This window comes from Geodermatophilus sp. SYSU D01176 (assembly GCF_054050015.1).
Genome location: NZ_JBJGYN010000020.1, coordinates 1 through 56,173, shown reverse-complemented (window position 1 = coordinate 56,173; position 56,173 = coordinate 1). Strand labels below are relative to the sequence as shown.

57 protein-coding genes (1 of these 57 cut by a window edge) are annotated in these 56,173 nt (G+C 75.5%); 38 read left to right on the top strand and 19 right to left on the bottom strand.

All coding sequences use genetic code 11. The features are described from left to right. Positions 1–2,183 carry the 5' portion of a putative bifunctional diguanylate cyclase/phosphodiesterase gene (locus ACI78Z_RS12820; RefSeq protein ID WP_457036919.1) on the bottom strand. Its footprint begins 148 nt before the window's first position, so the window shows 2,183 of its 2,331 coding nt (coding positions 1–2,183); its start codon is at positions 2,181–2,183; its stop codon lies beyond the left edge, outside the window. A 158-nt stretch (positions 2,184–2,341) separates the two neighbouring features. Between ACI78Z_RS12820 and ACI78Z_RS12815 the strand changes: the two genes are divergently transcribed. From ACI78Z_RS12815 to ACI78Z_RS12800, 4 genes are all read left to right on the top strand, one after another. Next, a complete protein-coding gene (locus tag ACI78Z_RS12815; RefSeq protein WP_457036918.1) occupies positions 2,342–2,737 on the top strand; it encodes a TOBE domain-containing protein in 396 nt (131 codons plus the stop codon). A 105-nt stretch (positions 2,738–2,842) separates the two neighbouring features. Beyond that, positions 2,843–3,625 carry a molybdate ABC transporter substrate-binding protein gene (gene modA, locus ACI78Z_RS12810; RefSeq protein WP_457036917.1) on the top strand — a complete coding sequence of 261 codons (783 nt, stop codon included), beginning with the start codon at positions 2,843–2,845 and terminating at the stop codon, positions 3,623–3,625. A gap of 79 nt (positions 3,626–3,704) precedes the next feature. After that, a complete protein-coding gene (locus ACI78Z_RS12805) occupies positions 3,705–4,508 on the top strand; it encodes an ABC transporter permease (protein ID WP_457036916.1) in 804 nt (267 codons plus the stop codon). Then, on the top strand, positions 4,505–5,557 hold the full coding sequence (locus ACI78Z_RS12800) for an ABC transporter ATP-binding protein (RefSeq protein WP_457036915.1): 1,053 nt from the start codon (positions 4,505–4,507) through the stop codon (positions 5,555–5,557). Before ACI78Z_RS12805 ends, ACI78Z_RS12800 begins: the two co-directional genes overlap by 4 nt. Here ACI78Z_RS12800 and ACI78Z_RS12795 read toward each other — a convergent pair. Continuing rightward, on the bottom strand, positions 5,545–5,976 hold the full coding sequence (locus tag ACI78Z_RS12795; protein WP_457036914.1) for a TA system VapC family ribonuclease toxin: 432 nt from the start codon (positions 5,974–5,976) through the stop codon (positions 5,545–5,547). The genes ACI78Z_RS12800 and ACI78Z_RS12795 overlap by 13 nt on opposite strands. Further along, positions 5,973–6,200: an antitoxin gene (locus ACI78Z_RS12790; RefSeq protein WP_457036913.1), complete on the bottom strand. Its 228-nt coding sequence runs from the start codon at positions 6,198–6,200 to the stop codon at positions 5,973–5,975. Before ACI78Z_RS12790 ends, ACI78Z_RS12795 begins: the two co-directional genes overlap by 4 nt. Before the next feature lie 66 nt (positions 6,201–6,266). Between ACI78Z_RS12790 and ACI78Z_RS12785 the strand changes: the two genes are divergently transcribed. Together ACI78Z_RS12785 and ACI78Z_RS12780 are read left to right on the top strand one after the other, a co-directional pair. After that, the gene (locus tag ACI78Z_RS12785; protein WP_457036912.1) at positions 6,267–6,848 is read left to right on the top strand and encodes a nucleotidyltransferase family protein; all 582 of its coding nucleotides are present in this window, start codon (positions 6,267–6,269) and stop codon (positions 6,846–6,848) included. Then, positions 6,845–7,255 carry a molybdenum cofactor biosynthesis protein MoaE gene (locus tag ACI78Z_RS12780; RefSeq protein WP_457036911.1) on the top strand — a complete coding sequence of 137 codons (411 nt, stop codon included), beginning with the start codon at positions 6,845–6,847 and terminating at the stop codon, positions 7,253–7,255. The genes ACI78Z_RS12785 and ACI78Z_RS12780 overlap by 4 nt, the downstream gene beginning before the upstream one ends. Here ACI78Z_RS12780 and ACI78Z_RS12775 read toward each other — a convergent pair. The 5 genes from ACI78Z_RS12775 to moaA form a co-directional block, all read right to left on the bottom strand. Continuing rightward, positions 7,252–7,590: a hypothetical protein gene (locus ACI78Z_RS12775; protein ID WP_457036910.1), complete on the bottom strand. Its 339-nt coding sequence runs from the start codon at positions 7,588–7,590 to the stop codon at positions 7,252–7,254. The genes ACI78Z_RS12780 and ACI78Z_RS12775 overlap by 4 nt on opposite strands. Before the next feature lie 162 nt (positions 7,591–7,752). Continuing rightward, positions 7,753–8,250: a GAF domain-containing protein gene (locus tag ACI78Z_RS12770; protein ID WP_457036909.1), complete on the bottom strand. Its 498-nt coding sequence runs from the start codon at positions 8,248–8,250 to the stop codon at positions 7,753–7,755. A gap of 50 nt (positions 8,251–8,300) precedes the next feature. After that, positions 8,301–8,504: a hypothetical protein gene (locus ACI78Z_RS12765; protein ID WP_457036908.1), complete on the bottom strand. Its 204-nt coding sequence runs from the start codon at positions 8,502–8,504 to the stop codon at positions 8,301–8,303. A gap of 66 nt (positions 8,505–8,570) precedes the next feature. After that, positions 8,571–8,813 carry a MoaD/ThiS family protein gene (locus ACI78Z_RS12760; protein WP_457036907.1) on the bottom strand — a complete coding sequence of 81 codons (243 nt, stop codon included), beginning with the start codon at positions 8,811–8,813 and terminating at the stop codon, positions 8,571–8,573. A 5-nt stretch (positions 8,814–8,818) separates the two neighbouring features. Next, positions 8,819–9,871 (bottom strand): GTP 3',8-cyclase MoaA, encoded by a 1,053-nt coding sequence (moaA, locus tag ACI78Z_RS12755; RefSeq protein WP_457036906.1) that lies wholly within the window; start codon positions 9,869–9,871, stop codon positions 8,819–8,821. 208 nt (positions 9,872–10,079) lie between these two features. Here moaA and ACI78Z_RS12750 point away from each other — a divergent pair, with 208 nt between their 5' ends. Then, entirely contained in the window at positions 10,080–11,321 is a 1,242-nt protein-coding gene (locus ACI78Z_RS12750) for an MFS transporter (RefSeq protein ID WP_457036905.1), read from the top strand. Positions 11,322–11,431: 110 nt separating this feature from the next. After that, positions 11,432–12,262: an aldo/keto reductase gene (locus tag ACI78Z_RS12745; RefSeq protein WP_457036904.1), complete on the top strand. Its 831-nt coding sequence runs from the start codon at positions 11,432–11,434 to the stop codon at positions 12,260–12,262. Positions 12,263–12,450: 188 nt separating this feature from the next. Here the strand turns inward: ACI78Z_RS12745 and ACI78Z_RS12740 are convergent, their stop codons facing one another. Then, positions 12,451–13,263, bottom strand: a complete 813-nt coding sequence (locus tag ACI78Z_RS12740) for a DUF3097 domain-containing protein (RefSeq protein WP_457036903.1) — start codon at positions 13,261–13,263, stop codon at positions 12,451–12,453. 317 nt (positions 13,264–13,580) lie between these two features. Here ACI78Z_RS12740 and ACI78Z_RS12735 point away from each other — a divergent pair, with 317 nt between their 5' ends. The 8 genes from ACI78Z_RS12735 (at position 13,581) to ACI78Z_RS12700 (ending at position 20,368) form a co-directional block, all read left to right on the top strand. Beyond that, the gene (locus ACI78Z_RS12735) at positions 13,581–14,606 is read left to right on the top strand and encodes a DUF2382 domain-containing protein (protein ID WP_457036902.1); all 1,026 of its coding nucleotides are present in this window, start codon (positions 13,581–13,583) and stop codon (positions 14,604–14,606) included. 160 nt (positions 14,607–14,766) lie between these two features. After that, positions 14,767–15,681, top strand: coding sequence for an AAA family ATPase (locus ACI78Z_RS12730; RefSeq protein ID WP_457036901.1), 915 nt, complete (start codon positions 14,767–14,769; stop codon positions 15,679–15,681). Between the two features lie 85 nt (positions 15,682–15,766). Next, positions 15,767–16,846 carry a vWA domain-containing protein gene (locus ACI78Z_RS12725; protein WP_457036900.1) on the top strand — a complete coding sequence of 360 codons (1,080 nt, stop codon included), beginning with the start codon at positions 15,767–15,769 and terminating at the stop codon, positions 16,844–16,846. Positions 16,847–16,864: 18 nt separating this feature from the next. Continuing rightward, positions 16,865–17,986 (top strand): XdhC family protein, encoded by a 1,122-nt coding sequence (locus ACI78Z_RS12720; RefSeq protein WP_457036899.1) that lies wholly within the window; start codon positions 16,865–16,867, stop codon positions 17,984–17,986. 114 nt (positions 17,987–18,100) lie between these two features. Beyond that, positions 18,101–18,400 carry a helix-turn-helix domain-containing protein gene (locus ACI78Z_RS12715; protein WP_457036898.1) on the top strand — a complete coding sequence of 100 codons (300 nt, stop codon included), beginning with the start codon at positions 18,101–18,103 and terminating at the stop codon, positions 18,398–18,400. Further along, positions 18,397–19,062, top strand: coding sequence for a ClpP family protease (locus ACI78Z_RS12710; RefSeq protein WP_457036897.1), 666 nt, complete (start codon positions 18,397–18,399; stop codon positions 19,060–19,062). Before ACI78Z_RS12715 ends, ACI78Z_RS12710 begins: the two co-directional genes overlap by 4 nt. A 38-nt stretch (positions 19,063–19,100) precedes the next feature. Beyond that, positions 19,101–19,658, top strand: coding sequence for an MOSC domain-containing protein (locus ACI78Z_RS12705; RefSeq protein ID WP_457036896.1), 558 nt, complete (start codon positions 19,101–19,103; stop codon positions 19,656–19,658). Between the two features lie 44 nt (positions 19,659–19,702). Continuing rightward, positions 19,703–20,368: a hypothetical protein gene (locus tag ACI78Z_RS12700; RefSeq protein WP_457036895.1), complete on the top strand. Its 666-nt coding sequence runs from the start codon at positions 19,703–19,705 to the stop codon at positions 20,366–20,368. 475 nt (positions 20,369–20,843) lie between these two features. Here ACI78Z_RS12700 and ACI78Z_RS12695 read toward each other — a convergent pair whose 3' ends face one another. The 3 genes from ACI78Z_RS12695 to ACI78Z_RS12685 all read right to left on the bottom strand — a co-directional run bounded on the left by ACI78Z_RS12695 (position 20,844) and on the right by ACI78Z_RS12685 (position 24,051). Further along, complete coding sequence (locus ACI78Z_RS12695) at positions 20,844–21,761, bottom strand: vWA domain-containing protein (protein ID WP_457036894.1); 918 nt, start codon at positions 21,759–21,761, stop codon at positions 20,844–20,846. A gap of 89 nt (positions 21,762–21,850) precedes the next feature. Continuing rightward, positions 21,851–22,744, bottom strand: a complete 894-nt coding sequence (locus tag ACI78Z_RS12690) for an AAA family ATPase (protein WP_457036893.1) — start codon at positions 22,742–22,744, stop codon at positions 21,851–21,853. Positions 22,745–22,926: 182 nt separating this feature from the next. Continuing rightward, positions 22,927–24,051, bottom strand: a complete 1,125-nt coding sequence (locus ACI78Z_RS12685; RefSeq protein ID WP_457036892.1) for an NDMA-dependent alcohol dehydrogenase — start codon at positions 24,049–24,051, stop codon at positions 22,927–22,929. Between the two features lie 134 nt (positions 24,052–24,185). On the opposite strand from ACI78Z_RS12685, the gene ACI78Z_RS12680 reads away from it, so the two are divergent. The 8 genes from ACI78Z_RS12680 (at position 24,186) to ACI78Z_RS12645 (ending at position 32,403) form a co-directional block, all read left to right on the top strand. Continuing rightward, the gene (locus ACI78Z_RS12680; RefSeq protein ID WP_457036891.1) at positions 24,186–25,622 is read left to right on the top strand and encodes a bifunctional 3-(3-hydroxy-phenyl)propionate/3-hydroxycinnamic acid hydroxylase; all 1,437 of its coding nucleotides are present in this window, start codon (positions 24,186–24,188) and stop codon (positions 25,620–25,622) included. Between the two features lie 37 nt (positions 25,623–25,659). Further along, complete coding sequence (locus ACI78Z_RS12675) at positions 25,660–25,869, top strand: hypothetical protein (protein WP_456880714.1); 210 nt, start codon at positions 25,660–25,662, stop codon at positions 25,867–25,869. A gap of 444 nt (positions 25,870–26,313) precedes the next feature. Beyond that, positions 26,314–26,661 carry a hypothetical protein gene (locus tag ACI78Z_RS12670; protein WP_457036890.1) on the top strand — a complete coding sequence of 116 codons (348 nt, stop codon included), beginning with the start codon at positions 26,314–26,316 and terminating at the stop codon, positions 26,659–26,661. Further along, positions 26,658–27,860 carry a cysteine desulfurase-like protein gene (locus tag ACI78Z_RS12665; RefSeq protein WP_457036889.1) on the top strand — a complete coding sequence of 401 codons (1,203 nt, stop codon included), beginning with the start codon at positions 26,658–26,660 and terminating at the stop codon, positions 27,858–27,860. The genes ACI78Z_RS12670 and ACI78Z_RS12665 overlap by 4 nt, the downstream gene beginning before the upstream one ends. A gap of 160 nt (positions 27,861–28,020) precedes the next feature. Continuing rightward, the gene (locus tag ACI78Z_RS12660; protein ID WP_457036888.1) at positions 28,021–29,253 is read left to right on the top strand and encodes an iron-containing alcohol dehydrogenase; all 1,233 of its coding nucleotides are present in this window, start codon (positions 28,021–28,023) and stop codon (positions 29,251–29,253) included. Between the two features lie 10 nt (positions 29,254–29,263). Further along, on the top strand, positions 29,264–30,583 hold the full coding sequence (locus ACI78Z_RS12655; protein WP_457036887.1) for a histidine kinase: 1,320 nt from the start codon (positions 29,264–29,266) through the stop codon (positions 30,581–30,583). Further along, positions 30,576–31,244: a MadR family response regulator transcription factor gene (locus tag ACI78Z_RS12650; protein ID WP_457036886.1), complete on the top strand. Its 669-nt coding sequence runs from the start codon at positions 30,576–30,578 to the stop codon at positions 31,242–31,244. Before ACI78Z_RS12655 ends, ACI78Z_RS12650 begins: the two co-directional genes overlap by 8 nt. 139 nt (positions 31,245–31,383) lie before the next feature. Continuing rightward, the gene (locus tag ACI78Z_RS12645; RefSeq protein ID WP_457036885.1) at positions 31,384–32,403 is read left to right on the top strand and encodes an oxidoreductase; all 1,020 of its coding nucleotides are present in this window, start codon (positions 31,384–31,386) and stop codon (positions 32,401–32,403) included. A 32-nt stretch (positions 32,404–32,435) separates the two neighbouring features. On the opposite strand, the gene ACI78Z_RS12640 is transcribed toward ACI78Z_RS12645, so the two are convergent. The 4 genes from ACI78Z_RS12640 to mftR form a co-directional block, all read right to left on the bottom strand. After that, positions 32,436–33,944, bottom strand: coding sequence for a VWA domain-containing protein (locus ACI78Z_RS12640; protein ID WP_457036884.1), 1,509 nt, complete (start codon positions 33,942–33,944; stop codon positions 32,436–32,438). Positions 33,945–33,960: 16 nt separating this feature from the next. Next, complete coding sequence (locus ACI78Z_RS12635) at positions 33,961–35,205, bottom strand: AAA family ATPase (RefSeq protein ID WP_457036883.1); 1,245 nt, start codon at positions 35,203–35,205, stop codon at positions 33,961–33,963. Positions 35,206–35,392: 187 nt separating this feature from the next. Further along, entirely contained in the window at positions 35,393–36,685 is a 1,293-nt protein-coding gene (mdo, locus tag ACI78Z_RS12630; RefSeq protein WP_457036882.1) for an NDMA-dependent methanol dehydrogenase, read from the bottom strand. 232 nt (positions 36,686–36,917) lie between these two features. After that, on the bottom strand, positions 36,918–37,517 hold the full coding sequence (gene mftR / locus ACI78Z_RS12625; RefSeq protein WP_457036881.1) for a mycofactocin system transcriptional regulator: 600 nt from the start codon (positions 37,515–37,517) through the stop codon (positions 36,918–36,920). Positions 37,518–37,640: 123 nt separating this feature from the next. On the opposite strand from mftR, the gene mftA reads away from it, so the two are divergent. The 4 genes from mftA to ACI78Z_RS12605 are packed head-to-tail and all read left to right on the top strand — an operon-like array spanning position 37,641 to position 41,324. Next, positions 37,641–37,766 (top strand): mycofactocin precursor MftA, encoded by a 126-nt coding sequence (gene mftA, locus ACI78Z_RS12620; RefSeq protein ID WP_457036880.1) that lies wholly within the window; start codon positions 37,641–37,643, stop codon positions 37,764–37,766. Further along, positions 37,751–38,257: a mycofactocin biosynthesis chaperone MftB gene (gene mftB, locus ACI78Z_RS12615; RefSeq protein WP_457036879.1), complete on the top strand. Its 507-nt coding sequence runs from the start codon at positions 37,751–37,753 to the stop codon at positions 38,255–38,257. The genes mftA and mftB overlap by 16 nt, the downstream gene beginning before the upstream one ends. Beyond that, positions 38,254–39,510: a mycofactocin radical SAM maturase gene (gene mftC, locus ACI78Z_RS12610; protein WP_457036878.1), complete on the top strand. Its 1,257-nt coding sequence runs from the start codon at positions 38,254–38,256 to the stop codon at positions 39,508–39,510. The genes mftB and mftC overlap by 4 nt, the downstream gene beginning before the upstream one ends. Next, positions 39,471–41,324 carry a mycofactocin system FadH/OYE family oxidoreductase 1 gene (locus ACI78Z_RS12605; protein WP_457036877.1) on the top strand — a complete coding sequence of 618 codons (1,854 nt, stop codon included), beginning with the start codon at positions 39,471–39,473 and terminating at the stop codon, positions 41,322–41,324. The genes mftC and ACI78Z_RS12605 overlap by 40 nt, the downstream gene beginning before the upstream one ends. A 3-nt stretch (positions 41,325–41,327) precedes the next feature. On the opposite strand, the gene ACI78Z_RS12600 is transcribed toward ACI78Z_RS12605, so the two are convergent. Then, entirely contained in the window at positions 41,328–41,807 is a 480-nt protein-coding gene (locus tag ACI78Z_RS12600) for a pyridoxamine 5'-phosphate oxidase family protein (protein ID WP_457036876.1), read from the bottom strand. Between the two features lie 137 nt (positions 41,808–41,944). Then, complete coding sequence (locus ACI78Z_RS12595; RefSeq protein WP_457036875.1) at positions 41,945–42,322, bottom strand: YchJ family protein; 378 nt, start codon at positions 42,320–42,322, stop codon at positions 41,945–41,947. A gap of 55 nt (positions 42,323–42,377) precedes the next feature. Here ACI78Z_RS12595 and ACI78Z_RS12590 point away from each other — a divergent pair, with 55 nt between their 5' ends. Genes ACI78Z_RS12590 through ACI78Z_RS12565 form a run of 6 tightly spaced genes read left to right on the top strand, consistent with a single transcriptional unit; the run spans position 42,378 to position 49,852 of the window. Further along, positions 42,378–44,309, top strand: a complete 1,932-nt coding sequence (locus tag ACI78Z_RS12590; protein ID WP_457036874.1) for a mycofactocin system FadH/OYE family oxidoreductase 2 — start codon at positions 42,378–42,380, stop codon at positions 44,307–44,309. 14 nt (positions 44,310–44,323) lie between these two features. Further along, the gene (gene mftE, locus ACI78Z_RS12585; RefSeq protein ID WP_457036873.1) at positions 44,324–45,019 is read left to right on the top strand and encodes a mycofactocin biosynthesis peptidyl-dipeptidase MftE; all 696 of its coding nucleotides are present in this window, start codon (positions 44,324–44,326) and stop codon (positions 45,017–45,019) included. Between the two features lie 39 nt (positions 45,020–45,058). Continuing rightward, positions 45,059–45,601 (top strand): cysteine hydrolase family protein, encoded by a 543-nt coding sequence (locus tag ACI78Z_RS12580; protein ID WP_457036872.1) that lies wholly within the window; start codon positions 45,059–45,061, stop codon positions 45,599–45,601. After that, a complete protein-coding gene (gene mftF, locus ACI78Z_RS12575; RefSeq protein ID WP_457036871.1) occupies positions 45,598–47,136 on the top strand; it encodes a mycofactocin biosynthesis glycosyltransferase MftF in 1,539 nt (512 codons plus the stop codon). Before ACI78Z_RS12580 ends, mftF begins: the two co-directional genes overlap by 4 nt. A 10-nt stretch (positions 47,137–47,146) precedes the next feature. After that, on the top strand, positions 47,147–48,580 hold the full coding sequence (locus ACI78Z_RS12570; RefSeq protein WP_457036870.1) for a GAF domain-containing protein: 1,434 nt from the start codon (positions 47,147–47,149) through the stop codon (positions 48,578–48,580). Positions 48,581–48,622: 42 nt separating this feature from the next. Continuing rightward, positions 48,623–49,852: an MFS transporter gene (locus ACI78Z_RS12565; protein WP_457036869.1), complete on the top strand. Its 1,230-nt coding sequence runs from the start codon at positions 48,623–48,625 to the stop codon at positions 49,850–49,852. Positions 49,853–49,855: 3 nt separating this feature from the next. Here the strand turns inward: ACI78Z_RS12565 and ACI78Z_RS12560 are convergent, their stop codons facing one another. Then, positions 49,856–50,860 (bottom strand): ABC transporter substrate-binding protein, encoded by a 1,005-nt coding sequence (locus ACI78Z_RS12560; RefSeq protein WP_457036868.1) that lies wholly within the window; start codon positions 50,858–50,860, stop codon positions 49,856–49,858. A gap of 317 nt (positions 50,861–51,177) precedes the next feature. On the opposite strand from ACI78Z_RS12560, the gene ACI78Z_RS12555 reads away from it, so the two are divergent. The 4 genes from ACI78Z_RS12555 to ACI78Z_RS12540 all read left to right on the top strand — a co-directional run bounded on the left by ACI78Z_RS12555 (position 51,178) and on the right by ACI78Z_RS12540 (position 56,097). Continuing rightward, on the top strand, positions 51,178–51,708 hold the full coding sequence (locus tag ACI78Z_RS12555; RefSeq protein ID WP_457036867.1) for a (2Fe-2S)-binding protein: 531 nt from the start codon (positions 51,178–51,180) through the stop codon (positions 51,706–51,708). Further along, positions 51,705–54,197, top strand: coding sequence for a xanthine dehydrogenase family protein molybdopterin-binding subunit (locus tag ACI78Z_RS12550; protein ID WP_457036866.1), 2,493 nt, complete (start codon positions 51,705–51,707; stop codon positions 54,195–54,197). The genes ACI78Z_RS12555 and ACI78Z_RS12550 overlap by 4 nt, the downstream gene beginning before the upstream one ends. Then, complete coding sequence (locus tag ACI78Z_RS12545; protein WP_457036865.1) at positions 54,194–55,051, top strand: FAD binding domain-containing protein; 858 nt, start codon at positions 54,194–54,196, stop codon at positions 55,049–55,051. Before ACI78Z_RS12550 ends, ACI78Z_RS12545 begins: the two co-directional genes overlap by 4 nt. Before the next feature lie 128 nt (positions 55,052–55,179). Next, positions 55,180–56,097 carry an SRPBCC family protein gene (locus ACI78Z_RS12540; RefSeq protein ID WP_457036864.1) on the top strand — a complete coding sequence of 306 codons (918 nt, stop codon included), beginning with the start codon at positions 55,180–55,182 and terminating at the stop codon, positions 56,095–56,097. The last annotated feature ends 76 nt before the right edge of the window (positions 56,098–56,173 follow it).

The window sequence follows — 56,173 nt, the reverse complement described above, 5'->3', positions numbered from 1 at the left end:
CCGAGGTGCCCGGCGAGCGCGAGCACGGCCGAGACGATCGCGTCGGTCGGCCGGTCGTCGGGCAGCCGCGCGACGAAGGAGCGGTCGAGCTTGAAGGCCTGGGGCGTCCGCTCGCGCAGCGCCGCGAAGCTGGAGTAGCCGGTGCCGAAGTCGTCCACGGCGAGCGTGACGCCGGCGGCCGTGAAGCGCTCCAGCGCTGCCCTCGCGCCCGGCTCCATGGCGCAGGACTCGGTCATCTCGAGCTCGAGGGCGTCCGCCGGCAGCCCGACGCGGTCGAGCAGGGCCAGCACGCGCGGGGCGAAGTCCGCGGGGAGCAGCTGACGGGTCGAGACGTTGACCGCCACCCGCGGGGTCGAGGTGGACCCGAAGGTCCGCCGCCACCGAGCGGCCTGGGTGCAGGCCTGCTCCAGCACCTGCATGCCGAGGTCGTGGATCAGCCCGGTCTCCTCGGCCACGGCGATGAACTCCGCCGCCGGGACGGCCCCGCGCTCGGCGTCGTGCCACCGGGCCAGCGTCTCCACGGCCGCGAGCCGGCCGTCCGCCACTCGCACGATCGGCTGGTAGGCGACGGTCACCGCCCCGGCCCCGACCGCCCGGCGCAGCGCGGCGCGCAGACCCAGCCGGTCCCGGGTCTGCCGGCGCAGCGGTTCGTTGAAGACCTCGTACCGGTTGCCCCCGGTCGCCTTGGCGCGCTGCAGGGCCAGGTCGGCCGCCCGGAGCACCTCCTCGGCGTGCCCGTCCTCGTCCGGGCCGGCCAGGCCCTCCCGCTCCCCGCGCAGCCGGGGCCCTGCCAGGCCCTCGGCGTCGGCGAGCGCCACCCCGACGCTGCCCGTGACCACGACCTCCCGGCCGTCGACGGCGCACGGCTCGGCCAGCGCGGCGAGCAGCCGCTCGGCCACCCCCGCCGCCTCCTCGACACCGGTCACGCCGTCGAGCAGGACGGCCATCTCGTCCCCGCCGAGGCGGCTGACCAGGTCGCCGGGCCGCACCGCCTTCTCCAGCCGGCGCGCGACCGCCACGAGCAGCTCGTCGCCGGCGTCGTGCCCCAGCTGGTCGTTGACCCCCTTGAAGCCGTCCAGGTCGCAGTAGAGCACCGCGAACCGGCTGTCCGGACGGCGCTCGGCCCGGTGCGCCGCGGCCTCCAGGCGGTCCATCAGCAGGACCCGGTTGGCCAGCCCGGTGAGCGAGTCGTGGACCGCCGCGTGCTCAGCGGCCGCGATGCTGGCCTGCCGGCCGGTCACCAGCGCGCCGAGCATCAACCCGGCCAGGGTGAGGGTCACCAGGCCCAGCTGCAGCCGCAGCGGGCTGTCCACGACATCCCGGCCGACCAGCGCCACGGCGACGGTGTTGGCGACCAGGACGGCGAACGCCACCCGGGGCAGCCCGCCGCGGACGGCGATCCAGATCAGCGGCACGAACACCAGGTAGGCCAGGTCCAGCCCGCCGACCGCCGGCTCGCCGTAGGCCAGGTACAGCGTCGCGAGCAGCAGCGTGCCCTGGCCGACGAGTTCCAGCCGCGGGTCCAGCGCGCGGGCGGCCAGCCGGCCGAGCCACCGTGGCCGGACGCGGCCCGCCCAAGCCCGGTGCCCGTCCCCGCGGCCGACCCGGACCGGCCCGGGGAGCGCGGGCCGGTCGCGCCAGAGCGCGGGCACCCGCCGGCTCGCGACGAGCAGTGCGGGCGTCAGCACGCCGACGCCGGTGGCCCGGCCCGACCAGAAGCCGAGGACGCCCCGGAACAACTCGCCCCGGCTCAGCAGCCCCACGACGGTGTACTGGAGGACCTGGACGACGGCGACCAGGAACGGCCCGGCGACGGCGGCCAGCCCCAGCAGCCAGATGACGTCGCGCTGCGCGGGGAGGCGGGGGTCGATCCGCAGCCGCCGGAGCAGCAGCCAGGCCACGGCCGTGTAGACGACGGTGCTGACCAGCCCGCCGAGCCAGACGCTGACCCAGCCGACCCCTGGACTGCTCACCACCAGTCCGTGCAGGGGGTCGGTCAGCAGGAGGAGCGGGGCGTACCGCAGCCCGAAGACCAGCAGCAGGGCGAAGCTCAGCCCGGTCGGGGGGTACCACAGCGACACCTCCTGGCGGGCCTGGAAGACGCTGGCGATGGCGTCCAGCCCCAGCCAGAGCCCCAGGTACAGCACCGAGACGATCAGCGGACCCCGCCACCTCCGGCGCATGTTCCCCCGTCCCCCTGCTCTCCCGACGGGAGCGGGCGCCGGCTGCATCCCCACCTCGTCCAGGTCCGGGTCCTACCCCGCCGGCCGCTGTCCACCGCTGGACGACGGGTCGGATCGTGGCGCGCCCCCGGATCGGGTGCGGCGGCTAGCCTGCCCCGGTGACGACCGCCTACCGGATCGCCGAGGCCGCGGGCCTGCTCGGCGTCAGCGACGACACGGTGCGCCGGTGGATCGACAGCGGCCGGCTCCCTGCCTCCCGCCACGGCGGCGGCCCGGCCTCCGTCGACGGCGCCGACCTGGCCCGGCTGGCCACCCAGCTGCACGAGGCGCCCGAGCCCGGCGCCACCCGCGGCTCCTCGGCCCGCAACCGGCTGACCGGCATCGTCACCCGCGTCGTCCGCGACACCGTGATGGCCCAGGTGGAGATCCAGGCCGGGCCGTTCCGGCTGGTCTCCCTGATGTCGCGCGAGGCGGCCGACGAACTCGGCCTGGATGTCGGGGTGCGAGCCGTCGCCACGGTCAAGGCCACCCAGGTCAGCGTCGACATCCCCTGACCGCACCCGCGGGAGGCACTGCCCGACCGGGTAGTCGCAACTGCGGGCCCGAGCGGGTTACCGTCCCGCAGGCGCGGACCGCGGCGGTCCGCCGAGGGAGGTCCCATGTCCAAGCGTGCCCTGCTCGGCGCGGCGCTCGTGCTCGAACTGGCCGGCTGCGGCGGGTCCGCGGACGGCGGGACGGCGGCGGCGAGCGACGGCCCGGCCGGGCCCGGCGGCACGCTCACCGTCTTCGCCGCCGCCTCGCTGACCGACGTCTTCACCGACCTCGGGGGCCGGCTCGAGGCCGGCGACCCCGGCCTGGACGTGCAGTTCAACTTCGCCGGCAGCTCTGCGCTGGCCACGCAGATCACCCAGGGCGCCCCGGCCGACGTCTTCGCCAGCGCCAACGGGTCGCAGATGGCCGTCGTCACCGACGCCGGGCTCGCCGACGGCGAGCCGCAGGTCTTCGCCGCCAACGTGCTGCAGATCGCCGTCCCGGCGGGCAACCCGGCCGGGGTCACCGGCCTGGCCGACCTCGCGCGGGAGGACCTGACGATCGCGGTCTGCGCGCCACAGGTGCCCTGCGGCGCGGCCGCCGAGGACGTCCTCGCCGCCGCCGGCGTGGCCGCCGTCCCCGACACGCTCGAGGAGGACGTGCGGGCCGCGCTGACGAAGGTCGAGCTCGGCGAGGTCGACGCCGCGCTGGTGTACACGACCGACGTCACCGCGGCCGGGGACGCGGTCGAGGGCATCGACGTCCCCGAGGCCGAGCAGGTCGTCAACGAGTACCCGATCGCGGTGCTGGCCGACGCGCCCAACCCGGAGGCCGCGGCCGCCTTCGTCGAGCTGGTGCGCTCGGAGGAGGGACAGCGGGCGCTCGCCGACGCCGGCTTCCGCACCCCGTGAGTGGACAGCGGCGTGAGCATCGCAGCGAGCGCCAGCGAGCGAGGAGCGGAGCGCCGCCCGGGAGCGAACCGTGGGCATCGTGAGCCGGCGCAGGGAGGCCGGCGTCCCGCTCCCGCTGCTCGTCCCCGCCGTCCTCGCCGTCGCCTTCCTCGTGCTGCCGCTGGCCGGCCTGGTCCTCCGCGCCCCGTGGGGGGAGCTGCTGCCGCAGCTGACCAGCCCCGCGGTCGGTCAGGCCCTGCGCCTCAGCCTCGTCTCGGCGACGGCCGCGACCGCGTTGTCGCTGGTCCTCGGCGTCCCGCTGGCCTGGGTGCTCGCCCGGTCCCGCGCCCGCGGCCGGTCGGTGCTGCGCGCCCTGGTCACCGTGCCCCTGGTGCTGCCGCCCGTGGTCGGCGGCGTCGCGCTGTTCCTCGTCCTGGGCCGGCAGGGCGTCGTCGGCAGCTGGCTCGACGACGCCTTCGGCCTCACGATCCCGTTCACGACGACCGCGGTGGTGATCGCGGAGACGTTCGTGGCGATGCCCTTCCTCGTCATCAGCGTCGAGGGGGCCCTGCGCGCCGCCGACGCCCGCTTCGAGGACGCCGCCGCCACCCTGGGCGCCGACCGCTGGACGACGTTCCGCCGGGTCACCCTGCCGCTGGTCGCACCCGGGATCGCCGCCGGCGCGGTGCTCTGCTGGGCGCGCGCGCTCGGCGAGTTCGGCGCCACCATCACCTTCGCCGGCAACTTCCCGGGGACGACTCAGACGATGCCGCTCGCGGTCTACCTGGCCCTGCAGCAGGACCCCGACGCGGCGATCGTGCTCTCCCTGGTCCTGCTAGTCGTCTCCGTCGCCACGCTCTTGCTGTTGCGTGACCGCTGGCTCACGAGAGCGGCGGTCCGGTGAGCCTCACCGCCGACATCCGGGTCGACCGCGGCCCGCTGACCGTGGAGCTCGGCCTCGAGGTGGCCGACGGCGAGGTGCTCGCCGTCCTCGGCCCGAACGGCGCCGGCAAGTCCACCCTGCTGCGCGTGCTCGCCGGCCTGCTGCCGCCCAGCGGCGGCCGGGTCGCCGTCGGGCCCGAGACGTGGGACGACGTCCCCGCCGGCGTGCACGTGCCCGCCCACGAGCGCCGGCTCGGCATGGTCTTCCAGGACCACCTGCTGTTCCCGCACCTGTCGGTCACCGACAACGTCGCCTTCGGGCTGCGCACCCGCGGCGTCGGGAGGCCCGCCGCCCGCGCCGCGGCCCGCGAGTGGCTGGCCCGCGTGGGCATCGCCGACCTCGGCGACCGGCGGCCCGGACGGCTCTCCGGTGGCCAGGCCCAGCGGGCGGCGCTGGCTCGCGCGCTGGTGGGGGAGCCGGCGCTGCTGCTGCTCGACGAGCCGCTCTCCGCGCTGGACGCCCGCACCCGGCTGACCGTGCGCGCGGAGCTGCGCCACCACCTCGCCGACTTCCCCGGCAGCACGGTGCTGGTCACCCACGACCCGGTCGACGCGATGGCGCTGGCCGCCCGGGTGGTCGTGGTCGAGGAGGGCCGGGTCGTGCAGGCCGGGACGCCGGCCGACGTCAGCCGCCACCCGCGCACCGACTACGTCGCCCGGCTGGTCGGCCTGGCGCTGCTGCCGGGCACCGGCGAGGGGACGACGGTGCGGCTGGACGGCGGCGGCCGCGTGGCGGTGGCCGAGGAGACCGCGGGGCCGGTGTTCGTCGCCGTCCGCCCCGAGTCGGTGGCGCTGTACCCGGCGCGCCCGGAGGGCAGCCCGCGCAACGTGTGGCCGGCCCGGCTGGTCTCGGCCACCCCGCACGGGTCGACCGTGCGCTGCGAACTGGACGGCGAGGTGCCGCTGGTCGCCGACGTCACCGCGACCGCTTTCGCCGAGCTCGGCCTCGCCCCCGGCACGCCGGTCTGGGCCGTGGTCAAGGCCTCCGAGGTGGCGGTCTACGCACGCTGAGACGGAGCGCGCTGCGCAGGATCCGGCGGCTCGAGCAGGAGCGCGACGTCGGGGTGCAGGAGGGCCAGCCCCCGGTCCAGGGTGGCCAGCCGACCGTTGCGGGCCCGCGCCAGGGCCGCCAGGTAGGCGTCGGTCACCTGCCGGTGCCCGACGACGCCGCGGAGGTCCACCTCGCCGTAGCCGAGGTCGTCGGGCCAGAACTCGTGCCGCTCGCTGGAGGTCCAGCCGCGCAGCACGGTCCTGGTGTCGTCCACTGCGACGCCGGCTCGGAGCAGGTGGCGGACCAGCGCTCCCTGGGTCACCGGGCAGGTCGAGAAGCGCCCGGCGTCGGAGACCCACCACTGCCGGACCGGCTCGTGGTGGACGTGGTCGGTCACGACGAGGGCGATGAGCACGTTCGCGTCGAGGAGGTTCGTCACTCCTCGTCGTCCAGCGACCGCACGTCCTCACTGGTCGTCGGTCGGCCGAGGGAGATGACGGGCAACCCGGTCAGCTCGTCGGTCGTCACCCGGCTCGGCCCGGGCGCGGTGAGAGCCGCCCGCAGCAGCCGGGTGACGGTCTCGCTCAACGAGGTCCCCGCGTCGCGGGCGATCGCCGTGGTCAGCCGGTGCAGGTCCTCCGGGAGGTCGATGGTGGTCCGCACTGCGCCATGATGCGCCGCGGCCCTTACCTGCATCAAGGTGCGGAGCCCTGTGCCAGGGTGGACGGCATGGGATCGGTCGCGGGACTGGTGCTCGCCGCGGGTGGCGGGCGGCGCTACGGCATGCCCAAGGCGCTGGTGGAGTACGAGGGCAGCCTGCTGGTCGAGCGGGCGGTGCGGACGGCGCGCGCGGTCTGCGACCCGGTGCTCGTCGTCCTCGGGGCGCAGGCGGTCGACGTCTGGCGGACCGCGGACCTCGACGGCGCGACGGTGCTGGCCAACCGCGACTGGGAGAGCGGGATGGCGTCCTCGCTGCGGACGGGGCTCGACGGGCTGCGCGGTTGGCCGGGACGGGTCGACGCCGCGCTGGTCACCCTCGTCGACATGCCCGGGATGACGCCGGAGGCGCTGGCCGCGGTCGCGGCGCACGCCGCCCCCGAGGCGCTGGCCGTCGCCTCCTACGACGGCGTCCGGGGGCACCCGGTGCTGCTCGGCCGCGAGCACTGGGCCGGGGTCGCCGGGACCGCGACCGGCGACGAGGGCGCCCGCCGCTACCTGGCCACCCACGACGTCACCGAGGTCGACTGCACCGGCCTGGCCGATCCGACCGACCTGGACGTGCCGCCCGGCGGGGTACCGTCGGCGCCGTGATCGCCCGGGTCGTCGACGCACCCCTGTCCGTCGCCGAGCACGAGGACGCCGTCGCCGACAAGGCGGCCGGCGCGGTCGTGTCGTTCGCCGGGGTGGTCCGCGACCACGACGGCGGCCGCTCGGTCACCGAGCTGGAGTACGTGGGCCACCCGAGCGCCGAGCAGGTGATCGTGGAGCTGGCGCAGGAGTTCGCCGCCCGGCCCGAGGTGCACGCCGTCGCCGTCTCCCACCGGGTAGGCATGCTCGGCATCGGTGACGTGGCACTGGCCTGCGCGGTCAGCACCTCGCACCGCGGGGACGCCTTCGCCGCCTGCGCCGAGCTCGTCGACCTGGTGAAGGAGCGGCTGCCGATCTGGAAGCGGCAGGTCTTCACCGACGGCGAGGAGGAGTGGGTCGCCTGCCCCTAGAGGGCCTGGCGGGACCGCGGCACCAGCCGCGCCTCGACGATCTTCGTGGCGCCGACGGCCCGCGCGGCGACGTCGCCGCTGCGCTGCCGCACCCGGTCGAGCATCTCGGTGTCGTTGAGCGGCATCGTGGCGACCAGCAGCTCGGCCTCGTCCAGGAGGGCCTGGTCGAGGACGGCGTCCACCAGGCGGGTGCCGGTGCCCACCGGCAGGTGGCCGGACTCCACGTGCATCGCCGAGGCGACGACACCCGGTTCGCCGGTGCGGCGGATGTCGGCCTCGGCGAGGACGCGGCCGTCGGCCTGCACCCGGACGACGGACAGGACGGATGGGGGCATGTGACGTCTCCACGACTCGGCGGGTGATCCGGCCCGGCAGACCGGCGGCGGCCCACGTGCGGGGCCTGCAACAGCGCGGCACTGCACCGTCACGGGACAGCCTCGCGTGCCTTCCGTGCGCGGGGGTAGGGACTTCCGTCCCGACCCCGGCCGGGTGCCCGGTCAGTCGCGGGCAGCCGGGGGCGGCTCGGACGGCGTCATGCCGGCGGCGAGCAGCGTGCTCAGCAGGCGCGCCACCGCCTCGACCAGGGGCAGGTCGTGTGCGGCGCTGCGGGGCCGGGCGCGGAACCCCCACGCGCACAGCGTGCCGAACAGGTCGCCGTCCGGGGTGACCAGCGGAACGCCGATGTAGGCGGCGATCCGCGCGGCCGGCCCGCTCATGCGCTTGGCGAAGGCCGGGACGGCAGCGGTGACCGTGGCCGCCCGCGGGGCCTCGCCGGCGACCATGGCCCGGCAGAAGGTGTCCGCCCACGGCAACCAGGTGCCCGGGGGGATCACGTCGGGTGGATGGGCGTGCACCACGACCTGCCGGTCGTCCACCACCCGGGTCACCACCCACACGTCCCAGCCCAGGCGCCGGTGCAGCGCCTCGAGCGCCCCGCAGGCCGCGTCCTGGAAGGTGCGCCAGGGGGCGACGTCCAGCACCGGGGGAGTGGCCACACCCCGATCGTCCTCGGTCCGTCCCGATTCCGGTACGGGATCGTGCACAGTCAGCGGGTCGGGGCCGCGCCGCCGTCCGGGTCCCGCCGGACGGTGTCCTCGCGGAGCGCGGCCTCCTCCTCGGCCTCCGCCTCCAGGCGGTGGGCCTCCCCGTGCAGCTGTGCCGCGGCGTCCCCGTGGGACTCGCCGTACACCTCCTCGGCGCGGCCGACCAGCTCCTCGACCTTGGCCTTGGCCCTCTCCCAGATGCTCATGGGGTCATTCTCCGACGACCGGTGGCCGACGGGCCCGTTCTCGGGCTCGTCGGCCACCGGCGCCGTTCACCCCCCGGCGAAGGGCGGCAGCACGTCGACGACCGTGCCCGGCGCCAGCGTGAGCGACCGGTCCCGGGTCTGCGTGCCGTCGACCAGGAACGAGCAGGCGGTGAGCACCTTCTCCAGACGCTCCCCGTGCGCCTCGACGATCTGGCCGACGAGCTCGGCCAGGGTGCCGGCGTCCCGGGTCTCGGTGTCGACCCCGGCGGCGGCGCGGGCCCCGGCGAAGTAGCGGACGGTGACGGGCACGGGCCTCAGCCGCCGATCGCCGACATCGGCCGGGCCGGCTGCAGGAAGCTCGGGTCGTCGATGCCGTGCCCGGGCAGCTTGCCCAGGGTGGCGATCCGCCAGCGGTCGGCCAGCTCCGCGTCGGTGGCGCCGTCGCGCATCGGCGTCCGCAGGTCGGACTCCTCGCGCGCGAACAGGCAGTTGCGGACCTGGCCGTCGGCGGTCAGCCGGGTGCGGTCGCAGCTGCCGCAGAACGACCGGGTCACCGAGGCGATGACCCCGACGGTCGCCGGGCCGCCGTCCACCAGCCAGCGCTCGGCGGGGGCCGAACCGCGCTCCTCGGTGTCGGGGGTGAGGGTGTACGCGGCCGACAGCCGCTCGAGGATGTCCTCGGCGGTCACCATCTCGCCACGGGTCCAGGCGTGGTGGGCGTCCAGCGGCATCTGCTCGATGAAGCGCAGCTGGTAGCCGTGCTCCAGGCAGAAGTCCAGCAGCGGGACGGCGTCCTCCTCGTTCATGCCGCGCAGCAGGACGGCGTTGACCTTGACCGGGGTGAGCCCGACCCGCTGGGCGGCGGCGAGGCCGGCGAGGACGTCGTCGAGCCGGTCGCGGTGGGTGAGCTGCCTGAAGCGGTCGCGGTCGACGGTGTCGAGGCTGCAGTTGATCCGGTCCAGGCCGGCGGCGGCCAGCGCGGGGGCGACCCGGGCCAGGCCGATCGCGTTCGTGGTCAGGCTGACCTCGGGGCGGGGCTCCAGCGCGGTGGTGGCGGCGACGATGCCGACCAGGCCCGGGCGCAGCAGCGGCTCACCGCCGGTGAACCGGACCTCGCGGATGCCGAGCTGCTCCACGCCGATGCGGACGATCCGGGCGATCTCCTCGTCGGTGAGCACCTCGACCTTGGGCAGCCAGTCCAGGCCCTCGGGCGGCATGCAGTAGGTGCAGCGCAGATTGCACCGGTCGGTCAGTGACACCCGCAGGTCGGTCGCGACGCGGCCGTGCCGGTCCACCAGCCCGCCGGTGCCGGGGGTGGGGTCCGGACGGCGGACCACCGGGTCCGGGAGCGGGCTGGTCGAGGTCACACCCCGAATGTAGTGCGCGGGGGTGACGGTGTGCCCTCCCCGAACGGGCGGTGCGACCGGCGGCGGTCCCGTGCGGATGGTGTCCGGCAGCGGTTTCCGCGGAAACCGGCGGCGGGGCGCGGGAGTCCGTTGCTACGGTCGCGGAGCCACCCGAGAGACCGGCGGGCAGCACCGCACTCGCCTGTGGCCAGGAAGCGCGAGACGTCCCGTGTCAACCGTGTTCGGCCCCTACGCCCGCCTGTTCGCCGTCCCCGGCTCGCTGGCGTTCTCCTTCGCCGGGTGGGTCGCCCGGCTGCCCATCCCGATGCTCGGTCTGGGCGCCGTCCTGCTCGTCGCCGCCGAGACCGGCAGCTACGGGCTGGCCGGCGCGGTCTCCGGCACGCTGGCGCTGAGCTTCTCGGTCGCCAGCCCGCAATGGGCGCGCGCCATGGACCGCCGCGGCCAGGGCGCCGTCCTGCGCTGGGCGATGACCGGCTACCTGCTGGCCGGCTACGGCTTCGTCGCCGCGGTGACCCTCGGGGCGCCGCTGTGGACCTGGTTCGCGCTGGCCGCGCTGTGCGGCGCCAGCGGGCCCAACATCGGCTCGCTGGTGCGCGCCCGCTGGGTCGAGGCGCTGGCCGAGCCGGACCGCCGGCAGACCGCCTTCGCCCTGGAGGCGGTCGTCGACGAGGTCGTCTTCGTCGTCGGCCCGCCGCTGGTCACGCTGCTCGCGACGCTGGTCGCCCCGCCCGTCGGCTTCCTCACCGGCATCACGCTCGGTGCGGTCGGTGGCTTCTGGCTGGCCGGCCAGCGTGCCACCGAGCCGGCCGTGCAGCCGGCCGACCCCGGCGGGCCGTCCCGCCGGTGGGCCGCGCTCAACGCGACGGTGCTGGTCGTGGCGGTCAGCTACGCGGCGGTCGGCACCGTGTTCGGCGCGATGGACGTCGTCGTCGTGGGCTTCGCCGACGAGCAGGGTGCGCCCGCGATGGCCGGGGTGGCGCTGGCCGTCTACGCGTTCGGCAGCCTCGTCGCGGGGCTGGTCTACGGCGTCGCCCGGCTGCCCGGGACGCTCGCCGCCCGCTTCGTGGTCACCGCCGTCGCGTTCGGCCTGGCCGCGCAGCTGCTGTGGGGCGTCGGTTCGCTGGCGGTCCTGGTGGCCGTGGGGTTCCTCGCCGGCACGGCCATCGCGCCGGTGCTGGTCTCGGGGACCTCGCTGGTCGAGTCGCGGGTGCCGCGCACGGCCCTCACCGAGGCGCTGTCGTGGACGACCACCGGCCTCACCCTGGGCGTCACGGCCGGGTCCGCGCTGGCCGGCGCCGCCGTCGACGCGTGGGGCGCGGAGTCCGCGTTCGCCGTCCCGGCGGGCGCCGCGGCGCTCGCGGCGCTGCTGGCGCTGGCCGGGGCTCCGCTGCTGCGGGCCCGTCCCGCACCCGTCCTCCCACCCCCGGCCCGGCTGCTCGACCACTCCTGACGACGGTTGAGCACGCGGGGCTCCCGGGTAGGCGGGGTCCCGGCAGGCCGCGCGCCCGGGTGCGTGCGCGGCGCCCCCATCCGTCAGCGAGAGGAGCCCTCGTGGCCAGCGTGCCCACGATCCGACTCAACAACGGCGTCGAGATCCCCCAGCTGGGGTTCGGCGTCTACCAGGTCCCGCCGGAGGACACCGCCGACGCCGTCTCCACCGCCCTGGAGATCGGCTACCGGCACATCGACACCGCCGAGATGTACGGCAACCAGAAGGGCGTCGGCGAGGCCGTCGCGCGCTCGGGTCTCGACCGCGGCGAGGTCTTCGTGACCAGCAAGCTGAACAACGGCTCCCACCGCCGGGACGACGCCCTGCGCGCCTTCGACCAGACCCTGGGCGACCTCGGCTTCGACCACCTGGACCTCTTCCTGGTCCACTGGCCGCTGCCGGGGATCGACGTCGACTACGTCGAGACCTGGAAGGCGATGGAGGAGATCTACGCCAGCGGCCGGTGCCGGGCGATCGGCGTCTCCAACTTCCAGGCCCACCACCTGCGCCGGCTGTTCGCCGAGACGGAGGTGCGCCCGGCGGTCAACCAGATCGAGGTGCACCCCTACCTCACCCAGGAGGAGCTCCGGGCCTTCGACGCCGACCACGAGATCGTCACCGAGGCCTGGTCGCCGATCGCGCAGGGCAAGGTGCTGGGCGACCCGGCGATCGTCGCCGTCGCCGAGCGGCTGGGCCGCGCCCCGGCCCAGGTGGTGCTGCGGTGGCACGTGCAGCGCGGGGACGTCGTCTTCCCGAAGTCGGTCTCCCGCGAGCGCATGCAGGAGAACTTCGCGCTGTTCGACTTCGAGCTCGGCGCCGACGACATGGCCACGCTGACGAGCCTGGACCGCGGCGAGCGCACCGGCCCCGACCCGGACACCTTCAACTACGTCCCCGGCTGAGGCTCTCCGGATCCGCGCGATCACGGCGCCGGGACCACCTCCAGGACCGCGAGGTGGTCCCGGCGCCGTGATCGTCGCGAGCTGTCGGCGGCAGGAGACGGAGGACGCCCTGCGTGCTCAGCGCGCGGTACGGGCCGTCACGGGCGACGACGCCGCGAGCTCCCTGCCGCACGGAGCCCAGCAGCGCATCACGGGGACTCGGTGACGAAGTCGATGAGCTCCTCGACCCGGCCGATGAGGGCCGGCTCCAGGTCGGTCCAGGTGCGCACCCGGGCGAGGATCCGCTGCGCCCAGACGTAGCCGGTGTCGTCCTCCCAGCCCAGCCGCCGGCAGACGCCGTCCTTCCACGACTCGCCCTTGGGCACCGTGGGCCACGCCCGGATGCCGACGACCGACGGCTTGACCGCCTGCCAGATGTCGATGAAGGGGTGCCCGACGACGAGCGCGTACTCCCCGGTGACCTGCCCGGCGATGCGCGACTCCTTGGAGCCCGTCACGAGGTGGTCGACCAGTACGCCGAGCCGCCGTCCGGACGCCGGGCGGAAGTCGCGCACGATGCCGGGCAGGTCGTCGACTCCGTGCAGCGGCTCCACGACGACGCCCTCGATGCGCAGGTCGTGGCCCCACACCTTCTCGACCAGCTCGGCGTCGTGCTTGCCCTCGACGTAGATCCGGCCCTCGCGGGCGACCCGGGCGCGGGCGCCGGCGACGTAGGTCGAGCCGGAGGCGCTGCGGGTCGGGGTCGCCGGTGCCTGCGGCTTCGGGCGCACCAGCACGACCGGCCGGCCGTCGACCCAGAAGCCGGGCCCCAGCGGATAGGCGCGCACCTTCCCGAACCGGTCCTCGAGGTGGACGACGTCCTTCTCGCAGCGCACCACGGCGCCCACGAAGCCGGAGCTCGGGTCCTCCACGACCAGGTCGCGCTCGGCCTCGACCTGGGGGCTGGGCTTCTTGACGGTGCGCGGGTGGACCAGGTCGTCGTACGGCGAGCGGGGAGGCACGCCCTCCAGGATGGGCAGCGACCGGCCCGACGGCGGTGGCGACGCGCCGGGGCCGACCTCTGACGACACGCCCGGGCGACCCGTTGTGACCGCGAGTCATCGCTGACCACGTGCTCCCGCCGAGCCCCGGCACCCCCCCGTTGCCGGGGCCCTGGCCAGCGGGGATGCGACGCGGCGCGGTGCTGAGAGCGGGCCGGGGCCTTCCTGTCCAGCCCGGCCGGGCGTGTCGGGACGTTCGTGGCCGTTTCGTGACCCGCCCGGCGGACACCCCTGTGATCGACCGGAACACCACAGCTCAGATGGGAGCGACAGCCACCATGATCGGCACCGAAGCCATCAGCCGGGTGATCGGCAGGGACGTCTACGACCAGAGCGGTGACAAGATCGGCTCGGCCTCGGAGGTCTACCTCGACGACGAGAGCGGCCAGCCGGAGTGGGTCACGGTGCGCACCGGGCTGTTCGGCACCAAGGAGTCCTTCGTGCCGATCCGGGACGCCGACCTCACCGACGAGGGGCTGCGTGTACCGGTGAGCAAGGCGCAGGTGAAGGACGCCCCGAAGATCGACACCGAGGGCCACCTGTCGCCGCAGGAGGAGCAGGAGCTCTACCGCTACTACGGCCTCGGGTCCGGCCAGGGGACGACAACCGACACCTCGATGACGACCACCGGCACCACGACGACCACCGACGCGACGACCACCGACACCACGACGACGACCGCGGGCACCGCCGGGACGGCCGGCACCGCCGGGACGGCCGGCACCGCCGGGATGGCCGGCACCGCCGGGACGACGGGCCGCACCGACCGCGACGGTGACGGCGTCTACGACGACGTGCAGGGCCGCGCCGTGGGCCGCGACACCTCGGGTCCGACCACCGACGAGGCGATGACCCGCTCGGAGGAGCGCCTGAACGTGGGCACCCGTTCCGAGGAGGTCGGCCGGGCCCGGCTGCGCAAGTACGTCGTCACCGAGAACGTGAGCGAGACGGTGCCGGTCTCCCGCGAGGAGGTCCGGGTCGAGCGCGAGCCGATCACCGACGCCAACGTCGGGCGGGCCATGGACGGCCCGGCGATCTCCGAGGAGGAGCACGAGGTCACGCTCCGCGCCGAGCGTCCGGTGGTGGAGAAGGAGGCCGTGCCGGTCGAGCGGGTGCGCCTGGACAAGGAGACAGTCACCGACCAGGAGCGGGTGTCGTCCGACGTCCGCAAGGAGGAGATCGAGGTCGACGGCGCCCAGGGCACCGGCGTGACCGGTGGCACCACCGGCCGCGACGACCGCGGCCTGGTCAACAAGGCCAAGGACGCCCTCGACCGCGACGACGACGGCCGGATCGGCCGCTGATCGCAGGGACCTGACGGTCCAGCCCGGCAGGACCGGGCACCAGACGGCGGTGGCCGGCCGAGCACCCGATCCCGGCCGGCCATCTGCCGTTCCCGGCCCGGTTCCAGGTCCACCCGACCGGGCAGGGTCACGTCGGCAGGGCGGGTGGGATGCTCGGGGCGTGAGCGAGACCACGGTGCGGCCGGTGACCGGCGCGGACGGCGGGATCGGCGGGCCTGACGAGCTCGCCGCGGCCCTCGAGACGACCGGTTACCTGCCCGACGAGGGCCTGGCGACCGCCGCGTACCTCGCACTGGCCATGCACCGCCCGCTGTTCCTCGAGGGCGAGGCCGGCGTCGGCAAGACCGCGCTGGCCCAGGCGCTGGCCCGGGTCACCGGCCGGCCCCTCTACCGGCTGCAGTGCTACGAGGGGCTCGAGGCCAGCCAGGCGCTCTACGACTGGGACTTCGGCCGGCAGCTGCTTCACCTGCGCGCCGCCGAGGCCGCGCACGCCACCGGCGACACCGAGACGCTGGAGGCGTCGCTCTACGACCGCCGCTTCCTGCTCGCGCGCCCGCTGCTGCAGGCGCTGGAGGACTCGCCGAGCGTGCTGCTGGTCGACGAGGTCGACCGCGCCGACGACGAGTTCGAGGCCTTCCTGCTCGAGGTCCTCTCCGACTTCACCATCTCCATCCCCGAGCTCGGCACCATCCGGGCCACCACCCCGCCGCTGGTCGTCCTCACCTCCAACCGCACTCGCGAGGTGCACGACGCCCTCAAGCGGCGCTGTCTCTACCACTGGCTGCAGCACCCGGACTTCGACCGGGAGGTCGCGATCCTGCGCCGCCGGCTGCCCGACGTCACCGAGCAGCTGGCCCGCGAGGTGGCCCGCGCGACGGCGAAGCTGCGCACCCTGGACCTGCTCAAGCCACCGGGGGTCGCCGAGGCGATGGACTGGGCGACCGCGCTGCACACCCTCGGTGCCCGCGAGCTGGACCCCGACGTCGCCGCGCGCACGCTGGGAGCGGTCCTCAAGTACCGGGAGGACACCGACCGCGTGCACGCCCTGGCCCGGGGGGCGCTCTTCGGTGGTTGAAGGACCCCGTCCCTCTCACCCTTCGCAGGCTCAGGGCAAGCCTCCGGACGGGGCCGTTCCAGCGCGACGCGATGTCGTCGACACGGTGCTGGGCTTCGCGCGCACCCTGCGGGTCGCCGGGGTCGGCGCCTCCCCGGACCGGGTCGAGGCGATGATGTCCGCCGTCGCGGCGCTCGACGTCCTCGACGCCACCGACGTCTACTGGTCCGGCCGGCTGACCCTGTGCGCCGGCCCGGACGACCTGGAGCGCTACGACGCGGCCTTCGCCGCGTACTTCGGCGGCGAGTCGCCGCGGCCGGTGCCCCCGGCCGCCCAGCAGCGGCAGAGGACGGTCACCACCGCGCCGCTGGACCCCGGCGCCGGCGAGGCGGACGCCGAGTCGCCGCCGGAGCTCGCCGGGCAGGCCAGCGCCGACGAGGTGCTCCGCCACCGGGACGTCGCCGAGCTGACCGGCGCCGAGCGCGAGCAGCTGCGGAGGCTGTTCGCGCTGCTGGTGCCGGCCACCCCCATGCGGCCCTCGCGCCGCCGCCGGGCCAGCCCGCACGGCGCCGTCCACGCCTCCCGCACCGTGCGCCGCGCGCTACACGACGGCGGCGAGGTCACCCGGCTGCTGCACCGGCGGGCCCGGCCCCGGCCGCGTCGCGTCGTCCTGCTGATCGACGTGTCGGGCTCGATGAGTCCCTACGCCGATTCGCTGCTCCGCTTCGCGCACGCCGCCGTCCGGGCGCGCCCGGCCGCGACCGAGGTCTTCACCGTCGGCACCCGGCTGACCCGGGTGACCCGGGAGCTACGGCTGCGCGACCCCGACAAGGCGCTGGCGGCCAGCGGCTCGGCGATCCCCGACTGGTCCGGCGGCACCCGCCTGGGCGAGGTGCTCAAGGCGTTCCTCGACCGGTGGGGCCAGCGCGGCACCGCCCGCGGCGCGGTGGTCGTCGTGTGCAGCGACGGCTGGGAGCGCGGCGGCACCGAGGTGCTGGCCGAGCAGATGGCCCGGCTGCAGCGGCTGGCGCACGCCGTCGTGTGGGTCAACCCGCACAAGGGCCGGGAGGGCTACGAGCCGCTCACCGCCGGGATGCAGGCGGCGCTGCCGTCGGTCGACCACTTCGTCGCCGGGCACAGCCTGGCGGCGTTCCAGGAGCTGGCGGGAGTGATCTCCCGTGCCTGAGCCCAGAGGAGGGCAGCCGTGCGTGACGTGCTGGAGGACCTGATCGGCTGGTGGCAGGCGGGCGAGACCGTCGGCATGGGCACGGTGGTCGCCACCTGGCGCTCCGCGCCGCGCCCGGCCGGGGCCTCGATGCTGGTCGGCCCCGACGGCACCGCGGTCGGCAGCGTCTCCGGCGGCTGCGTCGAGGGCGCGGTCTACGAGGAGGCGAAGGACGTCGTCGAGACCGGCGTCCCCACCCTCGAGCGGTACGGGGTCAGCGACGACGACGCGTTCGCCGTGGGCCTGACCTGCGGCGGGATCCTCGACGTGTTCGTCGAGCCGGTCTCCCGCGAGTCCTTCCCCGAGCTCGGCGAGGTGGCGGAGTCGGTGGAGCGGCACGAGCCGGTCGCCGTCGTCACCTGCGTCGCCGGCCCGGACGACCGGGTGGGACGGCGGCTGGTCGTCTGGCCCGACCGCAGCTCCGGCACGCTCGGCCTGCAGCGGCTGGACGACGCCGTCGTCGACGACGCCCGCGGCATGCTGGCCGCCGGCCGCACCGGGATGCTGCACGTCGGGCACGACGGCGAGCGCCGCGGCGACGACCTGTCGCTGTTCGTCAACGCCTTCGCGCCGGCCGCGCGGATGGTGGTCTTCGGCGCCATCGACTTCGCCGCCGCCGTCGCCCGGGTCGGCGCCTTCCTCGGCTACCGGGTCACCGTGTGCGACGCCCGCCCGGTCTTCGCCACGCCGAAGCGCTTCCCCGACGCGCACGAGGTCGTCGTCGAGTGGCCGCACCGCTACCTGCAGGCCGAGGTCGACGCCGGCCGGATCGACGAGCGCACCGTGCTGTGCGTGCTCACCCACGACCCCAAGTTCGACGTCCCGCTGCTGGAGGTCGCGCTGCGGCTGCCGGTGGCCTACGTGGGCGCGATGGGCTCGCGGCGGACGCACACCGAACGACTCGAGCGGCTGTCCGATGCGGGCCTGTCCAAGGAGGAGCTGTCCCGGCTGTCCTCCCCGATCGGGCTCGACCTCGGCGCCCGCACGCCCGAGGAGACGGCCATCTCGATCGCCGCGGAGGTCATCGCCGGGCGCTGGGGCGGCTCGGGAGAGCGGTTGACCAGCATCGAGGGCCCGATCCACAAGACCGCGGAGCGCTGAGGGGGCGCGAGATCTCCACAGTGGTGGTCATCACGAGCCTGATGGCCACCACTGTGCAGATCTCGCCGGTCAACGGGGCAGTCGGTATAGCGGTTTCGCGATAGTCTGGACGCTGTGCCGGAGCCGTCACGCCGCAGCGCCTTCCCGGGTCTGCAGGACCTGGCCGGACGCCGGCGGGAACTCATCACGGAGCTCGTCCGCGCCCGTCAGGAGAGCGACCTGAGCCAGACGGAGATCGCCGCCCGGATGGGGACGACGCAGTCGGCGGTCGCCCGGCTGGAGAGCGGGCAGCTCGATGCGCGGCTGTCGACCCTGGAGCGCTACGCGGCCGCCCTGGGCCGCACCGTCGAGTGGCAGGTCCGGCCGTCCCGGTCGTCCACCCGCCCCACCACCCCGGACGAGGAGTCCCCATGACCTCGCGCAGCACGTTCCCACCCCTCCCCCCGAACCCGCCGGAGCCGCCGCGGCCGCGCCACGACCCGTGGCACCCGGAACCGCGCCCGGCCGCGCCGGGTGCGGCGTCGGCGTCCGCGGCCCTGGTCGTCGGCGGGGGCGACTGGCTCGCCGAGCGGCTGCTGGAGCAGCGGATCGTGCCCCTCTCCGGCGAGCTGGACGCCGACGCCGTCAACCGGGCGGTCGGCGAGCTGGCGCTGCTCGACGCGACGGGGGACGGCCCGATCCGCCTCCGGCTCTCCGGGGTGGGCGTCGACCTCGAGGGCGCGCTGACGCTGGTGGACGCGCTCGACCTGGTCGGCGTCCCGGTGCACGCGACCAGCCTGGGCACCCTCAGCGGGCCGGCGGTCGCGGTCCTCGCCGTCGCCGGCCGGCGGGTCGCCGGCGCGCACGCGATGGTCCGGCTGTGCGAGCCCCGGGCGCCGCGGGGCGTCCCGGGGTACGCGGTGGAGGCCTGGGCCGCCGAGCACGCCCGGCAGCTGCGCCGGCTGCAGGAGCGGCTGGCCAGTGCCTGCGGGCGACCGGTCGACCAGGTGGCCGCGGACATGCGGGTCGGGAGGCTGCTCGACGCGGCGGAGGCCCGCGCCTACGGCCTGGTCGACGCCGCCGAGCCGGTCCGCTGAACGGGCTCCCCTACCGGTACGACGTCGAGGTCGTCGCGTTGCTGGCCTCGCCGGTGCACCGCTACGACGGCCGGCCCACCGGCCCCGTGCCGGCGCAGGACGGCGACCGGCGTGACGCGATCGAGGTGCGGGCCCGGTACGGCGTCGTCGGGGACCGCTACGCCGGCCGCCCGGCGCACCGCGACGCGCAGCTGACCGTGCTCGCCGTCGAGGCGCTGGAGGCGGTGGCCGCCGCGCTCGGTGCCGGACCGTTCGACCCGCACCTGGCTCGCCGCACCGTCGTCCTGCGCGGTGCGGAGGTGGAGGCCCTGCGGGGGGAGCGCTTCGCGCTGGACTCCGGGTCCGGGCCGGTGCTGCTCGGCGGCGGCCGGCCGGCCCACCCGTGCGCCTGGATGGACGTCGTCCTGGCGCCAGGCGCCCATGCGGCGCTGCGCGGCCGGGGCGGCGTGCGCTGCTCCGTGCTCTCCGACGGCGTGCTGCGGGTGGGCCCCGCCGTCCTCGCCAGCGCCGTCCCGCTGGACCCGGCCCGCGCGGGCGACGCCGTGCGGCGACACGCGAGACCGGCGGGGCCGCCGTCCCGCGCCAGTGGCGGATGATCGCGGCCGACCGGACGTCGGGTCCGGGGACGAGGGGGAGTGCCATGCGCATCCGGACCCTGGCCGTGCTGGGCACGTCCGCCCTGCTGGTGGCCGCGTGCGGTTCCGACGGCAACGGCATGGCCGAGCTCAGCGGGCCCGAGGTGGCCGACCGGGCGGCGACCGCGCTGGAGGAGGCCGGCTCGGCCGCCGTCAGCGGCGAGTACTCGATGGACGGCGAGAGCGGCGAGATCGACCTGCAGGTCCAGGGCGAGGACCTCACCGGCACCCTGTCGACGGACGGGATGGACGTCCAGCTCACCGCCGTCGGCGGGCAGGTCTACATGCAGGCGCCGGCCGACTTCTGGACCGGGTCGGGCGTGCCGGAGGAGTTCGCGGGCGAGCTGGACGGCCGCTGGGTGCTCGTCCCGGCCGACGCCGCCGCGGGCTTCCAGGAGCTGACCCTGCAGGGCCTGGCCGACGAGCTCCGCACGCCCAGCGACGGTGAGATCGAGGAGGAGGTCACCGAGGACGAGCGCGACGGCGAGCCGGTCGTGGTCGTGCGGACCGACAGCGGCGGCTTGCTCGTCGTCGCCGGCGAGGACGAGCCCTACCCGCTCGAGGTGACCAACGGCCAGGACGAGGGCACATTGACCCTCGGCGAGTTCGGCGAGGACCAGGAGATCACCGCGCCGGAGGACCCGTTGGACCTCGCCGAGCTCGGCGGCTGATCCGGCGGGACGAGCTCGACCCGGAACTCGCGCACCCCGTCGACGTACTCGACGTCGACGCGTTGGCCGCGGGCCCGGCCCAGGGCGATCACCCGCTCGAGGTCGTCGAGCCGGGCGTGGCGGAGCACGGCCGTCAGCGACCGGTGCGCCCCGACGGTGCGGAGGCCGTCGTAGAGCCGGAAGTCACCGCCGAGGAACACGGTGGCCGCCCGGCGGGCGGGTGCACCGGTCAGCCGTACGGCGACCGGCCGGCCGCCGGTGAGTGCGGCAGCGGTCGCGGGCAGCAGGTCCGGGTCGCCGTAGGTCAGGGGTGGCGCCTCGACGGTCGTGGTGGTCACGTCGGCCTCCGTGGTGCGTCCCCGGTGGTACGGGAGAACCGTGCGCCCACGGGAGGCCGCCGGCCAGATCGGTTGGTCCCGGGTCGGAGGACCCGGCTCGGCCCGGGAGGACCCGGCTCGGCCCAGGACGACGCGGCTCAGCCCAGGACGGCGCGGACGGCGGCTGGGGCCTCCGTCGCCCGCAGCAGCGGCGCGACCCGGCCGCCTCCGGCGGCGGCCAGGGCGGCGCACCCGGCCTCCGACTCGGGCTCCGCGGACAGCGACAGCACGTGCAGCCGGGCGCCGGCGCGGACCAGCGCGGCCGCGGCCGGCAGGGGGTCGGGGCTCTCGGTGGGCACGCCGTCGGAGAGCAGCACGACGTCCCTGGTCGTCGCCCGGGACCGGGCCAGCTGCGTGGCCGCGGTGCGCAGCCCGAGGTCCAGGTCGGTGGTCCCGCCACCGCGGAGGTCGAACAGCCGGTCCACGACCAGGTCGGTGCGCGGGTCGGCCGACAGCGGCCGCAGGACCACCGCCCTCGACCAGAAGGCGACGACGGCGAGCTCGTCGTCCGGGCGCATCCGCTGGGCCAGCGCCGAGGCGGTCAGGACGGCGACCGCGAGCTCGTCCCCGGCCACGGACCCGGACGCATCGACCAGCAGCACGCAGGACCGGCCGGTGGACCGCCAGCCGCGGGTGCGCAGGTGGGCAGCGCGCCAGTGCGGCTCGGCGCCGCGGGCGGCCAGGGTGGCGTCGAGGTCGAGGTCGCTGCCGGTGTCGTCCCGGCGGGTCACCACCCGGCGGGTCCCGGGGCGGTCGGGGACGCCGGATCGCGGGGCCCCCACCGGCAGCCGGCAGGCCAGGGCCCGGGCGGCCGCGCGCAGCCCGGGGTCGAAGGCCCGGCCCATGGCGGTCAGGAGCCGGGAGGCCGCCTCGGGATCCCGCGCGGCGAGGTCGCGCAGCGCCTGCTCGTCGAGCCGGCCCGCCTGCGGGGAGACCTGCTGGAAGTCCGGGTGGGCGCGGCTGAGCTCGTCGCGGCCGGACCGGCGGGCCGCGTGCCGGCGGAGCAGTTGCTCCACCTCGCCCGGGTCCTCGACCGCGGCCGGTTGCGGCGGGTGCCCGCCGGGTGGCGGCGCTGCCGGGGTCGACCGGTCCGCCTCGTCGGCGGTCAGGCTTTTCCCAGCTCCTCACCCGCCCGGCGCCAGATGTCGGCGACGACGTCCTCCACCGGGCGGGCCGCGCCGTCGGCGAGCGTCACCTTGCCGGTCAGGGCGGCGAGCGCGGCGTCCAGGCCGGTGCTGTCCCCGATGCCCTCGTGCCCGCGGACGGTGGCCAGCTCCACCGCGATGAGCACGGTGTCGATGGCGCCGCGCACCGAGGCGCCGATCCGCAGCTCGGGGTGGTCGCGGGTGATCCGCACCGCGCGCACCGCCCGGGCGACCAGCGGCGCGGGCCCGCCGGTGGCGGCGGTGACGACGGCGACCTCGGCGTCCTCGTCCTGGTAGCCCATGGCGACGCGGCAGGACCGGTCGTAGAGGGCGGGGGTGACCCGGGCGGTGCCCACGGCGTCGAACGGGTTCATCGCCGCCACCAGCCGGAACGTGGGACGGGCGGTCACCCGGCCGTAGCGGGGGACGTGCATCTCCCGCTCGGAGAGGACGCCGAGCAGGACGTTCATCGTCTCCTCCGGCACCCGGTTGAACTCCTCCACGTAGAGGACGGCGCCGTCGGTCATGGCTCGGGTCAGCGGGCCGGGGACGAAGTTCTCGGCGCGGTAGTCCTCGGTGAGCACCCGCGAGGCGTCGTGGTGGCCGACCAGCCGGGCCGGGGTGAGCTCGGCGTTGCCCTCCACCAGCACCAGCGGCACGCCCGCGCCGTCGGCCAGCGCGCGCAGCAGCGTCGTCTTCCCGGTGCCCGGCGGCCCCTCGAGCAGCACGTTCCGGCCGGCCGACAGCGCCGCGACGACGACCTCGGCCTCCCGGATGCGGGCGACGACCCGCTCGCGGGCGACCCGGACCATGCCGGTGACGTCCAGCCGCCGGGTCTCGGTGGGTGTGCTCACGGTGCTCCCCGCTGAACGCGCGACCGGGGCGCCCCTCGGCGAGAGACGCCCCGGCCCTGGTGTGGTACTGGAACGGCCCCCTTCCAGTGCCCCGCCCCGAGCCTGCGAGGGGTGGGGAGGAAGGGTGGCCCCCTCGCAGGGTCCCGCCGCGAGCTCGCGAGCGGCGGGGGCGAGGGGTCCTTCTAGTAGATGATCACGCCGCGGATGGTCTTGCCGGCGTGCATGTCCTCGTAACCCTGGTTGATCTCGTCGAGCGTGTACCGCTTGGTGACCAGCTCGTCGAGCTTGAGGTTCCCCTCCTGGTAGAGCCGCAGCATCTTGAGGATGTCGGTGTGCGGGTTGGAGTCGCCGAACATGGCGCCCTTGATCTCCTTGGCGAAGAGCGTGAGCTCGCCGATGGAGATGGGCAGTCCGACCTCCTGGATGTTGCCCAGGCCGGTGACGACGACGGTGCCGGCCTTGCGGATCGAGGAGAACGCCTGGGAGACGTGCTCCCCGGTGGTGACCCCGACGGTGACGACGGCCTTGTCGGCGCCCTGCCCGTTGGTGACGCTGCGGGCGAAGTCGGCGGCTTCGTCGATGCTCTCGAAGGCGTGCGTGGCGCCGAGCTCCTGGGCCTTCTCGCGCTTGAACGCGACCGGGTCCACGGCGATGACGTTGCTCGCGCCGGCGTGCGCAGCGCCCTGGACGGCGTTGATGCCGATGCCGCCGATGCCCATGACGATCACCGTGTCGCCCGGCTCCACCCCGGCCGCGGTGACCGCCGAGCCCCATCCGGTGCCCACGCCGCAGCCGGTGAGGCAGGCCACGTCCAGCGGGATGTCGTCGGGGATCTTGACCGCCGACTCGGCGTTGACCGTGGTCACCCCGGCGAACGTGCCCAGGCCGCACATCTGCCCGACGGCGGTGCCGTCGGAGAGGGAGAACCGGAAGCTCTCCGGGTCGTCGAAGCGGGCCCCGACGAGCAGGCCGGCGCCCAGGTCGCACAGGTAGCTCAGGCCGCTGGCGCACCAGCGGCACCGGCCGCAGGCCGGCAGGAACGAGAAGACGACGTGGTCGCCCTCCTTGAAGCCCTTGGTGTTGGGGCCGACGGCGGTGACGACCCCGGAACCCTCGTGGCCGCCGCACATCGGGTAGTGCGCCATGGGGATGTCCCCGGTGGCCAGGTGGTCGTCCGAGTGGCACATCCCGGACGCGGCCAACTTGACCTGCAGCTCGCCGGGCCGCGGGTCGTCGGCGATCAGGTCCACGACCTCGTACTTGCCGGGAGCGGAGCGGATGATCGCCCCGCGGGTGTTGACGGGCACCCAAGACCTCCTCGTCTCTGGCCTGCACCAGTGCAGGACCGTGCCGGGGGACCGTATGGCCCAGGTCACACCCAGGGGAAATCGGCTGCAACGTCGTCGCTACCCCCCGGTGCGCCGGCTGGGACAGTGGCGCCGTGACCGAGCGCCCGGTGGTCGTCGTCGGCGCCGGGCCGGTCGGGCTGACGGCGGCGCTGCTGCTCGCCCGCCGCGGGCTGCCGGTGGTGGTGCTCGAGCGGCAGCCCGCCCCCTACGGGCAACCGCGCGCGGTGCACCTGGACGACGAGGCGCTGCGCGCCCTGGCCGACGCCGGGGTCGCCGAGGCGTTCCTGCGGGTCAGCCGTCCGACACGGGGGCTGCGCCTGCTCGACGGCCGCCACCGGGTGCTCGCCGAGTTCGCCCGCTCGTCGTCGGCGGGGCTGCACGGCTGGCCGCAGGGGTCGATGTTCTCCCAGCCGGACCTGGAGGAGCTGCTGCTGGCCGCCGTCCGCCAGGAGCCGCTCGTCGAGCTGCACGCCGGCTGCGAGCTGCTCGACCTGACACCGGACGGCGTCGTCGCCCTGGACCGCGCCTCCGGTGCGCGGTCGTGGGTGCGGGCCGCGGCGGTGCTGGGCTGCGACGGCGCGAACAGCACGGTGCGGACCCTGATCGGGGCGCGGATGCGCGACCTCGGCCGGCCCGACCGCTGGCTGGTCGCCGACCTGCGCTCGCCGGTGCCGCTGCCGCTGTGGCCCGGGGTGCACCAGGTGTGCGACCCGCAGCGGGCGGCCACGGCCATGCCGGTGTCGGGCGACCGCTACCGCGTGGAGTTCCGCCTGCTGCCCGGCGAGACCCGCGACGACCTGGCCGCCCGGCTGCCCGGACTGCTGGCCCCCTGGGGCGCGGCGGACGTCGAGGTGGTGCGGACCGCCGAGTACGTCTACCGGGCGCAGGTGGCCGACCGCTGGCGCGCCGGTCGCGTGCTGCTCGCCGGGGACGCCGCCCACCTCACCCCGCCGTTCATCGGGCAGGGGCTGGGCCTCGGGCTGCGCGACGTCCACCAGCTCAGCTGGAAGCTGGCCGCGGTGCTGGCCGGCACCGCCCCCGAGCGGCTGCTCGACACCCACCAGGCCGAGCGCGAGCCGCACGCGCGGGCGATGGTCCGGCTGGCGCTGCTGGTGGGCCGGCTGATGACCGGTGGCGGCCGGAGCGCCGCGGTGCTGCGGCGCGAGGTGCTGGCGGGTGTGGGCCGGGTCCCCGCCGTCGCCCGCTTCGCCACCGACAGCCGCACCCCGCCGCTGCGCCGCGGCCCGCTGGTGGTGCGCCGCGGCCGGGCCGGCCGGCGGCTCGCGGGCACGCTCCTGCCGCGTGCGGCCGTCCGGCTCGACGGCCGCGAGGTGGCGGTGGACGACGTCCTCGGGCCCGGGACGGCACGGCTGCGGCTGCTCGCCCCCGGGCGGCTGGCGGTACGACCGGAGGGTGGGCGGGAGGTCGAGGTCGCCGACGTCTCCGGCGCGCTCACCGCGTGGCTGGGGCGGGGCCGGGCGGGCGCCGCCGTCGTCCGGCCGGACCGGATCGTGCTCTCCGCGTCCTGAGCCGCGTGGGCCCCGGGGTTCCGGGTACGGCGGGTGCATGCAGATCGACAAGAACCAGATCCTCGAACTCCTCCGCAACCAGGGCGATGACGCCAAGGCGCAGCAGGCCGACCAGGAGCTGCCGGGCACCGTCGACACCGACCAGCACGCCGGCATCCTCGAGAAGCTGGGCCTCTCGCCCATGGACCTGATCAGCAAGCTCGGCGGCGGTGGCGGAGGGCTGGGCGGCCTGCTCGGCGGCCGCTGACCCGGCGCTCTGTGCACTCGTCGTGGTCTCCGGTCGGTTCGAGACCACGACGAGTGCACATCCGGCGAGCGACGGGACGGCGCCGGTTCCCCCGGCCGGGTCGTCGCCTGGCCGGGCAGTGACCCGCTGTCGACCATGACCACATCTGTAGCTGCTCACTATCCCGTGGTGGGCCGGATCCCTGATCTTCGGCTCCCTCTGGGCCGTCCTCATGACGCTGACCTGGCGGTTCTTTGATCTCGAGAGCTAGACCCAGGCGATGTCCCTGCCGTCATCACCGGCGTCCTCTTCGGTGCAGTGATCGGCCCGATAGCGGCCGGTGACAACCGCCGCTTCCGGGAGGCCGCCGGCGCCCCGTCGCCGGACCGGCTGCGTCAGGCGGCGAGGCTGGCCCGACGCGGCCCGGTGCCCCACGACCCCGAGCTGCGCCAGTCGGCTCGCCGGGTGGCGTTGCAGCAGCGTGAGGAGATCGTGCGGCTGCGTTGGTGGGCCTTGCCGTTCTTCGCGGTGGTGCTCGTCCTCGCGGTGTGGCTGGCACTGACCAGCTCGCCGGCGTGGCCAGGGTGGTTGCTGACCGCCACAGTGGTTCCCACGCTGGCTGAACAACTCATCCCGCCGCGCCACCTGGCCCGCCGCGCGGAATTGCTCGCCGACCCGCCGGGGGAACAGCTCAGACCTGAGCCGACGGGGATGTGCGATGAGTGTGGTGTCCGTCCGGAGCGAGACCACACTGACCGCACACCGGTGGGCTGTGGAGCGAGCCTCGGAGGACCCGGCATGCTCCTCGGGTGAGTTACGACGTCGCCGCCGTCCGCGCCTGCTTCCCCGCCCTGCGCGCCGGGGTCGCCCACTTCGACGGTCCGGGCGGCTCCCAGGTGCCCGAGTCGGTGGCCGCCGCGGTCGCGGCCACCCTCACCGCGCCGATCGCCAACCGCGGGCGGGTCACCCAGGCGGAGCGGACCGCGGACGACGTCGTCCTCGCGGCCCGGCAGGCGGTCGCGGACCTCGTCGCCGGCGATCCCGGCGGGGTGGTGTTCGGTCGCAGCGCGACCCAGCTGGCCTACGACCTCTCGCGCGTGCTCTCCGCAGGGTGGGGGCCGGGCGACGAGGTCGTGGTGACCCGGCTGGACCACGACGCGAACGTCCGCCCGTGGGTGCAGGCCGCGCAGGCCCGCGGGGCGATCGTGCGCTGGGCGGAGTTCGACCAGGCCACCGGCGAGCTGGTCCCCGAGGCGGTGGGCGGGCTGCTGTCCGATCGCACCCGGCTGGTCGCGGTCACCGGCGCGTCCAACCTCATCGGCACCCGGCCGGACGTCGCGGCGATCAGCGCCCTCGCCCACGACGCCGGCGCGCTCACCTACGTCGACGGCGTGCACCTCACCGCGCACGTCGCCGTCGACGTCGCCGCGCTGGGCGCCGACCTCTACAGCTGCTCCCCGTACAAGTTCCTCGGCCCGCACCTCGGCTGCGTCGTCGCGGACCCCGCCCTGCTGGAGACGCTGCACCCGGACAAGCTGCTGCCCTCCACCGACGCCGTCCCCGAGCGGTTCGAGCTGGGCACGCTGCCCTACGAGCTCCTGGCCGGAACCACCGCCGCGGTCGACTTCCTGGCTGGGCTCGGCGGCCCGGAGGGCGACCGCCGCGCCCGGCTGGAGGTCGGCATGGCGGCGCTGGAGGAGCACGAGGACCGGCTGCGGGAGCGCATCGAGGACGGCGTCCGCGCGCTGCCCGGCGTCACCGTGTGGTCCCGGGCTGAGCGGCGCACCCCGACGCTGCTGCTCACGTTCGACGGGCGGGACGCCGCCGACGCGTACCGCTTCCTCGCCGAGCTCGGGGTGAACGCCCCGGCCGGGTCGTTCTACGCGATCGAGGCCTCCCGCTGGCTCGGGCTGGGCGACACCGGCGGCCTGCGGGTCGGGCTCGCGCCCTACACCGACGACGAGGACGTCGACCGGCTGCTCGCCGGGCTGGGGGACTGGCTCGCCGCCTGACCGGTGCAGACGAGGTGCCTTTCGCGCGCGGAAGGCTGTTCGGTCGTACGCGACCGAAACGTGTGACAGCGGTCACGGCCGGGTTAGTCTGGGCGGCACCGCCCGAGACCCCGGAGGTCGTCGTGTCCGATGCCGCGTGCGCTCCCCGAGCAGGGTGTCGATGACCGCCGCCGCCCCGGCCCGGCTCGCGCGCCCGGCCGGCCTCGCGGTCCGGGAGCCGGGAGCCCGTCCGGCCCCGGCCGTGGCGGCGTTCAGCAAGTACCTGGTGCCCGAGGTCGTCTTCGGCTGGGGCGCGCTGTCCGAGGCCGGCTGGGCGGCCCGGCGGCTGGGCGCACAGCGGCCGTTCGTCGTCACCGACGCCGGGCTGGTGCGGGCCGGCTGGTGGAGCGAGCTCGCCGGCCACCTCGCCGAGGCCGGGCTGCGGGCGACCGTCTGGCAGGACCTGACGCCAAACCCCAAGGACCACGAGGTCGCCGCCGGCGCCGAGCGCTACCTGGAGAGCGGCTGCGACGTCATCGTCGGCCTCGGCGGTGGCTCGGTGATCGACGCGGCGAAGGCGATCGCGGTCGTGGCCAGCAACGGCGGGCGGATCCTGGACTACGAGGGTGTGGACAAGGTCACCGCCGCCATCCCGCCGACCGTGATGTGTCCCAGCACCGCGGGCACCGGCGCCGACGTCTCGCAGTTCGCCGTCATCACCGACACCACCCGCCGGCTCAAGGCCACGCTGATCGGCCGGGCGCTGGTGCCGGACATCTCGATCACCGACCCGCGGCTGCTCACCACGATGCCCGACGACCTCGCCGCCGCCACCGGCCTGGACGCGCTCACCCACGGCATCGAGGCGTTCGTGTCCCGGGCGGCCGGCCCGCTCACCGACGTCCACGCGCTGCACGCCATCGAGCTGATCTGCGGCTCGCTGCGCGCCACCCTCGACCGGCCGGAGGACCCGGCCGCGCGCACGGCCATGGCGCAGGCCAGCCTCGAGGCCGGGCTGGCCTTCACCAACGCGATACTCGGCGCCACGCACGCCATGAGCCACCAGGTCGGCGGCCTGCTCGACCTGCCGCACGGCGTCGTCAACGGCGTCCTGCTGCCGCACGTCATCCGGTTCAACGCGCGCAGTGCGCCGGACCGGTTCACCCCCGTCGCGCGGGCCATGGGCATCGACGTCACCGGGCTGCCGGCCGACGTCGCCGCCGAGGAGGCCGCCGCCGCGGTCGGCCGGCTCGCCGCGGACCTCGGCTGCCCGCGCGGGCTGGCCGAGCTGGGCGTGCGGGAGGCCGACATCGACACCCTGGCCACCACCACGCTCGGCGACGCGTGCCTGTCGACCAACCCCCGCGACGCCGACCACCACGACGTCACCGCGCTGTTCCGCTCCGCCCTGTGACGCCCCGCTGATGCGCGCCCCGGACATCTCCCAGCTCACCGGGCTGCGCTCGTCGAAGCCGAGCTGGTACGCCGAGTACCGGCAGACCGCGGAGAACCTCGACCGCGCCCTCGGGTCCCTGGAGCACATCGCCGGCGTCCTGTCGGCCACCGGGCAGGGCGCCGACGCGCTGTGCCGGGCGGTCGTCGACGCCACCGCCGAGCACCTCGGCGAGCCGTGGGCGGTGCTCGCGCTGTCCGGGACGGCGCTGCCGCTCGCCCGCCCGCGGATGCTCGGCCGCGGCCCCTCCGGGGTCGGCGTGGGACACCTGGAGCTGCTGCCGGAGGTGGTGCGCCGCCCGGTCGCCGAGGCGCTGGAGGCCGACGCCGTCGAGCCGTGGCAGACCGCCGACGGCGCGGTCGTCGTCCCCCTGGTGGTGGACGGCGAGCCGGTCGGCGCGCTGGTCGCCTGCGGCGGGCCCCGGCGGACGGCGACCGCCGCGGACCTGGCCATCCTGCGGATCGTGGCCAACCAGTCGGCGGTCGCGCTGCTCTCGGACCACCTGCTGGCCCGGTCGGAGGGGCTGCGCCGGCAGACCGAGGAGCTCTACGCGCAGGCCCAGGAGCGCGCCCGGGACCTCGCCGAGCGGCACGAGCAGCTGGCCGAGGCCGAGCGGCGGCTGGACGTCGCCGCGCAGCGCGAGGCGGTGGACGCCGAACGGCACCGGATCGCCCGCGAGCTGCACGACAGCGTGGCCCAGCACGTGCTCTCGGCCGGGATGACCATCGAGTGGTGCCGCCCGGAGGTGGCCCACCACGGCGAGGTCTACGAGCGGCTCGGGCACGCCAAGGCGCTGACCCGGGAGGCGGTGGAGCGGCTGCGCGGCGCCATCCACGCGCTCTCCTCCGACGGGCACGGCGACGGCGACGGGCTGCCCGCGCTGCTCGGCCGGCTCTCCGACGTGGCGCCGGTGCCGGGCCTCGCGGTCGCCGTCCGGGTGGAGGGGCGCCCGCGCGAGCTGCCGCCCGAGGTGGAGCACTCGCTGTTCCGGATCGCCTCGGAGTGCCTGTTCAACACCGCGCGGCACGCGCACGCGACCCGGAGCACCGTGCGGCTGGCGTACCGGCCCGACGAGCTGCGGCTGTCGGTCGCCGACGACGGCCGCGGCGACCCCGAGGTGCTGCGCCGGGCGCTGCGGGCCTCCGGGGGCCGGGACGACGGGTACCACCGCGGGCTGGGCAACATCGCCTCCCGCTGCCAGGAGATGGGAGCGACGGTGCGGTTCACGCGGGCCCGGATGGGCGGGGTGCGGGTCGAGGTCCGGATGCCGTGGGACGTCGTCGATGACTGAGCGGACCGCGGGGACCATCCGGCTGGTCATCGTCGACGACCACGCGATCGTCCGGCAGGGGCTGCGCTCGATCCTGGAGCGCGAGCCCGACATCGAGGTGGTGGGCGAGGCGGCGTCCGCGGGGGAGGCGCTGGACCTGGTGGCCGCCAGCCGGCCGCACATCGTGCTGCTCGACCTGAAGCTCTCGGCCGGCTCCGACGTCGCCGGCCTCGCCCTGTGCGGCCAGCTCACCGCCACGACCCCCGCCCCCGGCGTGCTGGTGGTGACGACCTTCCTCGACCAGCAGCTGGTGCTCGAGGCGATCCAGCGCGGCGCCCGCGGCTACGTGCTCAAGGACGTCGACGCCGTGGCGCTGGTGGCCGCGATCCGGGCCGTCCGCCGCGGGGAGAGCGCCTTCGACAGCCACAGCGCGACGATGGTGGTGCGCTCGCTCGCCGCACCGGCGCCGTCCCCCGCGGCCGCGGCCGGGCCGGACCTCACCGTCCGCGAGCGCGAGGTGCTCACCCTGCTGGCGCGCGGGCTGTCCAACGAGGCGATCGGCCGGGAGCTGTTCATCTCCGCGACGACGGCGAAGTTCCACGTCGGCAACGTCATGCGCAAACTCGCTGTGTCCCGGCGCGCCGAGGCCGTCTACGCCGGCTCGAAGCTGGGTCTCATCTAGCCCGCGGCGACACGCGGGACGACACGCTGCCGACGGTTCACGACACGCTCGCACCGGCCGCACGACCCGTGACTGCCGCGCCGTGCCGTGCCGATCCGGTGTGTCGTCCGGAGCCCGCCCGCCCCTAGCTTCGCCCGGCATGACGACCACCGCGACGGGATCCGGACGGGTCTCCCTCGGCGACCGGACCGTGCACCGCCTGGGGTACGGCGGCATGAAGCTCACCGGACCCTGGGTCACCGGCCCACCGGCTGACCGGGACGCGGCGCTCGCCGTCCTGAGCCGGGCCGTGGAGCTGGGGGTCGACCACATCGACACCAGCGGCCTCTACGGCCCGCACGTGGTGAACGACCTGATCCGCGAGGCGCTGTCCCCCTACCCCGAGGACCTCGTCATCGTCACCCGGGTCGGCGCCCGCCGGACGCCGGAGGGCGGCTGGGAGGAGGCGCTGACGCCCGACGAGCTGCGCCGGTCGGTGGAGGAGGACCTGGAGCACCTCGGGCTGGACGCGCTGCACGTGGCCAACCTGCGGATGCCGGGCCTGGGCGAGCCCGCGGAGCGCTCCCTCGCCGAGCCGTTCGAGGCGCTGGCGGAGCTGCAGCAGGAGGGGCTGGTCCGCCGGCTCGGGGTCGGCCACATCACCGCCCGCCAGGTCGCCGAGGCGCGGGCCATCGCGCCGCTGGCCTGCGTGCACAACCACTACAACCTGATCCACCGCACCGACGACCGCCTGGTCAAGGAGCTGGCCCGCGACGGGATCGCCTACACGGCGCTGGAGGGGATCTCCTACACCTCGTTCTTCCCCATGGGCGAGATGTCGCCGCCGCAGACGGCGGTGCTGGAGGCCGTCGCCGAGCGGGTGGGGGCCAGCCCGATGCAGGTGGCGATCGCGTGGCTGCTGGCCCGCTCGCCCAACGTGCTGGTCATCCCGAGCGCGACCTCGGTCGCCGAGCTGGAGGAGCTCCTCGCGGCGGGCGAGGTGGAGCTCGGCCCCGACGACACCGAGGAGCTGGACCGCATCGTGACCATGGGCGGCCCGCCGGCCGGCGGCGTGCCGGCGTGGGGCGGCGGTGGCCCCGGCGGCCGGCCACCGTGGGTCAGCGGAGGCTCGGGCGGCCGGCCACCGTGGGTCGGCGGAGGCTCGGGCGGCCGGCCCTGACCCGGCGATCCCCGCGGGGATCGCCGGGAGCATCACCGCGAGGCGGCGCGGGTGACGACGTCGGTCGCCCAGCTCTCCAGCCCGGAGTGGTCGCGGATGACCTCGACCCGGTCGCAGCTCTCCGCGTAGGCGGGCAGGTCGCAGCCGCCGAGCGCCCACGAGTACCGCGGCTCGGGGGTCAGCCAGATCGTCTCGCGGACCCGCCGGGTCAGGTCGGCGAAGACGTCCAGGCGCGGGGTGTTGCCGTTGCCGCGGCCGTCGCCGAGCACCAGCAGGGTCGAGCGGCGGGTGAAGGCCCCGGAGTGGTCGGCGGCGAGCGTGGCGAACACCGAGCCGTAGTCGCTGGAGGCGTCGACGTCGATCACGTCACCGCCGAACACCAGGCCCAGCGCGTGCTCCAGCGGGTGCTCGTCGAACAGGTCGGTGATCTCGACGACGTCGTCCACGAAGGCGAAGGTGCGCACCTGCGCGAAGAGGTCCTGCAGCGCGTGGACGACGTGCAGCGTGAACCGCGCCGTCGTCCGCACCGAGAGGCTCACGTCAGCGACCACGACCAGGCGCGGCTTGTCCTCGGCCAGCCGGGTGGTCACCGGCCGGAACGGGACGCCGTCGTACTTGAGGTTGCGGCGCATGGTGCGCGCGACGTCGACCCGCCCGCGGGGGGACTGCCGCTTCTTGTGGGTCAGCCCGCCGTGCAGGGAGGTGGCCAGCCGGCGCAGCGACTCCTCGATCCGCGCCCGCTCGGCCTCGGTCACCTTCTCCACCGGTGCCCGCGCCATCTCCCGTTCCTCGATGGCCATGCCGGTCATCTCGGCGAGCTTCTGCAGGTGCGCGGCGAGCAGCTCGGGGAGGTCCTCGATGACGCCGGCGAGCTGGCGGCGCAGCGCCTCGGCGACCTCCGGGTCCAGGTCGCCGACCGGGTCGGCCAGCCAGTCCCGCAGGGCCTGCTGCTGGGCCACCGACAGCTCGAGGTCCAGCTGGGTGCCGCCGCCGCGCACGAGGTCGCCCGGCAGGCCCGGGTCGTGCAGCCGCGAGACCTCCAGCTGCACCTCCTGGGCGTCGGTGAGCCCGCCGCGGCTCTCCGACGACAGCACGATCTGCTGGGTCAGCGAGGCCAGGTCGACCTTGTTGGCCTCCTGGTGCAGGTTGTACTGCGCGGCGAGGTCCTCGGGTCTGAAGAACTCCTTGATGTCGACCGGCTTGCCGTGGCTGTGGCCCTCCTGCACGTCGGCGGCCGGATCCGGCGACCAGGTCATCTTCTGCAGTTCGCCGGAGTCGGCCAGGTCGTCGTGGGCGTGCCCGTGCCCCTCGTCGGCGTCGACGACGGCCAGCAGGCCGAAGAAGCGGGCAAAGGTGTCGGCGAAGACCTCGGCGTCCCGCCGGTCCTTGAGCAGCGCCGCGCCGAGGGCGGCCTCCAGCGCGGGGCGGTCGCTCAGCCCCACCGCGGTCGCGGCGTCGAAGGCGTCGATCGCCTCCGCCGTCGAGATCCGCATCCCGCGCAGTCGCAGCAGCCGGATGAACCGGTGCAGGGCGGCCTCCATCTCCGACCGGCGCCCGTCAGACCGGCCGCCGGCGCGCGCCGCCGCCGCGGTTGGGGGCGAACGAGCGGGCACCCTGGCCGGCGCGCACCTGCCGTGGCGCGGCCGACGCCTCCGCGGGGCCGCCGCGGGCGCCGAAGGAGTCGTCGTGCCGGCCGGGGGCGTCCTTCGCCGCGCGCACCCGGCGGCCGTCGTCCTCGTGGTCGTGGTCGTGGGTGTGGCCGCCGTGGGTGTGCGACCCGTGCGAGTGCGTGTGGCCGTGATCGTGCCCGTGCCCCAGGGACGCCGGCACCGTCGCATTCGGGTCGACCAGCCGGGGCAGCGCCTCCCGCGAGCGCTGCACGTCGCGCTCGTACTTGGCGACGACCGAGACGGTGTCGCCGAGCACCTCGGCGTCCAGCTCGCTGACCCCCAGGACGGCGAGGGTGCGCGCCCAGTCGATGGTCTCGGAGATGCTCGGGGCCTTGCGCAGGTCCAGGCCGCGCAGCCCACGCACGATCTCCACCAGCCGCTGCGCCGCGGCGTCGTCCAGGCCGGTCCGCTTCGACCGGAGGATCTCCAGCTCGCGGTCGGCGTCGGGGTACTCCAGGAACAGGTGCAGGCAGCGCCGCTTGAGCGCCGCCGAGAGGTCGCGGGTGTTGTTCGAGGTCAGGACGACGTAGGGCGCGCGCTGGGCGACGAACGTGCCGATCTCGGGCACCGACACCTGGTACTCGGCCAGCATCTCCAGCAGCACAGCCTCCAGGGCCTCGTCGGCGCGGTCGACCTCGTCGACCAGCAGCACGACCGGCTCCTCGGAGCGCACCGCCTCCAGCAGCGGGCGCGGGGCGAGGAAGCGCTCGTTGAAGAACGCGCTGTCGGCGCTGGCCACCCGGGCGACGGCCTCCTCGAGGGAGTCGGTGTCCGACAGGAGCTGGGCGGTCTTCTCGCGCAGGATCTGGGTGTAGAGCAGCTGCTTGCCGTAGTCCCACTCGTAGAGGGCCTTGGTCTCGTCCTGGCCCTCGTAGCACTGCAGGCGCAGCAGCCTGCGTCCGGTGGCGGTGGCCAGCGTCTTGGCCAGCTCGGTCTTGCCGACGCCGGCCGGGCCCTCCAGCAGCAGCGGCTTGGCCAGGCGGGACATGACGAAGGTCGTCGTCGCCAGCCGCCGGTCGGCGATGTAGCCGTGCTCGGCGAAGGCGCGGCTGACATCGTCAGGGGAATCGAACGCGGGGGAGGCGGAGTCGCTGTCGGGGACGGCGTCGGCGGGCACGGGCTGCACGGTCACGCGTTCTCCTCGCTGGCGCTCGTCGTCCGCGCGCCCATGGGTGCTGTGCATCTGGGTGACCTCGCAGGCTCGGTCACGGGTTCTCCTGGCGAGGGGGCGGGGCGGTCGGCAGACCACCCCGCCCCGGTCGACCGGGGCGGCCTCAGCCGAGAGGTCGCCCCGGTCGGGGTCCGGCCGGGGACGCCGGTCAGCTGAGCAGGTCGTCCAGGTCGCCGGTCATGCAGTGCTCGACCACCGGGCGGACGGTCTCGAAGGTGCACTCCTTGGCGTTGCCCGGGGTGCAGGCGTCGCCGAGGACGTGGTTGGTGATCCGGTCGACGTCCTTGTCGTCACCGTTGATGACCGGTGCGTTCTCGTAGAACTTCGTCGGGCCCTGGCCCAGCCGGTTCTTCGAGTAGCTGTCCTGGGTGACGTCGGTGAACTTCTCCGGGATGCCGACGTCGCGCAGCAGCCGGATCGCCGCGGCCAGCGCCGCGTCGGCCGCCTGGGGAGCGGTCATGCCGTGGGTGTCGATGCCCATGGCCTGCGCGATGTCGGCGAAGCGCTGGTACTGCGTCGGCATGTTGAACGCCCACACGCGGGGCAGCGCGATGGCGTTGTTCAGCCCGTGGTGGGTGTCGTAGAAGGCGCTCACCGCGTGGCTGATCGAGTGGATGATGCCGAGGCCACCGGAGTTGAACGCCTGGGCGGCGATGTACTGCGCGTACATCATGCCCTCGCGGCCGGCCAGGTCCTGGCCGTTCCACACCGCCTGGCGCAGGTGCTCCGAGGTCAGCTTGATGGCGTGCAAGGCGTTGCCCAGGGAGGGCTGGAAGTTCAGCCGGGAGACGTAGGGCTCGCTGGCGTGCGCGAGGACGTCGAACCCGCACTGGGCGGTGTAGTCGACCGGGCAGTCGTAGTAGAGGACCGGGTCGTCGATCGCCAGCGTCGTCACCGAGGTGTCGTCGAACGCGACGTACTTGTGCGGGTTGTCCGGGTCGGTCGTGGTGTCGGTGATGACGTAGGCCCAGCTGGTCTCCGAACCGGTGCCGGCCGTGGTGGAGACGGCGATGTGCGGCGGGTTCTTCGGGTTCTCCGACTGGTTGAAGCCCTCGAACTCGTTGACGCTGCGGCCGTCGTGCGCGACCGAGATGCGCGCGCCCTTGCAGGCGTCGTGGCTGGAGCCGCCGCCGATGGAGACGAAGCTGTCGCACTCGTTCTCCTGGTACAGCGCCACGGCGTCCATGACGTTGTAGTCCTTGGGGTTGGACTCCACCTTGTCGTAGACCACGACCTCGAGACCGTGGTACTTCATCGACTCGGCGATCTTGTTGACGATGTCGGTGCCGCGGAGGCCCGACGTCATGATCAGCGTCCGCTTGAAGCCCAGCTTGAGGGCCTCCGGGCCGATGATCTCGTGCGCGCCGGGGCCCATGAGGGCGCGCGGGAACGGGTGGAACTCCTTGATCGGGAAGGGCTTGAGGAGTTCTTCGACCTTCACGGGGTGGTCCTTCCTGCTGCCGGCGGGAGAGTCGTCGGCGCGGACGGTATGAGCGCTGTCACACCTCGCGGCAGGGGTGCGGAGGAGGAACCGGCCGTCCGGAGGAGCAGGTCGGCCCGCCCGGTGAGGTGCACCTGCCCGACCGGGCAGTTGCCCCGGCTCTCGGCGCGACGGCCGACCTCGCACGGGTGCGGGCCCGGCCCCGGCGATTCCCGCGGAAACCGCCGGGGCGCTAGGCGGGCGGTGTGCGCAGGCTCGGGAAGCCCAGGGCGAGCTGGTCGAAGGCCGCGTGCAGGGCCTCGGCCAGGGTCGTCGTCCCGTCGGCCAGCCAGACCTCGAAGGCCGTCGTCGCCGCCGCCCGGGTGCTGGTGGCGACCAGCCGGGGGAGCAGCGCGGTGGGGGACTGCCCGGTGCGGCGCGCGACGTGCTCGGCGACCACCCGGTCGACGTCGGCGTAGCGCACCTGCGAGTGGGCCTGCAGCGCCGGCTCGCCGAGGATCAGCGCCATGCGCTGCCGCAGGATCGGCAGGTCCTCGGCGGCGTAGTCGTTGACCTCGACGTAGGCCGCGCAGATCGAGGCGAGCACCGGCTGGTCGCCGCGGGTGGCCGCCAGCAGCCGCTCGAGCCGGGTGACGTGCGCGCCGAACTCCCCCCACACCGCGTCGGCCTTGGTGGCGAAGCAGCGGAAGAACGTGCGCCGGCTGGTCCCCGCGGCCTCGGCGATCTCGTCGGCGGTGACCTGCTCGAAGCCGTTGCGCGTGAACAGCTCCAGGGCCGCCTGCTGGATGCGGGCGCGGGTGTCGGCGCGTACGTCCGCAGGCGCCTCGGTCACCACCCCATCTTGCGGCACCGGCGTACCGGCGGGCGGCGCGCCGCGTCCGAGGCCGGTGTTGCCCGTGGCACTCGGTGTCACTAACGTGCCCGCCACCGCGTAACCCAGATCACAGGAGGCGCCATGCCCGAGACCGACGACACCCAGGCCACGAGCAGCCGGGAGGTGGCCCCCGCGGTCGAGGAGATCCTGGCCGAGGAGTCCCTCGTCGAGGAGGTCTCCATCGACGGCATGTGCGGGGTGTACTGATCAACGCCCCCGCCGCGGCGCCGGCCGAGCTCTCCAGCGGAGCCGGCGCCGCCTCACCGTCGGGCTCCGGCGCTTCCGCGCCGGCCCCGTCCGCTGCCGACTTCGACCCGGCGCTGCCCTGGCGGCGGGCCCGTTCCGTGGCGCTGCGCCCGGAGCCCTTCGGCGCGCTGGTCTACCACTTCGGCAACCGGAAGCTGTCGTTCCTGAAGTCGAAGGCGCTGGTCGCCGTCGTGGAGACGCTGGCCGAGAACCCCAGCGCCGACGCCACCCTGGTCGCGTGCGGGGTCCCCGCGGCGCAGCACCCCGCCTACCGCCGGGCGCTGGCCGACCTCGCGCGCTCGCAGATGATCGAACGGAGGCCCTCCTCGCCCCCGGAGGAGGGCCCTCCTGCTCCCCACCCCTCGCCCGCTCGCGGCGGGACCCTGCAGGAGGGCCGTTCGGCGCTCGCGGCGGGTCCCTGCGACGAGGCCGCCCCGGAGGCCCACCCATGACCGCCGTCCTGCCGTCCCGTCCCGCCGCACCGCCCCGCCCGACCGGCGGGCGGCTGATCGACCAGTTCGAGTACGGGCTCGACGCCCCGATCTGCCTGACCTGGGAGCTCACCTACGCCTGCAACCTGGCCTGCGCGCACTGCCTGTCCAGCTCGGGACGGCGGGACCCGCGCGAGCTGTCCACCGCCGAGGCCGAGGCGGTCATCGACGAGCTGCAGCGCATGCAGGTCTTCTACGTCAACGTCGGCGGCGGCGAGCCCACCGTCCGCCCGGACTTCTGGCACCTGCTCGACTACGCCATCGGCCACGACGTCGGCGTCAAGTTCTCCACCAACGGCATCAAGCTCGACGAGGTCCGGGCCCAGCAACTGGCGCGCACCGACTACGTCGACGTCCAGATCTCCCTCGACGGCGCGACCGCCGAGGTCAACGACCGCGTCCGCGGCACCGGCTCGTACGCCACCGCCGTCCGGGCGCTGGAGAACCTGGCCGAGGCCGGGATGAAGGACTTCAAGGTCTCCGTCGTCGTCACCCGGGAGAACGCCGGCCAGCTGGACGCGTTCAAGGCCCTCACCGACCGCTACGGCGCCCAGCTGCGGATCACCCGGCTGCGCCCGTCCGGCCGCGGCGCCGACGTCTGGGACCAGCTGCACCCGACCCAGCAGCAGCAGAAGGACCTCTACTCCTGGCTGCTCGCCAACGGGGAGCAGGTGCTGACCGGTGACTCGTTCTTCCACCTGTCGGCGTTCGGCGAGGCGCTGCCCGGCCTGAACCTCTGCGGCGCCGGGCGGGTGGTGTGCCTGATCGACCCGGTCGGGGACGTCTACGCCTGCCCGTTCGCCATCCACGAGACCTTCCTCGCCGGCAACGTGCGATCGCCCGGTGGCTTCCAGGAGGTGTGGCAGGGGAGCGAGCTGTTCGCCGAGCTGCGCAGCCCGCAGACCGGCGGCGCCTGCACGAAGTGCGCCCACTTCGACGCCTGCCGGGGCGGCTGCATGGCGGCCAAGTTCTTCACCGGCCTGCCGCTGGACGGGCCCGACCCGGAGTGCGTGCAGGGCTACGGCGAGCGCGCCCTGGCCGCCCGGGACGCCGACCTGGTCACCCCGCGCAGCCACCTCGACCACTCGCACACCGGCCCGGTGCGCGGCCAGCCGACGCTGCTCGGCATGCCGTCGATCCCGGCTCGGTCCACACCCACACCGCCCGCCCGGATGTGCGACGAGTCGCCCCTGGCCGGGCTCGAGCTGAGCTGACCGGACTCCTCGACCCGCTGGTCCTCGCGGGCCGGACGGCGCCCTCCCGGGTGCTGTTCGGCCCGCACGAGACCAACCTCGGCCGCGGGCGGGCGCTCTCGGAGCGGCACGTCGCGTACTACGCCCGCCGCGCGGCCGGCGGGTGCGGGATCGTCGTGACCGAGACCGCGTCGGTGCACGTCTCCGACCACCCCTACGAGCGGGCACCCCTCGCGGCCGACTGCGGACCCGGCTGGGCCGACGTCGTCGCCGCCTGCCGTCCACACGGCGCGCTGGTGCTCGCCTCGCTCGGGCACACCGGCGCACAGGGCACGTCCGGGCACGCGCAGACCGCGCTGTGGGCGCCGTCCGCCGTCCCCGACGTCGTCACCCGCGAGGTGCCGGTGGCGATGGAGCAGCCGGACGTCGACGCGCTGGCCGCGGGCTTCGCGAGCGGTGCCCGGGTCGCGATCGGAGCCGGCGTCGACGGCGTGGAGGTCGACGCCGGCGCCCGCTCGCTGCTGCGCCAGTTCGCCTCCGGCCTGACCAACCACCGGGCGGACGGGTACGGCGCCGACCGGCTCCGGCTGCTGCGCGAGGTGTTGGCCGCCGTCCGCGCGGAGCTCGGCCCCGGCCGGGTGCTGGCGCTGCGGCTGTCCTGCGACGAGGAGGCGCCCTGGGCCGGGATCACGCCGTCGCTCGCGGTGCGGCACGTCGCCGAGCTGGCCCCGCTGCTCGACCTGCTCGTCGTCGTGCGCGGCAGTGGTCTGACGCCGTCGGCGTACCGGCCCGACGGGCACGTGGCGCCCGGCTTCAACACCGGGCTGACCCGTGCGGTGCGGGCGGCCACCGGCGGGACGCCGGTCGTCCTGCAGGGCTCGGTGGTGGACGTCGCCGATGCGCAGCGGGCGGTGGACGACGGCGTGGCCGACGCGGTGGAGATGACCCGCGCGCAGATCGCCGACGCCGACCTGGTGCGGAAGACGCGGGCCGGCGTCCCGGTGCGGCCGTGCACCCTGTGCAACCAGGCGTGCCAGGTGCGCGACGTCCGCAACCCGCTGGTCAGCTGCATCGCCGACCCGTCCGACGAGGCGGTCCTCCCCCAAGGAGCCGGGCGGCGGGTCACGGTGGTCGGGGGCGGGCCGGCCGGGTTGGAGGCGTCGCGGCTGCTGGCGTCGGCGGGGGCCGACGTCCGGCTGGTCGAGCGCGCGGACCGGCTCGGCGGGGCACTGCACACGGTCGCGGCGCTGCCCGGGCGGGGCCGGTTCGCCCTCCTCGCCGGGTGGCTGGCCGGGGAGGTGGCGCGGCTGGGGGTGGAGGTCGAGCTGGGGGTGGCGGGGGGCTGCGGGGACGTCGTCGCGACGGGCGCCCGGGGGCACGAGGGCCTGACCGCCGCCGGCGTGCTGGGGGGTGCCGAGCTGCCGCAGGGACCGGTGGTGGTGCACGACCCGGTGGGCGGTCCGGTCGGCGTGGGGGTGGCCGAGCTGCTCGCCACGGCGGGCCGGGCGGTCACGCTGGTGACCCCTGACGCGGTTGCCGGCGAGCGGCTGGGCGGCGACCTGGCGCCGGCGAACGCACGGCTGGCGCGGGCCGGGGTGCGGCGGGAGACGTCATCGGTGCTGCGCTCGGTCGGCGACGGGGTGGCGGTCCTGGCCGACCGCTGGACGGGGGAGGAGCGGTCCGTGCCGTGCGCCGTCGTGGTGGACGCGGGCCCCGGCCTCCCGGGTGACGTCCCACCGGGCGTGCTGGCGGCAGGGGACGCCGTCGCGCCACGCACCGTGCTCGAGGCGGTGCTCGGAGGACGGCGCGCGGCGCGGGCGCTGCTCAGCCGGTGACGGTCAGAGGTCGACCTTCCTGTGGTCGCCGGTGTCGGGCTTGTCGCCGGTGGCCTTGGCCTTCACGAAGCTGAACGCCGTGGCCAGCCGGTTGCCGGGGCTGTCCCAGTACTCCGCGGAGTCGCCGTCGACCTTGACCAGCACGACGGACGGGTCCTCCGGGCCCTGCGGCAGCCAGGCCTCGACCCCGCTGTTCCACAGCTCCTTCTTCTTGGCGACGTCGCTGACGACGACCGCCTCGCCGGTCAGCGAGACCCAGGTGCCGCCGGAGCCGACGCCGACGTTGACCTGCGGCGAACGCGAGATGTGGGTCAGCCACGGCGCGTCCTGTTCGGCGAAGAACCACAGGTCGCCGTCGAACTCGACCTCCTGCAGCGTCATCGGCCGGCTGGTCAGCTTGCCGTCGGCCGTCGTGGTGGTCAGGAAGCCGAACCTCTCGCCCTTGAGCAGTTCGGCGACCTTGCGGGTGTCCTCGGCGCTCATGTCGTCCTCTCGGGAGTGCGCGATCAGGTGCCGCTCGACTCCTGCCCAGGGCCCCTGGCGCCGACACCCGGGCACGTCCCCGGCGGATGCTCGCCCGCTGCCCCGCATGGTGGGCAGGGGCGAGCATCCGCGGGCCCTCACCGTCCGTCGAGGTAGGTCCAGGCGCCGTCCTCGCGGACGAAGCGGCTGACCTCGTGCTGGCTGCCGGTCTCGCCCTCGTGCCGGTACCAGGCCCGGAACTCCACCGTGCCCTCCGTGGCCAGCAGCCCGCCGCCGGTCGTGGCGAGGACGTCGAGACCGGTCCAGCGCACGGTCGAGTCGAGCTCCAGCGACGGCGGGCGGGTCGAGGGGTGCCAGCTGGCCAGCAGGTAGGCGGGGTCGCCGACGGCGAAGGCGCTGTACCGCGCGCGCATCAGCTGCTCGGCGGTCCCCGCCGTCGCGGTGCCGTCGTGCAGCCGGCCGCAGCACTCGGCGTAGGGCAGGCCGGACCCGCAGGGGCAGCGTCGAGGGGCCATGCCTGCGAGTCTCTACCGGCCCGGGGGGCGGGCCACGCAGCAGGAGGAGGACCACGTGCGACACCTGTCCGCGCCGCTGCGGGTCGGGCCGGTGACGCTGCCCAACCGGCTCGTGTTCCCCGCCCACCTGACGAACTACGCCGTCGACGGCCGGTTCACCCAGCGGCACGCCGCCTACTACGCGGCCCGCGCGGCCGGCGGCGCCGGACTCGTCGTCACCGAGGAGCTGTCGACCGACCCCGCCGACCGGCCCTACGAGAAGCTGGTCCGCGGGCACCACCGGGAGGCCCTGCCCGGTATGCGGCTCGTCGCCGACGCCGTCCACGCGCACGGCGTACCGGTGTTCGCCCAGGTCAACCACAACGGCGGGCAGTCCGACTCGGTGCACACCCGGACGCCGGTCCTCGCGCCGTCCCCGCTGCCCGACCCGCTGTTCCGCGAGGTCCCGCGCGAGGCGACCACCGCCGACCTCGCCCGCCTGGTCGCCGGGTACGCCGACGTCGCCGCCCGCTGCTCCGCCGCGGGGTTCGACGGCGTGGAGGTGCAGGCCGCGCAGTCCTCGCTGGCCCGCCAGTTCCTCTCCCGCGCCACCAACCGGCGCACCGACGGCTACGGCGGCCCGCTGGAGGACCGCGCCCGTTTCCTGGTCGAGGTGCTCACCGCCGTCCGCGAGGCGCTCGGCCCCGGCCGCGCCGTCGGCATCCGGCTGGCTGACGAGGAGGGCCTCGACGGCGGGACGACGCTCGCCGAGGCCGTCGCCACCGCACACCTGCTCGCCCAGCGCGGCCTGGTCGACTACGTCAGCACCACCGTCGGCGTCGCGACGGCCACCCTCGACCGCGTCGTCCCGCCGATGACCACCCCGCCCGGCTACGCCCGCTACCTGTCCGCGGCGGTCCGCGCCGCCGTCGACGTGCCGGTGGTCGGCGTCGGCCGCTTCCTCACCCCCGCCCAGGCCGAGCGCGCGCTGGCGATGAGCGACTGCGACCTCGTCGGTGCCGTCCGCGCCCAGATCGCCGACCCCGAGTTCGCCGCCAAGGCCCTCGAGGGCCGCGACACCGAGGTCCGCCGCTGCCTGGGCTGCAACGCCGACTGCGTCGGCCGGGTGGGCCTGAACCGCCCGCTCGGCTGCGTGACCAACCCGCGGGCCGGCCGCGAGGCGCCGCTCCCGCTGCCCGAGCGCCGGCGCCGTGTGCTCGTCGTCGGCGGCGGGCCGGCCGGGCTGCGCGCCGCGGCCACCGCCGCCGCCCGCGGGCACGCGGTCACCGTCTGGGAGCAGGCGGAGCGCACCGGGGGGGCGATCCGGATCGCGGCGTCGGCTCCCGGCCGGGAGGGCCTGCGCCCGCTCGTCGACGACCTCGCCGCGGAGTGCGCCCGCGTGGGCGTCACCGTCCGCACCGGGGTGCGCGCCACCGCGGCGGGCGTGCGGGCCGAGGCGCCCGACGTCGTCGTCCTCGCCACCGGCGCGCGCCCCGCGCTCCCGGACTGGGCGGCCGGCAGCGACCGGGTCGTCGACGTCCGCGACGTGCTCGCCGGCGCGGCCGACCCGGCCGGCGACGTGCTCGTGGTCGACGACCTGGGCAGCGCCGCGGCGACGTCGGTCGCCGAGCTGCTGGCCGGCCGCGGCTGCACCGTCGAGGTGGTGACGGCGGCGCTGGTCATCGGCCAGGACCTCGGCCTCACCCTCGACCGGCCCGGCTGGGAGCGGCGGGCCGCGGACCTGCGCATCCGGCGGACGACGGAGCGGCTGGTCACCGCCGTCGACGGCCGCACCGTGCGGCTGCTGCACCACCCCACCGGCGCGGTCGAGGAGCGCACCGCCGACTGCGTGGTCGTCGCGGCCCCTCCCCGTGCCGACGACGAGCTGTGGACCGCGCTGCGCGACAGCGGCAGCGGTCCGGAGGTGCACCGGATCGGCGACTGCCTCGCGCCGCGGAGGGCCGGCGCGGCCACCCTGGACGGCGAGCGGGTCGGCCGGGCGGTCTGACTACCGTGGCACCGGTGAGCACGCTCGCCGGCGCCACCTGGCCCGACCTGCCCCAGCGTCCGCTGCTGCTGGTGCCGCTCGGCGCCGTCGAGCAGCACGGCCACCACCTGCCGCTGGCCACCGACACCACCGTCGCCTGCGCGGTCGCCGAGGCCGCCGCCGACGACCTGGACGGCGCCCTGCTCGCGCCCGCGCTGGCCTACGGCGCCAGCGGCGAGCACGAGGACTTCCCCGGCACCGTCTCCATCGGCACCGAGGCGCTGACCGGGCTGCTCGTCGAGTACGGCCGCTCCGCCTGCCGCTGGGCCGGGCGGCTGGTGCTGGTCAACGGCCACGGCGGCAACCTCGACGCCCTGCGCACGGCCGGTGCCCGGCTGCGCGCCGAGGGGCGGCAGGTCGCCTGGTTCCCCTGCGCCGTCGCCGGCGCCGATGCGCACGCCGGGCGCACGGAGACGTCCCTGATGTTGCACGTGGAACCGGAGGGCGTCCGCGAGGACCGCGCCGTCCCCGGCGACACCACCCCGATCGCCGACCTGCTGCCCCGGCTGCGCGCCGAGGGGGTGCGCGCGGTCAGCCCGACCGGCGTCCTCGGGGACCCCGCGGGCGCCTCGGCCGAGGAGGGGGCCGAGCTGCTCACCGGGATGGCCGGGCGGCTGGCCGCCGCCGTCCGGGCGTGGGACGTCGACCCCTCCGGCCGGCTGCGCGGCTGACGGAACGGCCCCGGTCGCCCGGGGTTATCGTCCGGACCCATGGGTGCACCGTCGGGCTGGCTGGTCGTCGTCGACTACCAGGAGGTGTTCCGCGACCCGACCTCCCCGTGGACGACGCCGCGCTTCGACGAGATCCGCCCGCGCATCCGCTCGCTGGTCGAGGCCTTCGACGACCGCGTCGTCTTCACCCGGTTCGTCGTCCCGGACGAGCCGGTGGGCGCGTGGGCCGACTACTACGCGAAGTACGACTACTTCACCGGCGAGCACGCGATCCCGCTGTTCCAGCTCTCCGAGGACCCCGGCGGCTCGGCCGTCGTCGACGCCCCCACCTTCGGCAAGTGGGTCCCCCAGGTCGCCAAGCTGGTCGGCGACGGCCCGGTCACCGTCGCCGGGGTCGCCACCGACTGCTGCGTGCTGTCGACCGTCCTGCCCGCCGCGGACGCCGGCGTGCTGGTGCGGGTGGTCTCCGACGCCTGCGCCGGCGCCGACGACGAGGCCCACGACGACACCATGCGGATCCTCGGCTGCTACGCGCCGCTGGTCGAGGTCACCACGACCGCCGAGGTCCTGGCGGAGGCATGACCGGGCGGCCAGCGGTCGCCGTCCCCCCGCCCGACCGGCTCCCCGACGGCACGGCCGTCCGCCTGGACCCGCGCGTCCGCCGCCGCGACGGCGGGACGACGCTGCTCGGCGGGTCGCCGTTGCGGCTGGTGCGGCTCCGGCCGCGCGCCCGCGACCTGCTGCGCACCGACCGGCTCGTCGTCCGGGACGCCGTCTCCGCCGCACTGGCCGCCCGGCTCCTCGACGCCGGCCTCGCCCACCCCGAGCCGGACGGCGCCCCGGCGGGGGAGCTGACCGTCGTCGTCCCGGTCAAGGACCGCCCGGCGGAGTTGGACCGGCTGCTCACCGCGCTGCGCGCCGACCCGGACACCGCCGGCGTCCCGGTGCTCGTGGTGGACGACGGCTCCGCCGACCCGGCCGCGGTGACCGCCACCGCCGGCCGCCACCGTGCCCGGGTGCTGCGGCACGCCACCGCCCGGGGCCCGGCCGCCGCCCGCAACGCCGGCCTGCGCGCGGCGACCACCCCGCTCGTGGCCTTCCTCGACTCCGACTGCGTGCCGCTGCCGGGCTGGTCCGGGCCGCTGGCCCGGCACACCGCCGACCCGCGGCTGGCGCTGGTCGCCCCGCGGATCACCGCGCTGCCGGCCCACGGCGGCGGCTGGGTCGAGCCGTACGAGGCCGCCGTCAGCGCGCTGGACATGGGCCCCGCCCCGGCGCCGGTCGCCCCGGGGACGGCGGTCTCCTACCTGCCCAGCGCGGCGATGGTGGCCCGCCGGGACGCCCTCGGTGCGGGGTTCGACGAGTCGATGCAGGTCGCCGAGGACGTCGACCTGGTGTGGCGGCTGGTCGCGGCGGGCTGGCGGGTGCGCTACGAGCCGTCGGCGGCGGTCGCGCACGAGCACCGGGCGGCCACCTTCGAGTGGCTGCGCCGCCGCGCCTTCTACGGCACCGGCGCCGCGCTGCTGGCCGCGCGGCACGGCGCCGCGGTCGCACCCCTGGTGCTCTCGCCGTGGTCGGCGGCGGCCTGGGCGCTGGCGCTGACCGGCCGCCGCTCCGGCGCGCTGGCCGCGGCCGCGGTGCTCGGCGTGGCCACCGGCCGGCTGGCGCCCCGGCTGGCCCCGCCCGGCGGGCGGGCGCCCATCGGGCTGGCCGCGGTCCTCGTGGTGCGGGGCAGCGCCGCGGCGGGGAAGACGCTGGCCCGCAGCGTCACCCGCCACCACTGGCCGTTGGCGGTGGCCGCCACCGGGGTGTCCCGCCGCGCCCGCCGGGCGGTCGCCGTGGCCGCCGTGGCCGACGCCGTCCTGGCCTGGTGGCCGCACCGCGCGCGCGTGGGGGCGCTGCGTTTCGCCGCCGGCCGGCGGCTGGAGGACCTCGCCTACGGCGCCGGTCTGTGGGCCGGCGCCGTCCGGGCCCGCGACGCCCGGGCGCTGCTGCCCGCCCGACCTGCGCCGATGCCCACCCCGAACCGGTTGCGTACGACCGGCTCCCTGGTGGAAACGCGGAGGAGCGGTCACGATGGGCGGACGATGGACCCGAGCCCGCGGACGATCACATGACGGCTGAGCCGTGACGGCGGTGAACCCGTGGGTCGCGCTGCCCGACGGCCTGCCCGACCCCATGCTCACCCGGAGGCTGCGCGCCGCCCACGAGGCGCTCGTCACCCGCGCCGGCCCCTCGGCACCCGGCCCGGTCCGCGCCGTCGTCTGGGACTCCTGGCGGCGCAGCCTCGCCGGCGGCGTCGACCCCGACGGCGCGGCCCCGCCGGTCGAGCTGCTCGACGACGAGCTGCTGGCCTACCGCGCCGCGCACCCGCTGGCGCCGGTGCTGCCGGTGATCCGCCGGCTGCTGGTCGAGGACGCCGAGGCCGACCGGATGATCGTCGCGGTCACCGACGCCGACGGCCGGATGCTCTGGGTCGAGGGCGACCGGCAGCTGCGCGCGCGGGCCGAGGCGATGCACTTCGTCGAGGGGTCCCGCTGGGCCGAGGAGGTCGCCGGCACCAACGCGCCGGGCACCGCGCTGGCCCTCGACCACGCCGTCCAGATCTACGGCAGCGAGCACTACCGGCGTCCGGTGCAGCCCTGGAGCTGCTCGGCCGCGCCGGTGCACCACCCGGTCACCGGCGTGCTGCTCGGCGCCATCGACGTCACCGGCGGCGACCACGTGGCCAGCCCGCAGGTGCTCACCCTGGTCCGGGCCACGGTCGCCGCCGTCGAGGCCGAGCTGCGCTGGCTGCACCGCGAGGACGCCGTCCGGCCGGCGGCCCCGGCACCGCGACCGGCTGCCCGCCCCGCCCCGCGCCTGGAGGTGCTCGGCCGGGAGCGCGCGCGGCTGGTCCTGCCCTCCGGTCCCGCGGAGCTCTCGCTGCGCCACTCCGAGCTGCTGCTGCTGCTCGCGGAGGCCGCGGCCGGGGGCAACGGGCGCACCGCCGAGCAGCTGGCCGCCGAGTGCCACGCCGGCGACGCGGCCGCGGTCACCGTCCGGGCCGAGCTGTCCCGGCTGCGCCGGCTGGTCGGCGCCCACCTGCTCGGCTCGCGGCCCTACCGGCTGACCGGCCCGCTGGAGACCGACCTGGACCAGGTGCGCCGGCTCCTGGCCCGCGGCGCCGTCGGTCCCGCGCTGGAGCGCTACGCCGGCGCGGTGCTGCCCCGCTCGTCCGCGCCCGGCGTGGTCGCCGCCCGCGACCGGCTGTCGGCCTCGCTGCGCCAGGCCGTGCTCGCCGCCCGCCGTCCCGAGGTGCTGCTGCGCTACACCCGGCTGCCCGAGGCCCAGGACGACGCCGCGGTCTGGCAGGCGTGCCTGGAGAGCCTCCCGCCCGGCGCGCCGAGCCGGCCGGCCGTCGCCGCGCACCTGCACCGCCTGCGCCGGGGGCCGCGCGCGCCGCTGCCGCAAGGACCCCCTTGCGCCCCGCCGCTCGCAGGCTCGCGGCGGGCCCCTGCGAGGGGGGCGTCAGGGGCTCGCGGCGAGCCGCTGGACGGGGCCGCTCCAGCACGTCACTGACGCGGGGAATGCGGCCGGGGCGGGTGGCCTTGCCTCTTCCACGTGACCGCACCGGCCGACGTCCCCCTGCTCAGCGCCCGGCGGGTCGTCGCCGCGGTCGTCGCCCTGGCGCTCGGTGGCTTCGCCATCGGCACCACCGAGTTCGTGACGATGGGCGTGCTGCCCGAGATCGCCGACGGCGTCGGGGTCGACATCCCCACCGCCGGTCACGTCATCTCCGCCTACGCGCTCGGCGTGGTGGTGGGCGCACCGGTCATCGCCGCGCTCGGCGCCCGGCTGCCGCGCCGTGGGCTGCTGGTCGGCCTCATGACCGCGTTCCTGGTCGGCAACCTCGGCAGCGCGCTGGCGGCCGGGCACTCCTCGCTGCTGCTCGCCCGCTTCGTCAGCGGGCTGCCGCACGGCGCCTACTTCGGCGTCGCCTCGCTCGTCGCCGCCTCGCTGGTGCGCGCCGAGCTCCGCGGCCGGGCGGTCAGCTCGGTGATGCTCGGCCTGGCGGTGGCCAACCTGGCCGGCGTCCCGGCGGCGACCTGGCTGGGGCAGGCGCTGGGCTGGCGGGCGGCCTACTGGGCGGTCGTCGTCCTCGCCGTGGCGACCGTGGTGGCGGTGCTCGCCGCCGTGCCGTCCTCGCCGGGGCGGGCCGAGGTCACCGTCGCCACCGAGCTGGCCGCGCTGCGCCGTCCGCAGGTGCTGCTGACCCTGCTCGTGGCCACCGTCGGCTTCGGCGGCATGTTCGCCGTCTACAGCTACGTCTCTCCGCTCACCACGGAGGAGGCCGGGCTGCCGCGCGGCACGGTGCCGTGGGTGCTGCTGGTCTTCGGGGTCGGCGGGGTCCTGGGGACGGCGCTCGGCGGCCGGCTCGCCGACCTCGCGCTGTTCCGCTCACTGGTCGGCGCCATGGTGACGATGGGGGTGCTGCTGGCCCTGGTGGCGCTGCTCGCGGGCTGGGCGCCGGGCCTGCTGGCCACCCTCTTCCTGCTCTCGGCGACCGCCTCGGTGCTCGTGGTGACCCTGCAGCTGCGGCTGATGGAGGTCGCCGGCGAGGCGCAGATGCTGGGTGCCGCGCTCAACCACTCGGCGCTCAACGCGGCCAACGCCCTGGGTGCCTGGCTCGGCGGCGTGGTCATCGCGGCGGGCCTGGGCTGGACCGCCCCGGCCGGCGTCGGCGCGGCCCTGGCCGCGGTCGGGCTGGCCGCGCTCACCGCCTCGGCCGTGCTGCGCCGCCGCGAAGGGCGGACCGGGCCGGTGCGGACGGTGCCCGCACCGGCCCGGTAGGCGTCAGTTCGCGAGCGTCTCGGCGAACAGCGGGACGGCGTTCTCCAGCGCGTACTGCGTGCCGAGCGCCGAGCCGCTGGAGAAGGCGTTGGACAGTGTCTGGTCCTCGAGCACCAGCGCGTTGCCCTGCTGCACCGCGGGCAGCGACTGCCACAGCGGGTTGTCGGTGATCTGCGCGGCCTCGACGAAGATCGGGAAGACCACGGTCAGCGGCGCGTCGAGCAGCGGCACCTGCTCCTCACTGATCGACACGAAGAAGCTCTCCCCGGCGAGGTCCTGGATGGCCGGCTTGTTGGTGAAGCCCAGCGACTCCATGAAGTCCACGCGGGTGTCGCCGCGGACGTAGGCGCCGAAGCCCTCGGAGGTGTAGGCGCCGACGGCGACCTCGGTGCCGGCGAACTCCGGGTTGGCCGCCGCGGCCTCGGTGAACTGCTGCTCGACCTCGGCCTGCAGCTCGTCGGCCTGCTCCTCGCGGCCCAGAGCCTGGCCGACCAGGTCCAGCTGCTGCTGCCAGGTGGTCAGGTACGCGCCGACGCCCTCGGGCTGGCCGATGGTCGGCGCGATGGCGCTGAGGGAGTCGTAGCGCTCCTGCGTCGCGGGGGAGCGGGTGTCCAGGATGAGGTCGGGCTCCAGCGCGGCGACCGCCTCCAGGCTGGGCTCGAGCGTCTCGATGATCTCCGGGGCCTCGTCGTAGCGCCCCTCCGCCCACGGACCCACGCCCTCGCCGCCGAAGGCCAGCCAGTCGCTGGCCCCCACCGGCTGCACGCCCAGCGCCAGCGCCGTCTCGGCGTCCGACCAGCCGAGCGCGACCACCCGCTGGGGCTCCTCGGGGACCTCCACCGGGCCGAAGGCCGTCTCGACGGTCACGGGGAAGGCCCCACCGGAGTCCGACGGACCGGTGGACGCGGCGGCGTCCTCGGAGGACCCGGTGTCGCCGGAGCCGCAACTGGTGACGAGGACGGTGGCGGCGAGCAGGGCGGCACCGTGCAGGAACGGGCGAACGGACATGGCTTTCCCTCCGACTAGGTGAGGCTCACCTAACTACCTCTCCCTGGAGCCGTTCCACCCGGGTCCGCGTCGCTCGCGACGCGGGAACTGCTGCAACCCGCCTGCAACGTTGTCTGGCTCCCGCGGACGCGGGTCAGGCGGGACGAAAGACCCGGAATTGCGGGCGTACCGACGGAGAGTTGCCGCATCTGCGTGGTGGACCGGGACCTACGTCCTCAGGTAAGCGTGGCCTAAGTCACGTGCTGCTCGACAGACTCGCGGCAGGTGGGGCTGTGCCCGGCACCACACGCGACCCCTGCAGAGGAGCGGAGGAAACGGTGACCCAGATCAACGTGCGGGTGGACGGGGTGACGTACAGCGACGACGTCGAACCCCGGACGCTGCTGGTGCACTACCTGAGGGAGCAGCTGGGGAAGGTCGGCACCGTCGTCGGGTGCGACACCAGCAACTGCGGCGCCTGCACCGTCCACCTGGACGGCGCGGCCGTGAAGTCCTGCACCGTGCTGGCCGTCCAGGCCGACGGCGGCGAGGTGACCACCATCGAGGGGCTGGCGCCTCAGGGCAGCCTGCACCCGGTGCAGAAGGCCTTCCACGAGATGCACGGCCTGCAGTGCGGCTACTGCACGCCGGGGATGATCATGGCCTCGGTCGACCTGCTCAAGGAGAACCCGGACCCGAGCGACACCGAGGTCCGCGAGGGCATCGAGGGCAACCTCTGTCGCTGCACCGGCTACCAGAACATCGTCCGGGCGGTGCAGCAGGCCGCCGGCGAGATGCGCGGCAACGGTTCCGTCTCCCCGGCCGAGGTCGACACCGCGGCCGCTCCGCACGTGGCGGGTCAGGCATGACCGCCGTCGAGGACCGGACCACGCAGGCTCCGGAGCGCGAGGTCGGCAAGGCCCGGCGCCGCAAGGAGGACGCCCGGCTGATCACCGGCCGGACCACCTGGACCGACAACATGGTGCTGCCGGGCATGCTGCACCTGGCCGTCGTCCGCAGCCCCGTGGCGCACGCCAAGATCACCGCCGTCGACGTCTCGGCCGCCCAGGAGGCGCCCGGCGTGGTCGCCGTCCTGACCGGGCGCGACGTGGCCGACGAGCAGGGCTCGATCCCGTGCGCCTGGCCGGTCACCCCGGACATGGTCAACCCCGGGCACCCGTCGATCGCGGTGGACGAGGTCAACCACGTCGGCGAGGCCGTCGCGGTGATCGTCGCCCGCAGCAAGGCCGCCGCGCAGGACGCCGTCGAGCTGGTGGACGTCGACTACGACCTGCTGCCCGCGGTGCTGGACATGGAGGAGGCGGTCGCCGAGGGCGCACAGCTGACCCACGACCACCTCGAGTCGAACCGCAGCTTCCACTTCGTCTTCGAGTCCGGGGACGCCGGCACCGGCCAGCACACCGACGAGGCGTTCCGCGACGCCGAGGTCGTGGTCAGCCGCCGGTTCGTGCAGCAGCGGCTGATCCCCGCGTTCATGGAGCCCCGCTCGGTCGTCGTCCAGCCGCAGGGCGACAACTACACGATGTGGTCCTCGACCCAGGTGCCGCACATCCTGCGGATCATGCTGGCGATGGTCACCGGCGTGCCCGAGCACAAGCTGCGCGTCGTCGCCCCCGACGTCGGCGGCGGCTTCGGCGGCAAGCTGCAGGTGACGCCCGAGGAGGTCATCAGCCTCCTGGTGGCCCGCCGGCTCGGGAAGCCGGTCAAGTGGACCGAGACCCGCAGCGAGTCGCTGATGACGGCCCACCATGGCCGCGACCAGATCCAGTACATCGACATCGCCGCCGACCGCGAGGGCAACGTCAAGGGCCTGCGCTGCCGGATCCTCGCCGACATGGGCGCCTACCTGCGGCTGGTCAGCCCCGGCGTCCCGGTGCTCGGCGCCTTCATGTTCAACGGCATCTACAAGTTCCCGGCCTACCGCTTCGAGTGCGACGGCATCTTCACCAACAAGACGCCCACCGACGCCTACCGCGGCGCCGGACGCCCCGAGGCGACCTTCGCCGTCGAGCGGATCATGGACGAGCTCGCCGTCGAGCTCGGCATGGACCCGCTTGAGCTGCGCCGCAAGAACTGGATCAGGGCCGAGGAGTTCCCGTTCACCTCGGTCGCCGGGATGACCTACGACAGCGGCGACTACGAGACCGCGACCCAGAAGGCCCTGGAGCTCATCGGCTACGACGAGCTGCGTGAGGAGCAGCGCCGCCGCCGGGAGTCGAACGACCCGGTGCAGCTGGGCATCGGGGTCTCGACCTTCACCGAGATGTGCGGCCTGGCGCCCTCCCGGGTGCTCGGCTCGCTGTCCTACGGCGCCGGCGGCTGGGAGCACGCCTCCATCCGGATGCTCCCGACCGGCAAGGTCGAGGTGGTCAGCGGCTCGACCCCGCACGGCCAGGGTCACGAGACGGCGTGGAGCCAGCTGGTCGCCGACCGGCTCGGCGTGCCGTTCGAGGACATCGAGGTGCTGCACGGCGACACATCGGTCGCCCCGCGCGGGCTGGACACCTACGGCTCCCGGTCACTGGTGGTCGGCGGGGCCGCTGTGGTCAACGCGGCCGAGAAGGTGGTCGCCAAGGCCCGCCGGGTCGCCGCTCACCTGCTCGAGGCCAGCGAGGAGGACCTGGAGTTCACCGGCGGGAAGTTCTCCGTCCGCGGCACCCCGGGCGCCGAGGTCGGCATCCAGGAGATCGCGCTGGCCACCTTCGCGGCGCACAACTTCCCCGAGGGCATGGAGCCCTCGATCGACGCGGACGCGACGTTCGACCCGGAGAACTTCTCCTTCCCGCACGGCACCCACCTCTGCGCCATGGAGGTCGACACCGAGACCGGGATGGTGAAGATCCGCAGGTACGCCTGCGTGGACGACGTCGGCACGATCGTCAACCCGCTCATCGTCGAGGGGCAGATCCACGGCGGGCTGGCGCAGGGGATCGCCCAGGCGTTGTTCGAGGAGGCCGTCTACGACGCCGACGGCAACCTCACCACCGGCACGTTCGTCGACTACCTGGTCCCCTCGGCGGCCGACCTGCCGCACTTCGACACCGGCAACACGGTGCACGAGGCGCCGGGCAACCCGATCGGCGCGAAGGGGGTCGGCGAGGCCGGCACCATCGCGAGCACCCCGGCGGTGGTGAACGCCGCGCTGGACGCCGTCCGGCACCTCGGGGTCCGCGACATCCGGATGCCGCTGACCCCGGAACGGGTCTGGCGGGCCATCCACGAGGGCGGGGACGGCGGCGACCGTGCCACCGCCGGCACCAACGCCTGGGGTGGGGCGCAGACCGAGACCACCGCCGGCGTCTCCACCCCCCAGTCCGCCCTCGGAGGTGACCGGTGATCCCCGCTCCGTTCGAGTACGCCCGTCCCACCACCGTCGACGAGGCCCTGCAGGCCATCGCCGAGGGTGGGGACGACGTGAAGATCCTGGCCGGCGGCCAGTCGCTGATCCCGGTCATGCGGCTGCGGCTGGCCGCGCCGGAGACGGTGGTCGACCTGGCCCGGATCTCCGAGCTGCGCGGCGTCCGGGACGACGGCGACGCCATCGTCATCGGGGCCATGACGACGCACCACGACGTCATGACCGACCCGCTGGTGCAGCAGTACGCGCCGCTCATCGCCGAGGCGACCGAGACGGTGGCCGACCGGCAGGTTCGCGCCCGCGGCACCTTCGGCGGGGCCCTGGTCCACGCCGACCCCGCCGGCGACCTGCCGGCGGTGGCCCTGGCCCTGGACGCGGAGTTCGTCATCGCCGGTCTCGAGGGTCAGCGGACCGTCCCGGCGGCGGAGTTCTTCGTCGACTACCTGACCACCGCGCTGGAGGAGGGGGAGCTGCTCGTCGAGATCCGCGTCCCCAAGCTGGCCGGTGAGTGGGGGATGCGCTACGAGAAGTTCAACCGCGTGGCGCAGGCCTGGTCGATCGTGGCGGTGGCCGCGGTCGTCCGGCGGGAGAACGGGCACATCGCCGAGGCGCGGATCGGGCTGACGAACATGGGCTCCACCCCGCTGCGCGCGAGCGCGGTGGAGGCCGCGCTGGCCGGTGCCCCGGCGAGCCCGGAGGCGATCGCCGCGGCGGCCCGGTCGGCCGCCGAGGGGACCTCCCCGAGCAGCGACCTCAACGCCCAGGCCGACTACCGGGAGCACCTGGCGCAGGTGCTCACTCGTCGCGCGGTGACCGCCGCGGCGGGGCTGTAGCTTGAAGGACCCCGTCCTCCCCACCCCTCGCAAGCTCGGGGCGGTGCCCTGGACGGGGCCGCGCCCGACTCGGCCGGCCTGCCCCTCGTGGGCGGGCCGGCCGACCGCCGCACCTCGGAGGTAGCACCGTGCAGTTGGAGAACTCGTTCACCGTCCCCGTGCCGATCGACGAAGCCTGGCGGGTGCTGCTGGACATCGAGCGGATCGCGCCGTGCATGCCCGGCGCCGCGCTGGACTCGGTCACCGGTGACGACTTCACCGGCCGGGTCAAGGTCAAGCTCGGCCCGATCAACCTGACCTACCAGGGCAAGGCCTCGTTCGTCGAGAAGGACGAGGCGGCGCACCGGGCGGTCATCGACGGCCGCGGCAAGGACCAGCGCGGCAACGGCACCGCGGCCGCGCTCATCACCGCCCAGCTGAAGGCCGAGGGCGACACCACGCGGGTCGACGTCCTGACCGACCTGAACATCACCGGCCGGCCGGCCCAGTTCGGCCGTGGCGTGATGACCGACGTCGGCAACAAGCTGCTCGGCCAGTTCGCCGACAAGCTCGCCGCCCAGCTCGCTTCCGGCGACGAGGGGGCGACGGCGGCAGCTGCTGCTCCCGCGCCCGCGGAGAAGGCGACGCCGGCGAAGAAGGTCGCGGCCACGGCGGCGGGCGTCGCCGAGGAGGTCGCCGCCTCGGCCGAGCAGGTGCCGGGCGATGGCGCGGCGGCGGAGAAGGCCCGCACGACCGCAGCCGCGGCCAAGAAGACGGCCGCGGCAGCCACGGACCGGATCTCGGGGGGCGACACCGCGCCGGTGGCTGCCACCGCCGCCCCGGCGGCGACCGGCACCTCCCCTGCTGCGCCGGCCACCAGCCCCGCCGCCTCCGCCCCGGCCGCTCCCGCGGCCCGGCAGGTGGGGCCGAGGCACGCCGAGCCGGAGCCGATCGACCTGCTCGAGGTCGCCGGTGGGGCCGCGTTCACCCGCTACGCCGCGCCGCTGGCCGGTGCCGCGGTGCTGCTGCTGGTGGTGACCCTCGTGGTCAGGCGCCGGCGCCGCTGAGCCCCGGGGGGGGGGGGGGGGGGGGGGGGGGGGGGGGGGGGGGGGGGGGGGGGGGGGGGGGGGGGGGGGGGGGGGG

Excerpts from the sequence above, each read along its gene's own strand:
- modA (WP_457036917.1), top strand. The coding sequence starts at position 2,843 with ATGTCCAAGCGTGCCCTGCTCGGCGCGGCGCTCGTGCTCGAACTGGCC.
- ACI78Z_RS12785 (WP_457036912.1), top strand. The coding sequence starts at position 6,267 with ATGGGATCGGTCGCGGGACTGGTGCTCGCCGCGGGTGGCGGGCGGCGC.
- ACI78Z_RS12775 (WP_457036910.1), bottom strand. The coding sequence starts at position 7,590 with ATGCCCCCATCCGTCCTGTCCGTCGTCCGGGTGCAGGCCGACGGCCGC.
- ACI78Z_RS12765 (WP_457036908.1), bottom strand. The coding sequence starts at position 8,504 with ATGAGCATCTGGGAGAGGGCCAAGGCCAAGGTCGAGGAGCTGGTCGGC.
- ACI78Z_RS12735 (WP_457036902.1), top strand. The coding sequence starts at position 13,581 with ATGATCGGCACCGAAGCCATCAGCCGGGTGATCGGCAGGGACGTCTAC.
- ACI78Z_RS12710 (WP_457036897.1), top strand. The coding sequence starts at position 18,397 with ATGACCTCGCGCAGCACGTTCCCACCCCTCCCCCCGAACCCGCCGGAG.
- ACI78Z_RS12700 (WP_457036895.1), top strand. The coding sequence starts at position 19,703 with ATGCGCATCCGGACCCTGGCCGTGCTGGGCACGTCCGCCCTGCTGGTG.
- ACI78Z_RS12675 (WP_456880714.1), top strand. The coding sequence starts at position 25,660 with ATGCAGATCGACAAGAACCAGATCCTCGAACTCCTCCGCAACCAGGGC.
- ACI78Z_RS12660 (WP_457036888.1), top strand. The coding sequence starts at position 28,021 with ATGACCGCCGCCGCCCCGGCCCGGCTCGCGCGCCCGGCCGGCCTCGCG.
- ACI78Z_RS12655 (WP_457036887.1), top strand. The coding sequence starts at position 29,264 with ATGCGCGCCCCGGACATCTCCCAGCTCACCGGGCTGCGCTCGTCGAAG.
- ACI78Z_RS12650 (WP_457036886.1), top strand. The coding sequence starts at position 30,576 with ATGACTGAGCGGACCGCGGGGACCATCCGGCTGGTCATCGTCGACGAC.
- ACI78Z_RS12645 (WP_457036885.1), top strand. The coding sequence starts at position 31,384 with ATGACGACCACCGCGACGGGATCCGGACGGGTCTCCCTCGGCGACCGG.
- ACI78Z_RS12640 (WP_457036884.1), bottom strand. The coding sequence starts at position 33,944 with ATGGAGGCCGCCCTGCACCGGTTCATCCGGCTGCTGCGACTGCGCGGG.
- mftA (WP_457036880.1), top strand. The coding sequence starts at position 37,641 with ATGCCCGAGACCGACGACACCCAGGCCACGAGCAGCCGGGAGGTGGCC.
- mftC (WP_457036878.1), top strand. The coding sequence starts at position 38,254 with ATGACCGCCGTCCTGCCGTCCCGTCCCGCCGCACCGCCCCGCCCGACC.
- ACI78Z_RS12600 (WP_457036876.1), bottom strand. The coding sequence starts at position 41,807 with ATGAGCGCCGAGGACACCCGCAAGGTCGCCGAACTGCTCAAGGGCGAG.
- ACI78Z_RS12595 (WP_457036875.1), bottom strand. The coding sequence starts at position 42,322 with ATGGCCCCTCGACGCTGCCCCTGCGGGTCCGGCCTGCCCTACGCCGAG.
- ACI78Z_RS12580 (WP_457036872.1), top strand. The coding sequence starts at position 45,059 with ATGGGTGCACCGTCGGGCTGGCTGGTCGTCGTCGACTACCAGGAGGTG.
- mftF (WP_457036871.1), top strand. The coding sequence starts at position 45,598 with ATGACCGGGCGGCCAGCGGTCGCCGTCCCCCCGCCCGACCGGCTCCCC.
- ACI78Z_RS12560 (WP_457036868.1), bottom strand. The coding sequence starts at position 50,860 with ATGTCCGTTCGCCCGTTCCTGCACGGTGCCGCCCTGCTCGCCGCCACC.
- ACI78Z_RS12550 (WP_457036866.1), top strand. The coding sequence starts at position 51,705 with ATGACCGCCGTCGAGGACCGGACCACGCAGGCTCCGGAGCGCGAGGTC.